A 50,197-nucleotide genomic window follows, 5' to 3' on the forward strand; every position below is an offset into this window, starting at 1 on the left:
CGCAAACCAATCTATTAGCCAAAACTCGTTGGCAAGCCCGCGCCGTCAGACCCGCGGCGTATGCCTTTGCCTCGCGCGACTCTGCGAAGCCGTGAGCGAGAGGGAAAGGGATGCGCCGCGGGTCTGACGCCCGGAGCGGTGAAACCAGCAGTTGCCCTGCGAAGCCGTGAGCGAGGAGGGAAGGTAGTCCGGCCCTCCCGGCCCAGCTCATGCTAGCGCCAAGCGCTAGTAGTTCACCACCTGCTCCTCAAAGTACGCCTTGGGGTGGTTGCACACCGGGCACACCTCAGGCGCCTCGGCACCCACATGCAGGTGCCCGCAGTTCAGGCACTTCCACACCTTTACGCCCTCACGCTCAAACACCTCGCCCGACTCGATGCGCTCGACGAGCTTGTTGTAGCGCTCCTCGTGAGCCTTCTCGACGGCAGCGACGCCGCGGAACTTCGCGGCGATCTCGGCAAAGCCCTCCTTATCGGCGGTCTTGGCAAACTCGTCGTACATCTCGGTCCACTCGTAGTTCTCGCCCGCGGCGGCATCGCGCAGGTTATCCAGAGTGCCGGGAACGGCGCCATCGTGCAGATACTTAAACCACAGTTTGGCGTGCTCGGACTCGTTGCCAGCCGTCTCGGCAAAGATGTTCGAGATCTGAACGTAGCCGTCCTTCTTGGCCTTGGAGGCATAGTAGCGATACTTGGTGTGTGCCTGGGACTCACCGGCAAAAGCGGTCTCGAGGTTCTTCTTGGTTTGAGAATTCTCAAAATCCATAGGTGTACTTCCCTTCAACGCATGCCGCCCGTAGGCTTCGAGCGGCCTCGTCTTTAGGATGCCCTCATGCCGAAAATCTAAACCTTACAATCCTGTTCTTCAGATTTGCACGGGCTAGATGCTCAGCCAGCGATCGCCCTCGGCTCGGCAAAAGCCCTCACGCTCCAGGTCGGCCAGAATGTCCGCGACAAGCTCGCGCTCGACCGGTCCACGCCCAGCCGCCGCTTCCATCTCGTTAACGCCCACCACGGCATCAGCAAGCGTAATCCCCGCCGGCTGGCCATCGCGCGCTGCCAGCAACATGCGCACGATATGCGCGCGCTTTTGGCGACGTGAGCCCTCAAACTTTGATTGACGGCTATAGCCCGCCGAGCGCCTGGACGGATTGGGCAACGTCTTTTTTAGATATGCGCCGTAATCTAGCAACGCGTAATACCACGCGCGCGGCGTATCGGCATCATCGAGCGGCACGGCAAAGGGAGCGATCTCGTCGGTCGCCGCACCGGGGGCCGCCGGACAGGCCGCCTGAATCAGCGGCACCAGCTCGCGATCGGGAACAGCCGGTACATCGGGAAAGAAGTGATGCAGAAAGACCGTGCGCACGTTGGTCTCCAGATACACGCCCGGAAGATCAAACGCAAACGACCGGATACCTTGCGCCGTTGCCGGGCCAATACCAGGCAGAGCGACCAAGTCACGCGTCTCGTGCGGAAACTCCCCGCCCCAATCCTCTACGACCCGTTGAGCGGCCCCGTGAAGCGCCAGAGCGCGTCGGTTGTAGCCCATGCCCTGCCAAGCGTCCAAAACATCGGAAGGCGCGGCCTGGGCAAGCGCCTGCACGGTCGGAAAGCGATCGAGCCACGCCGGCATACGCGTCTCCACGCGTGGTACCTGTGTTTGCTGCAGCATGACCTCAGAAAGCCAAATGATGTACGGATCGCGCGTGCGGCGCCACGGAAGGTCGCGATAACGCAGGACCCCTTCCGAACGAATCATCGAACGAAAGGGGTCCTGAATCATATCTATGCTCCTTATGCGGCGCTATTCCTCCCGGCAAGCGCACGCGCAGGTGGCGTACTCGGGAAACGCTTCGCGGTCGGCGAATTTGGGATCGACGGCCGGGAACTGGCGGTGAGCGACGATGTCGCCGAGCGAAACGGAATCGAGGTAATCGCGCATCAACGCTTGAGCTCCGGCCCACAGGGGATGATAGCAGCACGTGCCCATGCGTGCACAGTCGCCATCGGGTGCGGTGCAATCATTCATAACCATAGGGCCCTGAACGGCCTCGACGACCTGGCGGATGGTGACGTCGTCCGGACTGACCTTGAGACGCATGCCACCGTGGACGCCACGCAGGCTCTCCACAATACCGGCCTGGACCAAACCGTGCTGAATCGAGCGGGCAAACGAATACGGAACATTGACCTCTTCGGCAGCGGTGCGAACAGAAAGCAAACGCTCCGGATCCTCGGCAAGCATCGCCAGCATACGAAGGGCGTAATCAGTCTTCCTCGATATGTCCATTTTTCCCCTTTCAAGGAATACGAACAGCTCGAACGAGCTCCGGGGCCGAGCTTGTGTCGAGACGCTAAATGACCGCAGGACATCCAAATGGTAAATCGGATATCCACTGAGTGCCGCGCTTGGAGCGAAATGCATCAGATGCGGCCTACAGTGCAATTTAGTATAACCTAACCCCCTGTCTCGTTGAACAGGTGTTGCGCAACAAAGCTGTTGTTCAGACAGATAGACTTATTAGATTTTACTTGCGTTCCCGAAGGCGCGGGGATTCTGGGCGAAGATGCGCCAGGGCGATCGTTCTATCGAAACAAAGTGCATCAAACGCAAAAAGCCACGTCCGAAGACGTGGCTTTAATTGCGTTGGCGGGAAGTACGGGGCTCGAACCCGCGACCTCCGACGTGACAGGCCGGCGCTCTAACCAAACTGAGCTAACTCCCCAGGCAGGCGTTCGCGTTTGTTTCCGCTCGCGTGCGCTGCGGGGATTAGTATACACAGAAGTCTGTCCGGCGCGCAACAACTTTTTTGAAAAATTTTTTGGGGCCATCCGGGAGGGCTTCCGGGGCTGAGGGCGGGGGTTAAGTTTGCTGCTCTACAGTCCTGCGCAAGACGGAAAGCACATTAAGTGCTTTCCTTTGCGTGCGGAACTCGCGACAAACTTAACCCCCGCCCTCAGCCCCGGAAGCCCTCCCTGCCGTCACATTGTTCGAGCCGTTGTTGTTGCTCGCCGCTTCGCGGCTCGGCGGCCCCGTTCTCCGCGGCGGGGTTGTCTAAGGTTTTTGTTGAAGCTCGGCCATTGGCTCAAATGGAAACGGGGGACGCATCTGCATCCCCCGTTTTTATTGTGGTTACTCTAGATCAATAAATTTAGTGCTTATGATCTTGCCGTCTTTGACGAGCATTCTGGCCATGGTGGGGCCTCGGGTGCCTCTGGGGTAGCTGGCGCTGCCCGGGTTGAGGACTAGGCAGCGGCCCACTTGGGCTTCTTTGGCTACGTGGGTGTGGCCGTTGATGGCTACGTCTACGGATCCCACCGGAAGGTCTTCGCGGTAGTGGGCTACGGCGAATTTGAGGCCTTCGTAGGTAAAGAGCGCAAGACGGTCTACATCGGGGCCGTAGTCGCGGTAGTAATCGTTGTTGCCCAATACGGCCCGCACAGGGGCGATGGTGCACAGGTGCTCGTAGTCCATCTCTGACGTGAGGTCGCCGGCGTGGATGATCAGGTCTGCGCCCTCAAGCTCATCCAAGAGCGCAGGCGATAAATAGCCGTGGGTGTCCGAGATGATGTCGATACGCTTGGCGCTTGCGCTGTTCATGGGATCCCTTCCGCAAAAAACGATTCGGCAGATACATACAAAAAAGGCCCCACGGCTCCGCAGACGATGGGTCTACAGGGCTGCGGGGCCAGTGTGCTAGAGACTCAAGGCCTTCTTGAGCGGCACGACGCGGCGGCGCGAAACCGGCACGCGTTCGTCGACGCCCGTAATGCCCAGCTGGATGGCGCCCGAGGGCACCGTCTCGACGTCCGTAACGCACGCCAAGTTGACGATATAGCGGCGGTGAACACGGAAGAAGCCAAAGTCGCAGAGCTTGGCCTCAAACTGCGCCAGCGAGGTCGTCGACAAAAAGCGATCATCGACGGTATAGATGCAGGAGTAATCGTCCTTGGCCATGATAAAGCGAATGTCGTCCACGGGAATGAGCACCTTGCGGCCGCCCTTTTCCACCGGGATACGCTCGATGGTCACCTTGCTGTCCGTAACCGGCTTGGCGCGTTGCATGACCTTCTCGATCGCGCGATCCAAGCGAGCTTCCTCGACCGGCTTCATCAGATAATCGACGGCATCCACGTCGAATGCCTCGACCGCATGGTCGCTATACGCAGTCACAAACACGATCGCCGGCGGATTTTTGAGCTTATGCAGCGCCTCGGCAAGTTGCAGGCCCGAGGCACCGGGCATCGAGATATCGAGAAACACGACATCCACGCGACTTTCCATAAGCATCTCGATGGCGGAGCGGACGCTCGACGCCTCCGTGATCGTGCCGATCTTGCCCGTTTGCTCGAGCAAGAAGCGAAGCTCCGAGCGAGCCGGCGCTTCATCATCCACAATCATCGCACGCAGCATAGGGATAAAACCTTTCGTCAACTAACTACGCCGGGCATCCGTCGCATGACGTTGAGCCCGTAGCCTTTTATTTTACTCTTGAATGTCAAAGATGCTCTCTGACAAATCAAGATGAAGAAGCACTTTGGTGCCCTTGCCCGGCGCCGATTCGACACGCGTATAGGAGTGCGGCCCAAAAAAGCGATGGATGCGCTCCGAAATATTGTGCATGGCCACACCGGCGCCGCCACCCTGGGGAGAGCTGGCGTCGGGACGGGCAGAGCGCTCGTCAAACAGTCTGGCGGCGGTACCCTCATCCATGCCCACGCCATTATCGGCCACGGCAATCAAGATTGCATCCTCGCCGTCTTGGTGAACGGTCACGTCGATCCTCAGGGCGTCGTCGTCGCCCATACCATGACGCACGGCGTTCTCGACAATCGGCTGGATCACGAACGCCGGCACCAGCGTATCTTCCACGTCCTCGGACACATCGAACGTCGCAAGCACGCGGTCCTCGCCAAAGCGGGCCTTCTCAAAGGTAAGGTAGCGCTTGGTCTGTGCGACCTCGCGCGAGACCGGAATAAGCGATCCCGAGTTGTCGAGCGTGGCACGATAGAACGATGAGAACTCACGAAGCAGTTCGCGGGCCCGCAGCGGGTCGGTGCGCGTAAACGATGCAATGGTGTTCAGCGTGTTGAACAGGAAGTGCGGGTTAATCTGCGCTTGCAGCGCACGCACCTCGGCGCGCGCCGTGAGTTCCTTTTGTACCTCGAGCTCGTGGATGGCGAGCTGTGTGGACAAGATCTCGGCAAAGCCCGAGGCAAGCGCGTACTGGGTACGGTCGACGGCGCGCGGGGTCTTGTAGTAGAACTTGAGCGTACCGACGGTACGATCGCCCACCTTGATGGGGGCGATAATGCCGGCGGGGACTTGGTTGTGCGAGCCGTCCGAGCCCACGACATCCACCATACGGTTGAACGACTGCACGATGCCATGTTCGATAACGTAGCGTGTGGCAAGCGTGTGGATGGGAGTATCGGGCAGCAGTTTTTCCTCAAACTCGCCCGCGCAGGCAAGCACGTTGTCCTCGTCGGTGATGGCCACCGTCATGGCGCGCGTCTCGGGCAAAATGCGCCGGCACACCAAACGCGCCGACTCCTGCGTCAGACCGCCCTTAATGTCCTCGAGCATGGCCGAGGCCACCGAGAGCGTCTCCTCGGTGTACTGGGAGCGCACCGAATCGGGATTGAGCGTCAAAAAGATAAAAATGCACAGAAAGATGCACAGCAGCGCGCAGGCAATCACCGTGGCGATCGGCTCGATACCGGTCACCAAGGCAAAAATAAAGTACACCAGCACGCAAATGGCGCAGGCAACGGCAATGATGCGAAAGATTGATATTGAACTATCGCGCTGGGCGCGGCGGTCGATCATTCGACCCCCTCCAGGATACTGATCAGTTGTGCGTCACGCCAAAGCCCGTCCATGATCTTGGGCCAAAAGCTCTGGAAACGCAGATAGCTTGCAGCGTTTTGGCGCGCATAGGCCTTTGCCTCGTCGATACCATGGCGCCAGATGCGCAGGTAGCCCTCATGCTCGCGGGTAAACACGCTGCGGACCATAGCGGTCTTGCGCACGCGGTCGTCGAGCTCGCGCGAAATCCACGGGCCCGGGTAGGGCATGAGCGATGCCGCCGTAACGGGAATGAGCTCCTTTTGATGCGCGGCGAATGTCAACTTGGCCCGTTCGTAGTACCAACGGTATACATCCTGCATAAAGCGCGGTGAGCGCTTTTCGGACTCCGGAGGCAGATGGCGCACGGTCCACTCGTTATCGAACCACACGTCGTAGCCAAACATGCGCATGTTAAAGAGGTAATCCAAGTCCTCGCCGCGGGTGATAAACGGGTCAAAGGCCACACGCGTAAAGGCGCGGGCGTGCAGGGCCATCAGGCCGCCGCACACGTAGTTGGAGCGCGAGATGCGGGTGCCCGAGAGCGCCTTTTTCATCCAACGGTTGAACTCGATGCGCTTGGTCCACCAACGATGGCAGATGCCCGCCTTGTCCGTGGGAGCCAACGGCGAGCCGTCGCGATCGTAGAAATAGCCGCTCTTGACCAAGATCGGCAAGCCCTGACGCGTCTGCTGCCCCAACGCATAGGTCGCGCGCTTCATAAAGTCGGCGTCGATGACAGTCTCATCGTCATCCAAAAAGATAACCGCGTCATGCCCCAGCACCGCAGCGCAGGCCAGCCCCATGTTGCGGATGGCACCGTAGCCTCGCAGGCTCACGCACTCGCCCGAACCCTTGGGCGCGATCTGAGCAACCCGGTCTGCGATGCGCGAGGCCTGGGTGTTGGTAACAACGGTGACCTTGAGCGTGGGATGCGCGTCGACAATCTCGTGCACGCGCAGCGACACATCGGCTGTGGCAGAAACGGGACAGACCACCAAAAGGATGATGCGCGGGATGTCGCGCACCTGCTCAAGCGAGGCCAGGCAGCGGTCGAGTTCGGGATTGTCGGCGTTGAGTCGTGTCGAATGGTCATAGGTGCCAGGGGCGTTTGCGCGAGCGTCATCGCCCGCCCAATACGTTGGAATCACGACCGTGGCGTTCATGCCTTACCCTCCCTGCAACACAAAAACGGGACGCCGCCAAACACAGGCGACGCCCCGCGACCTAGCTGATTCCATCATACCCACTTGGGCAAATCATTGCTCGCAAGTCGCAATGTTTATTGCGGATAACCCCAAAAGAGTACCGTGGACAGGCACAATAGCCGCTCACTCCTATGCGGCATGCTCTGCCGCCCGAGTCATGCGGGACAGGCGGACCAGCAGCATAAAGCCAACGACCAGCAGCACACCAATGGAAAGGACGCCCAGCGACGGGTTGCCGGTCAGCGAGGTGACGACCGACACCAGGAAGGTGCCCATAACACTTGCATAGCGGCCAAAGATATCAAAGAAGCCGTAGTACTCGTTGGACTTTTCCTTGGGAATAATGCGGCCAAAGTAGCTGCGGCTGAGCGCCTGCACGCCGCCCTGGAACAGGCCGACCATAATGGCAAGCACCCAAAACTCAAAGGCGGTCTTTAGGAAGAACGCGGCGAACAGCACAATGCCCATATAGGCGGCGACGGCCACCAAGATCATATTGAGTGTGCCCACGCGACCGGCGAGCTTGCCGTAGATGATGGCGGACGGGAAGGCCACGAACTGCGTGACGAGCAGCGCCAGGACCAACTGGGTCGAATCGATGCCCAAGGCCGATCCGTAGCTGGTTGCCATGGAAATGACCGTGTGCACACCGTCGATATAGAAGAAGAACGCGATCATGTAGACCAGCACGGTCTTGTTGTGGGCGATCTCGCGCATGGTGTGTCCGACCTCGGAGAACACGCCGCCCACGATGTGGCCGATAGTGTCCTCGGGACCGCGCTCGCGACCGTACTTCTGCTTATAGGTGCGAATGAGCGGCAGGGTAAAGATGAGCCACCAGGCACCAGTGATGATAAACGACAGACGCGTTGCCAGCATGGTGGGGACACCAAGAGCGGGACCACCCATGATAAGCGCCAGGCAGATGATGAACGGCACAGTGGAACCGATGTAGCCCCAGGCATAGCCCGAGCTGGACACGACGTCCATGCGCTCGTCGGTGGTAATGTCGGGCAGCATAGCGTCGTAGAACGTCATAGAAGAGTTGAGGCCGATGGTGCACAGCACGTACACAGTCAAAAATGCCATGGCGGACATTGGGATAGCCTGCGCCAGGCAAAGAACCAGGCCCGTGAGGAAGAAGCCCAAGAAGAACTTGATCTTGTTGCCGGCGTAATCGGCAAGCGCGCCCAGAATGGGCATGAGCATGGCAATGACCAGCGAGGCAATCGTCTGAGCGTTGCCCCAAGCGACCACCAGGTCTGCCGAGGAAGCACCGGTATTGATGGCGTTAAAGTAGATGGGCACCACCGAGGTATTGAGCAGCACGAGGGCCGAGTTGCCCACATCGTACATAACCCAGTTACGCTCGAGCTTGGTGTATTTCATGGACAGGGCCCCTTCGTATTCGCCCGATATGCAGTTAGTTCATCGTACCCCAATTGTCCAGAGGCGCCGGTAAGGATTCGGCAAAGGGGCACGCACGAGCCCTACTCCTCGCGGTCGAACTCCTCGTCGGCGCCGAGCACGCGACCGCTGTAATTGACATGGTTGGTCACGGCTTCCATATCGCCGGTCTCGATAAAGCGGGCGACCGTGCACTCGTAATCGACCAGCGCGCGGTCAAAGACCTCGGGGAAACTCTCGTTCGAGACCTCGTCGGTAAAGGGGTTCTTCCATGCCAAGTGGCCCAGGTTGCCGGTACGCTCGGGCAGCTCGGTCGTCACACGGTGCGCAAGGCCGTCGAGCAGCGAATAATCGTGCACCAAGCCCTCGATCAGGGCAATCGCGCGCGTCTTGGCCGAACCGGCCGGCTCGATAGTGCGGTAGAGCAGCTGCATGTCGGCTACGGCGCCGGCGTACTCCCCCGCCGGGATATCGATACCGTACACGCGCCCGGCGACGTAGCTCATCAGCACGCCGGCAACACGATTGATGCGGTCGGTCGTAACGATCTCGCCCGCCGGCGGATAATCCTCGACCGTTGCCCCATCGCGCTTGAGCTGCAGCATCAGCACGTCCAGGTCGCTTTCGAGCACGGCGTGAACTTGGCTGCCCGAAGCCTCGAGCTCGGGATCGGAGTCCACAATGCCAAACTGCTGCTCGTAGACAAAGGGGTGGGCATTGCGGTCGAGCACATAGTGCGACAGCAGGCCCAGCGCAAAGGCGCGACCCAGGTTGGCATCGCGCGGTTGCAGGTGCGACACGCCGTCGCGCAGACACGATAACTGGCGCGACATACGCGAGCGGTGCATGACCTGAGCAAGCAACGTGCAATCGGAAACGCGCGGCGTGAGCATGTGGAAGAAAAACGGGTCGGGGCCCTGGTTGCCCAGGATAAAGGCAATACGCTCCTCGTCGGACGTGATAACGCCCTGCGGAAGACGGTCGATGCTTTCCTCGCCAAACAGATGATGCGTAATGAGCGCAGGCATAATGATCCTTTCGATTTCATTCGATGCCACCCATTATGCCCACCGCACGGTCATGCCAAACCCACGGCGGTAAACGACGGCACGCAAGCCTCTTACGCAAGTCCCAGGTGCGACTTGACCTCAGCGGCACGACGACGGGACACCGGCACCGTCGAGCTCACGCGGTCGAGCCTGAGCTCCATCAACCCCGTGGAGCCAATCTCAACATTGTGCACGTCTTCCAAATTGACCAGATAGCTGCGATGGACGCGGATAAAGCCCTCGGAGGCCAAGCGACGCTCGAGCGAGGAAATCGACTCATTGATCAGGTATGTCCCCTCGGCACAGACCGCATTGCAAAAGTCGGCGCGCGCCTCAAAGTAGCAGACATCCGCCACGGGGATGAACACCTTTTTACCCCCGCGGTCCACCGTCAGGCGAAGGGGCTGGCGCGGGGTATGGACAGCGCGACGAACACCCAGGGCGGTTTCGATCTTGTCGAGCGCCTTCGACAGGCGCGCGTCCTCGACCGGCTTGACGACATAGTCGACAGCATCGAGGTTATACGCGTCGGCCGCGAACTCTGCAAACGCCGTCACAAACACCACCACCGGCGGCGTCTTTAGGTTTTGCAGGGTCTCGGCTAGCTCAATTCCCGAGCGGCCGGGCATCGTGATATCCAAAAACAGCACGTCGGGCTTGTTCGACAGAATCGACTCCACGGCCTCGGTGACATTGCCCGCCTCGGCAATCTGGCCCACACGTGCATCCTTTTCCAGCAGATAACGTAGCTCAGCCCTAATAGGAGGCTCGTCATCAACCACCAAGATGTTCCATCCCTCGGACATATGCGCTTCCCCTCTTTTTCTCTCAATCCAACCGCGTGCTACACCGTCATCGGCGCCGGCTCATGCGGCTCGCCGTTCAGCTCGACGATGACCTGCGTTCCCGCGCCCTCCTGGGACTTCACGCGCATGCCAGAATCTTCCCCGTAAAAGAAATGGATGCGCTGAAGCACGTTGAAGAGCGCCAGGCCGCAGCCTCGCTTGATGGAGCCGTCGGCGGTAATGCTCTCGGGCTCCTCTCGGCGATGCTGCTCAAACAGGTGCGCGCAGACTTCTTCGCTCATACCGATGCCGTCATCTTCGACGATGATCTCCAAGCCGTCATCGGTCTCAAAAGCCCCAACACGAATAGAAAGCGGCTCGGTCTCGCGCTGCGCATGCTTGATGCAGTTTTCGAGCAGCGGCTGCAAGATAAACGGCGGCACCATGCTGTCGCGCACCTCAAAGTCGATGTCGACCGAAACGCGCAGACGGCCGTCGCCATACCGGGCCTGCATAAGATTGATATAACGAGTGCCCTGTTCCACCTCATGCTCGAGCGTGGTGAGCGTATCGGAGTCAGAAAGCGTCTGACGATAGTAATTGGAAAAGTCGATCAGCAGCGATCGCGCCTTGTCGGGCTCGGTTCGCACGAGCGACACGATAGTGCTGATGGTATTGAACAGAAAATGCGGGTCGACCTGCGACTGCAGGGCGCGCAGCTCCACGCGGGCCGTAAGCTCGTCCTGGCGCTCGAGCTCAAAGCTGGCGAGCTGCGTGGAAATGAGATCGGCAAAGCCCGAGGCCAACGCCGTCTGGCGCATATCGATGCTGCTCAGGCGGGGATAGTACAGCTCGAGCGTACCCACGCAATGCCCGCGCACGGTAAGCGGTGCGACAATACCGGCGCGCAGGCGGGGAAAATAGCCACCCGTCTCATTGGAGGTGTCACGCGAAAACACGCTCTGCTCGCCCGTCTCAATCACACTGAGCGTGGTCTTGAGCACGACCGGGGTGCCGGCGGGACACTTTGTCGAATCCTCGCCCCAACTTGCCAACACCTGCTTGCCGTCGGTGAAGCAGATGGCCGAGGCGATAGTTTCGGACAGAATGATTTTGGAGGCGCCCAGGGCAGCTTCGGGCGTAAGGCCACGCGACGTGTAGCCGAATATTTTTGATGCGATGGCGAGTGTACGGTCGGTTGCGCTCGATGTGAGGTCGTCGGGGACCACAAAGACATACGAGAAAAAGAAGCACAGCATGACCAGGCCGGCAATAACGACAACGCCCGGAACGGGATTGGGATTATCGGTTAAATCCCAGATAAGCAACAGGATAAGCGCCGGAACGACAACACCGAGCAGGATGGCCTGGACCACATGCTGGGCCGTACGAAAGACCTTGGTCGAGTTGTAGCTCTTGCCCAGAATCAGCCTGTTTAAATCCACCGTCATCCCCTTTTGTCTACCGCACCCATAGCAATAAAGAGGGCCGCAAGCGACCCTCTCCATTGCATTATGCAATCAAAAACTGTGTTTTACATCCAGCCATCGACAAACGGTATCTTAGGCACTGTATTTGTTGGCCTCGCCAAAGGTGCCAGCCTCGACGATCCAGCCGTCCTTCATGATGACGTCCATGTTGTCGGTGTTGAGCACGTGGATGTCGGCGGCGACGTCACCGTTGACGACCAGCAGGTCGGCGCACTTGCCGGCCTCGATGGAACCGGTCTCGTCCTCGATGTGGCACATCTTGGCACCGTTGAGGGTGGCGCAGGTGATGGTCTCGACCGGGGTGAAGCCGATCTTGTCGACGAACTCGTACATCTCCTCGATGGAGCAGGTGCCGTACGGGGTGACGAAGGAGAAGGAGTCGGAGCCGATCGTCATGACGACGCCGCGCTTCTTGGCCTCGCGCAGGCAGTCGTAGTTGCGCTGCAGCTCCTTCTCGACCAGGGTGCCCTCGTACTTGTCGTGCAGCTCGGGGACGTAGACGGGCGGATAGGTGGCGTACCAGGTGGGCAGGAAGGCGATCGTCGGCGTGAAGAAGGTGCCCTGCTCAGCCATGAGGTCCATGGTGCGCTCATCGATATCGAAACCGTGGATCAGCTGCTCGCAGCCAAAGCGGACGGAATCGTAGGCAGCGGCGTGGTTGTTGTAGCAGTGGCTCCACACGGGGATGCCGACCAACTTGGCCTCTTCGATCACGGCCTGGATCTCCTCGGAGCAGTAGTGCTGGTCGCGACCGGAGTCCCAGCGCCAGATGCCGCCACCGGTAGCCCAGATCTTGATGGCATCGGGGTTCTCGCGCAGGCGACGACGGACGGCCTTGCGCAAATCCCAAGGACCGTCGACCTGGTCGCCCCAGGGATGCGATTCCTTGTTGAGCTCCTGGCTGCAGTGGTGGGAGTCACCGTGACCGGCAACACGGCAGAAGCCCAGGCCGGTGGCCAGAACGCGCGGGCCCTTAAAGACGCCCTTGTCGATGCAGTCACGGATCTGGATACCAAAGCGGCCGATCTCGCAGACGGTGGTGAGGCCGTGGGTGAGGCAGTCGTAGGCCTGCTTGACGGCGACGGCCTGCTTCTCGAGGAGCGGCTGCATAACCCAATCGGTGTCATCGTCGGTCAGGTTGCCCGAGAAGTGCAGGTGGGTGTCGATCAGGCCGGGAAGGACGGTCTTGCCGGCGGCGTCGATAACCTCAACGCCCTCGGGAAGGTCCTGCATAGCACCGGCATACCCGATCTTGCCGTTGTCGTCGACGAGAACGAGGGAGTTCTCGACCGGCTCGGCACCGGTACCGTCGATGAGCTTGCCGCCAACGATTGCGTACTTAGTGGACATGGTTCCTCCTTATGGATCCATATAGTGGGCGAGGCCATGTTGGGTTATGGCCTCACAAAGCTACCCAAGTGGTGCCGGGTTCGGTGCGCGGAAGAGAGGGGTCCGCGCACCCGATCCGCCCCGGCTAGGCGTTATTTTTTGCGGGAATTGGTGAAGGCCATGAGGGCCAGGCCAACGGCCAGCCAGCCGATCACGATGCTCCACTCCACCATGTTGAGGGAGGCGGGAGAGAACGGGACCACGAGCAGGCCAATGATGACGGCGCAGGCAGCGACAGCGAGGCTGATGCCAAACTTGCCGCCGGGCACCTCGTAGGGACGAGGCAGGTCGGGCTCGGTGAAGCGCATGCGCAGGCAAGCGAGGGCGACCATGCCGCAGGAGAAGATGAAGGCGAGAGCCGACACGTTGGTCAGAGGGATGAGCATGTTCTTGCCCAGGAACGGACCGATGACGGTGATGACGCCCAGAACGGCGCAGGCGAGCTTGGGAGCGCCGGACTTGGGATCGACCTCGGCGAACTTCTCGGGCAGCTGGCCCTTGCGGCCCATGGCGAGCATGATGCGGCTCGTGGCGCCGTAGAAGGAGTTCATCGGGCCCATGGGTCCAAGCGTGGCGATGACGAGCATGGCCAGGTACAGGAGCATGTTGATGCCCTTGAGGCAGGCAAGCGCGGGAACCGGGCTCTTAACAAACTCATGCCAGTCGAGGATGGTGCCGAACGAGTAGATGCAGACCATGTAGAAGCCGCCGGCGGCCAGCAGGGCCAGGGAGATGATCTTGCCGAACTTGTTCCAGTTGAGGCCCTCGGCTGCTTCCTCAGCCTGCTGAGGAATGGTATCGAAGCCGGCGTAGAAGAACGGGGTCAAAACCAGGACCGACACGATGCCGGCGAACAGGCTGGTGCCCTCGGTAGCGGGCTTGCCGCCGCCAGCACCGGTGACCTGGGAGAACACGGGCATGGCGTGTTCCGGCGAACCGGTGAACAGCGAGACACCCATGGCGAGCAGCATGCCGCAGAGCAGAGCCTTGGTCAGGAAGGCCTGGAGCTTGGCGGCCGAGCTGGCACCGCGGAAGTTGAGGAAGATGACGTAGACTGCAAAGCCGAGCGCGATTAGCGTCGGGAACAAGTAAACGTCGGCGCCCAAGATGGTGTAGAGCTTGACGGCGCGCAGCCACTCAAGACCGGGCAGGCTGCCGAACATCTCGGACACGAGGGTCGAAATGGCGATGGCCTCCCACGGGCACAGGATGCCGTTGCCCAGGGCCAGGAGCCAACCGGTGATGTAGCTCAGCGTACGGCCAAAGCTACGGTCGACATACTCGACGATGCCGCCCGAGATGGGGATAGCAGCCGTGAGCTCACCGAAAACAGCTCCGACGGGCACGAGGAAGATTGCACCCAAGAGGAATGCGATCATAGCGGGAACGGGACCGCCGCCCACGACCATCCAGTCGCCGACCTGCAGGACCCAACCAGTACCGATGATGGCACCGAAACCGATGGTGAAGAAGTTCCAGAGCGAAAGCGTTTTCTTCATGCCGCCGTTACCTTCGACTGCAACTTCTGCGTTCTTGTCCGCCATTGTTCCCCTCCTTTCCTTATTGACGCCTCTTTGGCGTCACCCCTTGCGCGGTCTGTTTTGCCGCGCGCTTTTATTTCGTGGCTTTAAGATACGGCCTTGGCACAGCAGCGCCGCTTGTGGCTCGACCGAAGGCAGAACTGCAAAACGAGCGGCGCCGTTTTTGGGACGAACGGCGGAAGACGTCATTCGTCTTGGACGCTTTCATCTTGTCTGCTTTTGAATACCTGTTGCCGCGACGCTTGGCGCGCGGCGCGGCAACGTTCATACCATTTGTCAGGCTTTTGGCGCACATACCCATGTGTCGCGCCTCTTTTTATGTAGGATAGACAAGTTACACATGAGGCAAGGTGATTCGAATGGCATACGGATACAATGACGACGACCAACGGCCACAAAGCGTGCGCCTTGCCGGCCGCACCACGCCAACGCCCAGAAGCACCTCCGACAACGACAACCCGCAGCGCCCCCAAGAGCAGCTCGGGACTTCTTCGCGGAAACAAAGCCGTACCGTGCAGCGGTCAGGCCGCGTGAGTACGAGCACACGCCAACGCCAGACCGACACATCGCAGCCACGCCGCTACGATAGCCGTAAGACCGACTACTACGTTAAGCGTTCCTTTTCGCGACCTCAACGCGATCGCGGCAATTCCGCCCCTCACCCCGCGTCGCATACCACAAGCCACGTGCTTCCGGCCCGCCGCCTACGCCTTGCGCTTTGCTCCATCGCCGCCTGCCTCGTCTTTGTGTTTTTGGGATCCTGTATCTCTCACGGATCAGCCGGTCTCGAGCCCACTGCCGAGGACAAGCTGCTTAAAGCTCCCGTCGCACCCGGTTACTCCTTTGCGTTCTCGACCCCACGCTCGCAGTGGCAGGCCGGCACCATGCCCCACATCTACCAAATTGACCCCGCATGGTCGGAGCTGCCCTATGCCGGTGGCACTATTCGCGAAAACGCTTGCGGTCCCACTTGCCTCACCATGGTCTATATCTTTAAGACCGGCCATACCGATAAGACGCCGGTCGATATATGCGCACTGGCCGAAGCCGGCAACTACGCCCCCACTGGTGCCACCGAGTGGTCGTTTATGACAGGCGGTGCGTGGCAGCTGGGGCTCAACGGAACACAGCTCTATAACAATCGCGAATCGATTACCCAAGCACTTCGCTCGGGTGCGCCCGTCATCGCCGCAGTGCGCCCCGGCACGTTTACCAACGTAGGCCACTATATCGTGCTCTACGGCATCGACGATGCCAACCAGATTGGCGTCTACGACCCCAACTCGGCCAGCCGCAGCGCCCGCCGCTGGGGCGTGGTGGAGGTCCTCAACGAAATCGAAGCCATGTGGGCCTACTACTAGTCATTGGGGACATAGTCATTGGGGACAGACTTAAATGAGTGGCCCCAGACTGCCCGGAACTGCCGGCACGGAAGGCGCATCCCACTTTGGAACTCAATGGTGAGATGCGCTTTCCGCTAGCGGTCCGTTTGGGAAACAACATCCCGCTTTTCGGCCAAATTCCGGGACGCATTTTCCCGTTGAGGACCTCAAGGGAAACTAGATCCCGTTTTGGACGTTCATCCTGGGATGCACTTTCCGCAGTTGATCGACAGTGGCCTTTAAGGACTGTCCCAAGCTGCCGGCAGGAAAGGAACGTCCCCAAGTGCCGGGTTTCCGCAGTCATTGGGGACAAACTTAAATGAATAGTCGTTGAGGACGTTCTTGTTTGACTAGTCGTTTAAGAACGTCCCCAATGACTAGGTGAATAGCAAAAGCCCCGCAGTCGGAGCGGACTGCGGGGCTCATGAAGAGAGGCTAGTTTGTGGGCGCTTTGCCTGGCGCCCACGAGAGATGCAACAGAGTAGAGACTACTCGTGGATGCGGGTACCGGAGAGACCGGCCATGGTCTCGGCGGCCTTGTCCAGGGCGCCGATGATGCAGGTGCGGCCCTTGCGGGAACGGGCAAACTTGATGGCAGCGCGGACCTTGGGCTCCATGGAACCCTTGCCGAACTGGCCCTCGTCGGCCAGGCGCTCGGCCTCGTCGGCGGTGAGGTCCTCGAGCTCCTCCTGGTTGGGCTTGCCAAAGTTGATGGCGACATGCTCAACGGCAGTCAGCAGGAACAGGACGTCGGCGTCGCAGTCCTCGGCCAGCAGCTCGCCGCCCAGGTCCTTGTCGATGACGGCGGGAACGCCCTTGTAGCAGCCCTTGTTCTCGTAGTCGCGGACGACGGGGATGCCGCCGCCACCGCAGGCGATGACGATGAACTCGTTGTCGAGCAGGTTGAGGATGGAGTCAGCCTCGACGATCTTCTTGGGATCGGGAGAAGCGACGACGCGACGCCAGCCGCGGCCGGAATCCTCGACGAAGACCTTGGAGGGATCCTCGGCCATGAACTCCTTGGCCTGCTCCTCGGTGTAGAAGGGACCGATCGGCTTAGTCGGGTTCTTGAACGCGGGATCGTCGGGATCGCACTCGATCTGGGTGACGACGGTGGCGGCGTGCCAACGCTTATAGCGCTTGTGCATCTCGCGGCCGATGCCCTGCTGCAGGTGATAACCAATGTAGCCCTGGGACATGGCGCCGCACTCGGGCAGCGGCATCTCGGGGGTACCGATGGCATCGTGGGCAGCGGCGAAGGCGTTCTGGATCATGCCGACCTGCGGGCCGTTGCCGTGGGTGATGATGATCTCGTTGCCCTGCTCGATAAGACCAAGGAGAGCGTGGGCGGTGTTGCTCACGGCCTCGATCTGCTCGACGGGGTTGTTGCCGAGGGCGTTGCCGCCGAGGGCGACGACAATACGATCGGGCTTGCCAAGAGGCTTAGACATTGCTGGAATCCTTTCTGTAAAAGGCCTACAACCCATTAATAACCCGCGTCCGTGCGATACGCGAGTTTATTAAGGTTTATATTCTCTTTATCGCTCATTTTATTCATTTTGAAAATACCTAAGCGGCGAACGGTCGATTTTACCCGCTCAGCGTAAAGAAGCCCAGTTCAGGCATATCTACGCCATTTACGTGCAACTTTATTTAAATAGAGCAGGGATTAGACCAGATTATGCAAACTATATCTTTGCTAAACACAAAACGGACAGCGCAATATCTTACTCGCACTATACGCGATTCTATACATTAATTTGACGAGTATGCACCCCTGCAAAAACATGGGGCTTTTCATCCAACATAAGGGATAGCCGATCGCGCTTCACCCCGCGGCAAGCGACTGCGAGTTCGCAGTATGGAACTTTACCGTCGGCTTCTGCATGAACGCTACCGACGCCCTTTCGCTCCTGCGCGCCCAAGCAGCCGAGAACGCTAACGGCGCCACTGTCAACCTGGCCACCCTCAACAACGGCGCCGCCAGCCTTTTCGCAAAGTACCGTGCTGGCTCGCTGGCTTTGAGGCCTAAGTGAGCTTTGCTATTTGCCAATTTTTGTATGATTTGGGTCAAATCTATTTGTCAATTTTTGTATGATTAGGGGCAAATCTATTTGCCAATTTTTGTCAATGAGGTGTTTTAATGCTACGCCGCAAAGTCACTGATAGGCTTTTGAGCTGGAAGAATAACTCCCATAAGGCCCTGCTTGTTACCGGTGCGCGTCAGATTGGCAAGAGCTATGCAATTCGCGCGTTTGGAAAGAGCAACTACGCTTCGTATTATGAGGTCAATCTGCTACTCGATGCCGAGGCAAGAGACGTACTTGTTGGCGCTAAGAACTCCATTGACTTCATCAACCGTGTGGCCCTTCTTGCGGATGCACCGCTTGTTGAAGGAGACACGCTTATCTTCGTCGATGAGATTCAGGAGTATCCGCAGATCGTTACACTTATGAAGGCGCTGGTCGAGGACGGACGCTTTAGCTATGTCTTCTCGGGGTCTATGCTTGGGACTGAGTTTAAGGGGATCTCTTCTTTTCCGGTGGGGTATGTCGAGCACATTGTTATGCGACCGATGGATTTTGAAGAGTTCTGTTGGGCAAACAGCATCAGCGAGAATGTGCTTGCAGACATTCGCAGCCGCCTTGTCGAGAGACGTCCCGTCGAAAACTATATTCATGAGGCGATGCTCAAAAACTTTAGAGCCTATATCGTTTGCGGCGGCATGCCGGAGGTCGTTCAGAACTATATCGATTCGGGCTATTCGCTCGTGAGAACGCGTGAGCTTCAAATTCAGCTAGTCGATCAGTACAAAAGCGATATCTCTAAATATGCATCGACTCGAGCGTTTAACGTTCGCTCCATTTTCGAGCAAATTCCCGTTCAGCTTGAGGCGGAGTCCCATCGCTTTATCGTCTCGTCTCTAGGCGAGGGAGCTCGTCTTCAAAAATACGAGCAGGATTTCCTATGGCTGGTGAACGCAGGCGTTGGATTGATGGTCCCCCAGGTGACGGAGGCACGAAGTCCTCTCAAGAGGACGGAGAAAACGACGGCCTTTAAACTATACGAGTCCGATACAGGTATGCTCGCATCGCGGTATCCCGGCAGCACGGCACGCGCCGTCTACCTTGACATGAAAACCCCCAACCTCGGCGGCCTCTATGAGAACGTGGTCGCACAGGAACTCGTTGCCCTCGGAGCAGATACGTGGTACTACCAAACGCGTGAGGTCGGTGAAGTCGACTTTGTAATCGAAGGTGCCCGCGGGCATGTTGTCCCAATCGAAGTCAAATCGGGCAAGAAAGTTCGAGCACATGCAGCCCTCGACCGTTTGATGAGTGTGGGCGAGTACAAAATTCCCGAGGCCGTTGTGCTGAGCCACGAAAACCTTTGCAAAGAGGGCAAGATCCTTTACGTTCCAATCTATATGACATTCTGTCTCGATGAGTTTATGGAAAAGGACGACCCCAACAACGATTTCTCGTTTGCACCCATATCTCTCTAGGTCATCTGAGTCCGCAAGTCAGCCCCCACGCCCAAAGTACTGCGCCTTTCGCGCCAAAGGCGCGAAACAGCAAGGGGATAGAAGGCAGCGACAACCAACTCCCCCACTATGCCCAAAGTGCTGCGATGTTTCGCGCAAAGCGCGAAACAGCACTGGGGCAGCAGAAGGCCACAATCAGCTAGCCCTCCATGCCCAAAGTGGCGCGTGGTTTCGCGGCCACGCCGCGAAACAGCGACCGGGACAAGGCACCCCCACAGCCACGTCCTTCATTCAGCCCCACAATCCGAGGACGTAGTCGTAGCAGGATCTGAGGGCTAACCTTCGCGGACACTCCGCAGGACGAAAGAACCCCCGCCGCACGTAGTGCGCAGCGGGGGTTCTTTCATGTCCGAGGACGTCCGCGAAGGTCAGCCCTCAGATCCTGCGGTGAGAGACCTAGGCCTCGTTGTACACCGTCTTGAGCTTCAGCAGGTGCTGATAGCGGTCCATGGCGGCCTGCTCGTTCTCCTTGAAGAGCTCCTCGGCGCGCTCGGGGAAGGAACGCGTCAGCGAAGCGTAACGGGCCTCGTTCATCAGGAACTCCTGATAACCGCCCGCGGGCTCCTTGGAATCGAGCGAGAACTTCTTGCCGGCAGCAGCCTCGGGGTTGAAGCGGAAGAGGTTCCAGTAACCGCACTCGACAGCCTTCTTCATCTCGGCCTGGCAGTTCTGCATGCCGCCCTTCTTGATGGAGTGCATCTCGCAGGGGCTGTAGCCGATGATGAGGGACGGGCCGTCGTAGGCCTCGGCCTCGTGGATGGCCTTGAGGGTCTGAGCCGGGTTGGCGCCCATGGCAACCTGTGCCACGTAGACGTAGCCGTAGCTCATGGCAATCTCGGCCAGAGACTTCTTCTTGGTCACCTTACCGGCGGCGGCGAACTGAGCGACCTGGCCCAAGTTCGAGGCCTTGGAGGCCTGACCACCGGTGTTGGAGTAAACCTCGGTGTCGAAGACGAAGACGTTGACGTTGTGGCCGGAAGCCAGGACGTGGTCCAGGCCACCGAAGCCGATGTCGTAGGCCCAGCCGTCGCCGCCGAAGATCCAGAAGGACTTCTTGGTGAGGTAAGCCTTGTCGGCGAGGATCGCCTTGGAAGCGTCGCAGCCGCACTTCTCGAGCTCGGCAACGTAGGCAGCGGCAGCGGTCTTGGAGGCCTCGGCGTCGTTGACGGAGTCGATCCAAGCCTGGCCGGCGGCCTTGAGCTCATCGGACGGACCATCGGCAGCGATGATGTCCTGGGTAGCGGCGATCAGCTTGTGCTGAACGGCCTCATAGCCAACGGCCATGCCCAGGCCGTGCTCGGCATTGTCCTCGAACAGGGAGTTGTTCCACGCCGGGCCGTGACCGTCCTTGTCCTTGCAGTAAGGAGCGGTGGCAGCGGGGTTGCCCCAAATGGAGGAGCAGCCGGTGGCGTTGGAAATGAACATGCGGTCGCCGGCGACCTGGGTCACCAGACGTGCATAGGCGGTCTCGGCGCAGCCGGCGCAGGAGCCGGAGAACTCCAGGTAGGGCTGCTTAAACTGGCTGCCCTTGACGTTGGCCGCGATGAGCTCCTTCTTCTCGGAGACGTTCTCGACCATGTAGTCCCAAACGGGCTGCTGGTCCATCTCCTGCTCGGTGGGAACCATCTCGAGGGCGCCCTTGGGGCAAACCTTGACGCAGTTGGTGCAACCCATGCAGTCGAGCGGGGACACAGCCATGGTGAACTTCATGCCCTTGGCCTTGGGGCCCATGGCGTCGAGCGTGCGGGTAGCCTCGGGCGCGGCGGCAGCCTCGTCCTCGGTCATCGCAAACGGACGGATGGTGGCATGCGGGCACACGTAGGCGCACTGGTTGCACTGGATGCACTTGGTCTCGTCCCAGTGGGGAACGACCACGGCGACGCCGCGCTTCTCGTATGCGGAGGCGCCCAGCTCAAACTGGCCGTCGGCGCAATCGACAAAGGCGGAAACAGGCAGGCTGTCGCCGTCCATGCGATCGATGGGCTCGAGCAGGTTCTTGACCTGCTGGGCGATAGCGGACTTGGTCTCCTCGGAGAGCTCGACGGGAGCGGCGTCCTCGGCGGTAGCCCAGTCGGCCGGAACCTCGAACTTACGGAAGGCGGTAGCGCCGGCATCGATGGCCTTGTGGTTGGCGTCGACGATAGCCTGGCCCTTCTTCATGTAGGACTTGGTAGCCGCGTCCTTCATGTACTGCAGGGCGTCCTCGGCGGGCAGGACCTTGGCCAGCGCGAAGAAGGCGGACTGGAGCACCGTGTTGGTGCGCTTGCCCATGCCGACCTTAGCGGCCAGGTCGATAGCGTCGATCAGGTAGACGTTGACGTTGTTGTTCGCGATGTAGCGCTTGGCCACGGCGGGCATGTGCTCGGCGAACTCCTCGTCGCTCCACTGGCAGTTGACCAGGAAGGTTCCGCCCGGCTTGACGTCGCGGACCATCTTGAAGCCCTTGACGATGTAGCTGGGGTTGTGGCAGGCGACAAAGTCGGCCTTGGTCACGTAGTACGGCGAACGGATCGGGGAATCACCAAAGCGCAGGTGCGAGACGGTGACGCCGCCGGTCTTCTTGGAGTCATACTGGAAGTAGGCCTGGACGTACTTGTCGGTGTGGTCGCCGATGATCTTGATCGAGTTCTTGTTGGCGCCGACGGTACCGTCGCCACCCAGACCCCAGAACTTGCACTCAATGGTGCCGGGGGCTGCGGTGTTGGGCGCATCCTCGGCCTCGGGCAGGCTCAGGTTGGTCACGTCATCGACAATGCCGATGGTGAACTCGCGCTTGGGCTCGTCCTTCTTGAGCTCCTCGAAGACAGCGAACGCGGACGCGGGAGGCGTGTCCTTGCTGCCCAGGCCGTAACGGCCGCCGACGACCTTGATGCCCGTCTTGCCGGCCTCGTAGAGAGCAGAAACGACGTCCTGGTAGAGCGGCTCGCCGATGGAACCCGGCTCCTTGGTGCGGTCCATGACGGCAATCTTCTGGACGGTCTCGGGGAGAACGTCGACAAAGTGCTTGATGGAGAACGGACGGAACAGGCGAACCTTGACCAGGCCGACCTTCTCGCCGTGAGCGTTGAGGTAGTCGATGACTTCCTCGAGCACGTCGCAGAAGGAGCCCATGCACACGACGACGCGATCAGCATCGGGAGCGCCGTAGTAGTTGAACAGGCCGTAATCGGTGCCGAGCTTCTCGTTGATCTTCTTCATGTAGCCCTCGACGACGGCGGGAAGCTCGTCGTAGACCTTGTTGCAGGCCTCACGGTTCTGGAAGAAGATATCGCCGTTCTCGTGGCTGCCGCGGGTGTGCGGGTGCTCAGGGTTGAGCGCGTGGTCGCGGAAAGCCTGGACGGCGTCCATGTCGCACATCTCGGCCAGATCCTTGTAGTCCCACATGGCGACCTTCTGGATCTCGTGGCTGGTGCGGAAGCCGTCGAAGAAGTTAAGGAACGGGGTCTTGCCCTCGATGGCGGCAAGGTGAGCCACCGGCGAGAGGTCCATGACCTCCTGGACGTTGCCCTCGGCGAGCATGGCGAAGCCGGTCTGACGACAGGCCATGACGTCGGAGTGATCGCCAAAAATGTTCAGGGCGTGGGAAGCGACGCAACGCGCGGAGACGTGGAAGACGCCCGGGAGCTGCTCGCCCGCGATCTTGTACATGTTCGGGATCATCAGGAGCAGACCCTGAGAAGCCGTGTAGGTGGTGGTCAGAGCACCGGCGCCCAGCGAACCGTGAACAGTACCGGCTGCACCTGCCTCGGACTCCATCTCGACGACCTTGACCGGGGTGCCGAAGATGTTCTTGCGACCCTGGGCCGCCCACTGGTCGACATGGTCGGCCATCGGGCTGGACGGCGTAATGGGATAGATTCCCGCTACCTCGGTGTACGCATACGAAACATATGCGGCCGCCTCGTTGCCGTCCATAGACTTAAACTTACGCGCCATATACCCCTCTCCTCTCATATAGGTATACAGGCCCCGGCGATCGCCGGGATGTTGGCGTGATGGGATTTTCGCTGTTGCTTCCAATCATCTGGCAGGCAGACTGAGCAGCAGGTACATGGCGTGGAGAGAAGACATGCCGAGGCGAGGGGCAACTGATGCGCCCCACAGACCCGACCGCCCGTCTTGCACATGACCGAGCGCCGCAAAGGCCGCATGCCGGATGCTCCCGGGCACGCCCCGGCGATGGGAAGCGCCCGCAACGGAAATCCGCATGCGGGTTTATTGTACCCCGCCGTTAAGTGTAATTTCGACAAATATAGGCGGGCGGTAAAGGTTTACCTCGGGTGACCGCCAAAGGCCAGAATGGTCCCTCCATCCCCGGACGACTGGCTCTGACGCGCCAAGGAGTGTCCCCAAGTACCGACAGGAAAGGAACGTCCCTAACTGCCGGCTAGAGGGCGCCGAGCAGGATGGCGTAGGTGGTGGATTCGCCGAGTTTGAGCTCGTCGCCGGGGTTGAGCTGGGCGGAGCGGCCGGGCTCTACTTGAATACACACACTCGTGGCCCCGTTTACCACCACGGTGCCGTTAGTGGACGACAGGTCCTCGACAAACCATGCGCCAGACTCGTCGCACCAGATATGGGCATGGCGGGCCGAGACGTCGTCGGTGATGCCGCCCTCCCCCGTTGCCAGCGCGCCGATCTCAACGCCTTCCTCACTCGGCTGAATCCAGCGCGGGACGCTCACCACGTAGCCGTTTTGCACGCACAGCAGTCCCAGCGGATGCGCCGGCGCGACCTCGTGCTCGCCCGCGACCGAAGATGTGCTCAGCGAGCGCGGCGTCGACGTGTCGCCGCCACGGGTCGCATGAGCGCGGCGGCTCGCCCGACTTGGAACTAAGGCGGGCGTGAGAGCAAACGGCATAGGGAACGAATCTTGCGGATGTACTCCTCGACGTCAGGCAGGTAAGCCCCACGAAGTCACCGGGGAGGCCCAAGCGGCCCGGCACCACTTCCAGATTCTGACCAGGGCGAGTCGTTCGCCGGTGGCTGAAGGCTCGCTCCCACCCAAAAGGGGAGATTCGCGTTGTTCCCCAATCGCTCTCGCATCTTTCATTTTGCTCGAGGTGGGCTATAAAAACTTTCCTGGTGAAAGGCGGCGATTGGTTTCCTTTCTTTCTAGAGGAGCGCGCCTGTAATCTGTTTTCATCCTAAATCAAGTTAAGATCGGACCTTCCAGAGGCAAGTCGACTCAAACTGCGAGGCTCCATGTTGGAATAAAGAGCGCTGTCGAAGTGCCAACAACACAAAGCTTGCCAGTCTCAAATAGAACCTTTTGGGAGTCCGATTGGGCCGCACACCGAATCCCCGCTGGTGGTTTTTTATAGCTGCGCAACAATAAACAAGGTTAGTGCCAGTCCAGCATGAAATTGAGGAACGTATGCATTTTTTCTCAGTAAGTGATCGTCGTTACTGCTTCGATGAGGTCACTCGCAATTGCTTTCAGGTTGACCAAGCATCAGAAGATGCGCTTCGCATATTTGAAGCATCGGGAAGAACGGTCAACTCGAAGTTGCTAACATAGTCACTTGCTGCGAAAGGCTACGACCAAACGACCATAGCAGAACTTGAAGACGACATTGATGAGTATCAACGATTGTCTGAGCGGACTTTCTTAACAAAAGACACGCCTCGAAAACTTAGATCCATCGAACTCCACGTTTCACATGCATGCAACCTTGGTTGTAGTTACTGTTTTGCCGGTAAAGGAGATTATGGAACGTCTCCTCTGCTGATGACAGACGAGATAGCCTTCAAGGCGGTCGACTACCTCGTCGCAAGTTCATCGGAAAACGAAACGCTTGCGATCGTCTTTTTTGGTGGGGAACCCATGATTAACGAGCCGCTGATATGGAAAACGGTCGACTATTCAAAAAGAATATACCCCAATAGAAACTTTACCTATTCTATTACGACCAACGGAACGCTTTTGAATGACACTGCTGTGAATTCTTTCAAGGAGCACGGGTTTTCTGTTCTGATTAGTCTCGATGGTACAGGATGCAAGCACGATGCATCGCGCCCGTACAAGACGGGAGGCGGCTCTTTCTCCGATATCGACAAAAACGTTCGTCGTTTTTCCGAGTCGTTCCCCTTCGGCGCAAGAGCGACCTTAACAAATAATAACTGTAACCTTGTTGAAGACTATCTTCAGTTTAAAGAGATGGGCTTCAGAAGGATTTACTTCTCGCCCGTGAGCTCATTCGATGAGAATATCAAACTCGACGAACACTCATTAAACAAAATCAGGGCGGGCCTAATAGATTTGGCGGATCAATATCTCAAACAGATTGATCAAGGGGAAAAGCCCTTGTTTAGAACATTGAAAACTGCAGTTGATTTGATTATGAGCAACAGGATCGCCTTTGTCGGATGCGGGGCTGGCAGGCGTTTTATTTCCGTGACTCCCGAAGGGGACGTATACCCCTGTCACAGGTTTGTCGGGATGATGCGATTCAAAATGGGCAACATCGTCACCGGAATTGACGAAACTAGGTATATTGAAAACTGGAGTCAGGGTGTCGAAAAAAGAATTGACTGTACGGACTGTTGGGCTCGGTCTTTCTGTGGTGGGGGCTGTAGCTGGGAGGCTGCAGACGAGCACGGCTACTTGCCCAAGAGTCTACACCCTGCATCATGTGAATATAGAAAGATGTGCTACGAGATGGCTTTTGACCTTATTTCCCGCCACTCATCTTCGCAGGAGAAAAATCAACGAGAAGCTACTGTATCGGAATAAGCGGTTCAGCGCATTGCTGTCACCATTGTGGAGGTGTTCGTTCTTCTGATTACCGTCTGCGAAGCTTATTGCTACGTTCGCCGAAACCATTCTAGAAATATGGTGAACTAGACATCTTGGTTTGTTATACACAATATTGAGGTTTTTCTGCACTCAAAGGGAGGTAGTCGTGAAGCATATTCATCCGATTAATCCAGGAAGTGGCGACGAGGCAGGCGTGAAGCCGATGTCTTTTGACTGCCTCTTGGGCATTACTGACATCTGTACTGTTTATGATAAAGCAGATGGCTGTGGTGCATACGATTACTGCGACTATGACATGGATGGCGGCAGCATCTGCGTTGTAGATCACTGTGGCATTGATCAAACGTAGTCTCTAATTGGATTAAGGTGAGGAGCTGTTATGAAGCATATCCATCCTGTTGGTTCAAATGAACATCCTCCCGTTGAGCCTTGTTGTCTTGGAGTTGATATATGCAATTTTTACGACATCGCCGAGTGCCCTGTTGCGGATTGGTGCTATGTCGATAAAGAATCAAGCTGTGTTTTGCCAGCAGATTGGTGCGATCCAGTTGACGAGTAGTTTTGTGGCTAGGAACTATTTGGTCCAATTCAGAATAAGATGGGAACAAATACCAAAATCTCGTGTCTGGGAGGAGTTATGCCATTATTGCAAGGTCTCGTTGGATTAGCCTTTATACTTGCGTTATATCTGGCACCTTTTTTAATTCTATTCTTCATTATCCGACTCTTTCTTCGGAGAAAATAGGAGTGTCACGCAAACATTAGCGTAGCTTTCTTCCAATATGAGCCGAGCATTGGCAAGTGGAATAAGAAGCCCGACCGTTCGCCACATGAAAGTGATCGGACGGGCTTCTCTATTTAACCCGGGCCGCCACCCATAGCGGCTTTCCAAGCGTATTCTCAGTGCAAAGCAATCGTCAGTTTAATCCTATGCGCTGATACCGCATTTCATTTGTTCGGCTCGAATTCTACGGCCTGGCAACCCTCGCACTCTCCGGCAAATGGATTGAACGCGAAGGCAGAGATGATGTGTGCGTGGACATCGAGGCTGCTGTAGGCAACATACTGGGACATGGACCCCCGCTGCGCGTGGTATGCGGCCCGGCATATTCATTGCCGTCCAACCCCGTGTAGTTGCAGCAAAGGGTGGAACCTCAATGCTCAGCTCATGTTGTCCGTGGGACACGAGAATCGTAAGTACACTTTGGTGCGATTCTCACGCTGATACTGAGCCACCTGGAATAAGATACGTCGCGACAACACTTCGCTTCACCTCTGTCTCGACAAGATGACGTAGACTAAAGTTTCCTTTAGTAAGAGAACGAGAACTATATCTGAAAGCGTTGCGATGGCGTGAAGGCACCGAGTCCGAACCGCCTGAATGCTACGTGCATCTGCATCGCCTTTTTGTTATCTCTGCCAGTTGGGTAGCACTACACTTGTCATCATTTACCCTGGTACATGCTGCCTAAATCCACTACCCCTTCTACCGCGCCGACCATCTCGTCATCGTGAGAGACAACGATGATCACCTGGCTTTGCTTGTTGCGCTTAACATAGGCCGCAAGCTCGGCGCGGCTTACAGCGTCTAACCCAGTCGTGGGCTCGTCGAGTACCAAAACTGACGACTTGCGTGAAATCGCCGACCATAAGTACACTCGGCGCAGCTCACCGCCCGAAAGCGCGGAGCAACGTTTCCCGAGCAACTCCTTCACGCTGTTTTCCAGCGAAAGTAGGCCATCTACACCCCGGTGATAGGAAGAAAAGGGCGTGTCGAAATACTCTAACAGCTCTTTCACCGTTTCGTCCGGCGCGAAGCACGACTGTGGGCAGCACGATATCTCTCTCGCACGTATGTAATCCAAGTCGCATTCTTCGATTGGCACGCCGTTGTATTTTACTTTGCCTTTCGATGAGTATAGCCCGAGCATCAAGTAAAGAAGTGACGTCTTGCCTCTTCCGTTTTCCCCAACTATGCAATATGTACCAGGACCGGAAAACTTGAAAGAAAACCCGCCGAGGACCTCTCGGACAGATCCGTCTGGAAGGGCAACCGAGAATTCCAAATCAGATACCGAAATGTCATTTATTTCATCGAGTTTAGCTAAATCGGTCCGATTCCACCCCGATCTCTCCTTTTCTCTCGTCGCGATAGCCGTCCTATCCCATGATGCTTTGGCATCTTGATAGGATTTGAACAATGACATCATACTTTTCAAAGTCTTAAAGAGAACCGCGAAGTATGTACCGATGATAGTGTACTCGCCTATTGACATAGTTCCGTTAATGATTCGTACTCCGGAAACAACAAGTATCACCGCTTGAAACAACGCTGCGAAAAGACCATCGAGCGATGTCAGAGAATATGATAGCTTTCCGGAGCGCAAAACTTTGGGAAAATAGCTCTTAAACCCAGCGTCGAGCGCTTGTTCGCTCTTGCCGTACGAAGATGTCAGTTGAATGTTGAGAATCTGATTAAGCTGCGATGCAATTGCGGCGTAAAAGGCGCTGTCCGCCTCTTTCTTCTCATACGTGACCCTATACAAAAGTTTCCTCAACCCAGTAATTACACAGAAATACACGATGAGGAGAATGATGGAAAACACCGCGAGAGTTGAATCAATTGACCATATGATAAGCAATACGATGGGAATGGCTACAATGGACAGCGGCGCACTGATAAAATTCGCCAAAACGAAGGATGAGACCACGCTGGAGTCGGAAATAATCCGTTGCGTTGTATAGGCTGGATCGATGGTCCGACTCACCAAGTAATCGTCTCTTTCAAAACGCAAGACGGCCTCCCTGAGAAGATCAAAGGAAAGTCTCGTGGTTATGCGAATGGAAAGTGTTCCTGCAAAATAAGTAAAGAGGGTGGAGAAAACTCCTATTGACGCAACCAGGAGCGCGAAGAGTACGGCGTCTCTTTCGCTGCGGTTACCGAGAAGAAAATCTAAGAATTTCCCGTTCACGTATGGCATGGCATAGGAGAGAGCGGTTCCAATCACCGTGATAGCAATGAAGACGAAAGCCCCTTTTGCTCTGATGAACCTCGAGAGAACGCATCGAATCAAGGAAGGCCCCAATCTACCCGCCACAAAACATCAATCACTGATACCTTACACCTCAACACAACAGGAGCGAAGATTTGCCAATGAGACTGCTTTAAGATTACCTTGGGCCAATACGATCTCAAGCTCTTCCTACAAGAGAGTCGGAATCGGACATCTCCTCCGACGAACCTGGCAATCGGGCGGTTGAAATATCTTTTTCAACCGCCCCCCCGATTGCCACAATAGATTTGAGCATCCGCCCACAAACGTCCGCGTTTTATACCCATCAAATCCTTTGCCTTTTGTCGTCTAGACTAGAAAAATCGCTCGAAATAACGCAACCGGCCTGCTCGCTTGAAGAAACCTAAGCCCGTAACGTAGATGTGCAAACTTCCGAAACGCCTTGCGCGGCATAGTGCGTATAAACTTCGTCAACCGCCTCAGAAATATCTGAGTATCGCGCCGGGTCAAAAGCATACGATGTCGCAGCTATACCCTGCACCCATTCGGAACGCGGATTAATTGAATAGCCACACAGCATCATCATACATGCATCTAGACCTGATTTCCCAAGTATCCGACGTATTGATGAGAGCATCGCGGGTCGCCCCCGCACCATCGTCGTCACCCCTATTAGCAGTATTTACCGTTTTTCTCTAAATGCGTATCGCCACCCTTAAGAATACGAAGTGTTTTATCCAGACCCGATTGTCCTCCATCTCAAACGAAGGGATAAGGAATCTCATCCGGAATCGGCAGTAACGGAGGATTCACAACGACAAGCGAAAAACATGAGTCATCTCTCAGAGGGGAGTAAAGGCTCCCCTCAAGCACCCTAGTTTCGTCATCCAAAGAGTTGATGGCAGTGTTTTTCTTACAAAGGTCGACAACAAAAGGGTTGATTTCTACAGATGTTACATCCATGCCACAGTTGGTAAGTATCAGGCCCTGTATTCTGGGGCCAGAACACAAATCGAGAGCCTTCCGTGCGCTCTGCGGTGTAAGGCGCCAATCTCAGCAAATCTGTCCCACAATACTGCGCTGAAGAACAACACGGAACCCCTGAGCCAAACTCCCCTATACCTTATTAAGGCTAAGACAGGCAAGTTCACGCACCCGGCATATTCCAGAATAACATCCTATTGTTTTAGATGCTCTACAAGCATGAACAGCCGCGAATCGGAAAGATCTTCTAGTTTCGCCCCGACTGACCGCCAAGGGCCAAAATGGCCTCTCCATCCCCAGGCGACCGGCTCTGGCGCGCCGAGGAGTGTCCCCAAGTGCCGGCAGAAAAGGAACGTCCTTAACTGCCGGCTAGAGGGCACCGAAGAGGATGGCATAGGTAGTGGATTCGCCGAGCTTGAGCTCGTCGCCGGGATTGAGCTGGGCGGAACGGCCGGGCTCGACCTGAATGCAAACGCGCGTGGCCCCGTTTACCACCACGGTTCCGTTGGTGGACGACAAGTCCTCGACGTGCCAGATATTTTGAGCATCGCACCAGATATGGGCATGGCGGGCCGAGACATCGTCGCCGACGTCGGTAATATCGCCCTCACCAGTGGCCAGCGCGCCAATCTCAACACCCTGCTCACTCGGCTGAATCCAGCGCGGGGCACTCACGACAAAACTGTTTTGTATGCGCAGCAAGCCCAAAGGGTGCGCCGGGGCGGGGTCGCGTTCGCCCGCGGTCATCGACATGCCAAGCGAACGCGGCGTGGAGGTGCCTCCGCCACAGGTCGCGTGCGCGTAGTCGATGGCATAGTTCACCGAGGACCGCACATCCGCCGAACAACCGACGGCGACAAACAGCACCAGCACGGCCTCGGCGCGCTCGGCGGGCATGAGTTCCGCCGCCTGGGACAGGCGATCGAGCGCGTTGCGATAGAGATTCGTGTCCTGGTGGCACTCTTCGAGCGCGCGTACCATCGGTTCACCTGCAGGACCGCACACCATATTGATTACAGCCGTGGAGTCCATGGGATTGCGCTGGCGCAGGGCCAGTTGCGACATAATACGCGCAGCCGAGGTACCGTATTCGGCAAAGTAGCGCTGCTGAAGCGTGCCGACCGGCGCGCGAACGATAAAGCGGGAAACCCAAGAGCGATCGGCGGCTCGGCTCTGCGGGCTGCGGCCGTCGGCGAGCGGACGGGACGAAAGCACCAAGCCGCACAGCTCGATATGGCTCAGATGCGCCGCGCGCTTAAAGATGTCAAACATGGCCCCGCATGGGGTGAGCTCAACTTGAGATGCCATGACCTAGGCCTCCTTGGTCGTAGAAATAGAATCGGACGATACTTCGACAGGTCCGCCAAAAGTACGGGCAGCTGCGGCTCCACCGGCAAGCGGAGTCGCCATCTGGGCTTTTGTGCGTCGCGGTGCCGAAACAGGAAGTTCAAAGGCAAAGCCCATCGCAAGCAAAAACCACGTAAGCGTATAGGTTGCAACCAAAGCGGCAACAAGGCCGCCCATCACGGCGCGTTGGGAAAATACGCTACATGCAGTCACAACCAGTACCGGAACCTCGCAGGCAGAAAGCGCAAGCACACCCTGCAGGAACCCCGAGCGTCGATCGCGCGCAAGTGCCCCCGCGGCAACGCCGGCCATGCCTGGCAGCGCCAGCGCCAGTGCGGCAATAACACCCGGTAGCGACCCAGACCACACGAGCGATCCCAAAGTCGCCGTCACGCGAGCGCCCGACGCCAGCAGCGCGGCCGAAACCACGACCGCAGCCCAAACCACGCCACAAACGACCGCCGCGCCGACCATCAGCGCGCGACGAACCGCGCGGCCAGACGCATCCATGGGGCACGGCGTGAGCGGCTCGCCGCGGAGCGAACGACCGACATTTTGCGCATAGTGGTCACAAAACGCCGAGAGCGCCGCCTCGACCGCCGCCGGCTCGGGACGATCTTTTTGATGGCTGGACAGACAGGCCATCACCACGTCGAACAGCTGGGCATCGACAAACGCCAGCGCATCGCGTAGCTCCTCGGAATCCGGCTCAAGCCCCAGCTGCTGGGCCTGCTCGGCCGCGGCGAGCGCCACATCGGGCTCGCGATGAAGCAGCTGCGTCAAATCACAACCGGGCGCATGGGCACCAATGGGATAGTCGGGCCGCGTGTCCATCTTGAGACGGTAGGGGCTCGCGATGTCGCGCGTCTTTTTGCGCGAACCCGAGGTGCCCGAAGTGCTCGGCGCGGCTTCGTATGGCGCGATGTCGGCAATGAGCTCGTAAACCGTACTTGCCGCGGCATAGACGTCAATCGCCGGCGACATACGCAAAGCGCGCAGGTCGGGAATATCGTCGGTGAGCATCTCGGGCGGGGCATAGGCAACCGTCGCGCGACGCAGCGTGGCATAACGCTCCGTAAACGACGCCTTGCCGCCGGTACCGGCCACGGCCGACGCAGGCTCAAGCGCCAGCGACGAGCCAAAGTCGATCAGACACAGGTCAAAGGTGCCCTCGGCAAGCTGCCGGTCAAGCGGTAGACGCGCCGTACGCACCATAATATTAGCGGGCGAGATATCGCGATGGACAAAGCCCTCGCCCACCAGGCTCATACGGCAGAGCAGATCGAACAGGTCGCGACCCAGACGCGCCGCCACAAGCGGCGACAGGCGTCCGGCATCGTCCACGGCAAGTCGCGAACGCAAGCGGGCAAGCGTCTCGCCCTCGACCCATTCCATGACAATTGCAGGCACACCGTCGACCTCGCCCCAGCCATAGAGGCGGGGAAAACCCTTAAGGCCCGAAAGGGCGCGATGGCATTCATATTCCTCGCGAAACGCCGCTTTGAACTTGGCGACCAGCGCCTCATGAGCGGCGGCATCGTCAAACTCATCGCGCGTCGGCAAGATGAGCTGTTTGAGTGCCACGGCCTCGCCTTGGGCGTTGATGGCACGCGTCACGCGGCCGATACCGCCACGGCGCATGGTGGCATCGTCGGCAAACAGTATCGTAAAACGACGCAGGTAGGCAGGCAGTTCGTCCTGACCGAGCGCAATGGCCGGCTCAAACCCGTCGACACGCGCCAGGCGCAGGCCGACCATGGGATCGCGACCGAGCGATTGTGGTGTGGTGGATGCAAGATCGGTCATCATAGGGCAAGCGCCGCCACGTTATTCTTGAAGTTACCGAGTGCGACGTCATCATCGCCGTAATGGCCGACCCATTGACATAGGTTGGTGTAACAGCCCCACAGATTGGCATACTGCTGATACCACTTTGACCGGGGCGAGAATGTCTGACGACCGAACTCGGCTCGAATGACAAACATCTCCCCGACCAGGCTGTCGCACGGCCTGGGATCTCCCGTAGAGTTATAGGTCGAAACCACGTCATTGGCGCGAGAAACATAGCCGTCGAGCATGTTGTACTTGGTCACAAGCCAACTGTGAATGCTCTCTTCCTCAGCAGCGGAAAGGCCACCGGAGTTTGCATCGCTGTCAGTGTTGCCGCCCGTCGAACCGCCATTTCCAGACCCTCCGGCAGAGGAGCCCGACCCAGAACCGCCGCCCGAACTCGACGAATCCGAGCCGGAGCCAGAAGTATCCGAGCTACCGGGCTTTCCGGGCTGCTGGGCGTCCTGTTCCTGCTGCTGCTCGACCTTATTCACCGTTGCCGCCACGCTATTGTTGGACAACCGATCGATGATCTTGGTGTTGGTGAGCACGATGGTTTTGCCATTGGCAAGCGTGACTTCGTTGTCCGGGGCCTCGGCGCCGTCCGCGTCGTCAGTGCCAAACACAATATGCGCGACCACACTTGCCCAAGCATATCCAGTCGTGGTGCCCAGGTCACTTTTGACCTCATGCCCTACGCGCGGTTCGCGTGCGGCATGTGCCTGTATCATGGACGGCACGGTCATGCCATAGGCAGAAACGCCAGCTATGACCAGCACCAGCGAGCACGACAGCAGCGCGTACGCCCGAGGCGCCAAGCCCAGTCGGCGTCGCATGCGCACCGCGGCGCCGCGCTTTGTCTGAGTGCCACCGGGCCGCATGCGTTCTCCTCCAACAAAAACACGCCGCTCGGGAGCGGCGCATTCATTCGAATCCACATTTGAGTGTATCAGCGAACCCAAAAGGTTGCGCAACGAATGGGCGAATTAAGGACGCGGGCGGAAGCATCCATGCGATAAGCGGATACGAAGCATCTTTGTTGCACAACAAACTCATAGTCGCACGGGGAAATTATGACTGCCCCGTGCGTCGCCAGGAAAACATACGGCAGGAGCAGGCTCGCCACCTAAATCGTGCGACGGGCCTCAATGGCGCGTCCAAGCGTAAGCTCGTCGGCATACTCCAGGTCGCCGCCCACGGGCAGACCACTCGCCAGACGCGACACCTCGACGCCCAGCGGCTTGATAGTGCGGGCCAGGTAGCTCGCCGTGGTCTCGCCCTCAATATTGGGGTTGGTGGCGATGATGACCTCGTGGATGTCCTCGTGACCCAAGCGTGCCAGCAGCTCGCGAATGTGCAGCTGCTCGGGGCCAATCTTGTCCATGGGGCTGATCACGCCGCCCAATACGTGGTAGAGACCGTGGTAGCTGCCCGTGCGCTCGATCGCCTGGACGTCGCGCGGCTCGCCCACCACGCAAATGCGAGTGGTGTCGCGCATCGAATCCTGGCAGATGGAGCACTCGTCGGCCGTGGCGTAGTTAAAGCAGCGGCTGCAAAAGTGAACCTCCTGCTTAACCTCCAGGATGGCCTCGGCCAGGCGGCGCGCCTCCTCGGCGTCAGCCTCCAACAGGTAATAGGCGATGCGTTGAGCTGACTTGGGACCAATGCCCGGCAGACGGCCCAGCTCATCGAGCAATTTTTGCAGACTATGGTTGGCACTCATATATATGCGTGTCTTAGAACGGCATGCCCGGGATGTTGAGGCCGCCGGTGATGGCGCCCATCTGCTTGTTGGCGAGCTCGTTGACACCGCGGACGGCCTCGTTGACGGCAGCCATGATCATGTCCTGCAGCATATCGACGTCCTCGGGATCGAGGGCATCGGGGTCGATGGTGAGGTTGACGAGCTCCATCTCGCCGTTAACGGTCACCTTGACCATGCCGCCGCCGGCAGAGGCGTCGACGGTCTGGGACTTAAGGTTTTCCTGCGCGGCGGCAAGCTGCTCCTGCATCTTGCGAGCCTGCTTCATCATTTGCTGCATGTTCATACCGGCCATGATGGCTCCTTTACGTGCGGCCGCGCGACAAGCTGCAAGGGCAGCCGGAGCGCGACGGGACTTTCAAACTCAAAAATCGTACCACGGCGCGGGGCAAGCAAGCGGGGCGGACACGCTACCTCAGTCGATATACATGTCCTTGAGCGTGACGCACGCCCAAGATTATGCAAGGTCGAATTATGCAAGGTTGCATAATTATCTCAAGCTACATCTAGCAGAGCTGGAACCAGGCAGTTTATGCGTAGGGCTACAAGGCTACATGGCAAAATGCCGAGCCGCTGCTCGAGGCGGCACGCATGGCGGCTGGGTATAATTTGATTGTCATAGATGACGATTTGGAGGTGCCCTCGTGAATGTCCCAGCCGTACTCCAAAACATCCGCTCAAAACACCCCGTTGCATATGTGGTTCTCTATCTCTTTGTCGTCTGGGTATTACTGGTTATCATCACCCATGCCATAGCTTTTGGAGCAGAACTGCTGATAGCCAGCTCGGACCAGCCCGTCGTCAAATGGGAGACGACCGATGAATGCACCGACGGAACCCGAACCATTTACTACAACAGCCCGTCCCTCTACCAAGAGTTCAAGGTCAAGATAAAGGACTCCAAGATTGTCGATGCCGAACTGGGCTCTTTATTTACAATCGGAGCAACCGTCAACGCCGAGCAAGTCGAGTACACGGACAGCCATGCGACGTATCGTATCGACCTCAGCATCCTAGGCCGACCGTCACGCGCCTGTCTGCTCGAATGCGATATACGCGGCACCACGTTGCACATGTCCGAAATACAGATGCGCCCGGGCAAGGGGTTCTCTTCTTGAGCAGTATACCCGCCTGCGCAGCTACTCCACCGGCTTGAAGATGGTGGACTGGCCGAAGACGCTGCGGATGAGGGCTTTGGCCTCGTCCTCGGTCTGCGGGATGCTCGGGGCTGCACCCTGATGGCCGAAGGGGCCGCCCGCACCGGAGTTGGACTCCCAGGGAGCTGCAGGAGCGTCCTCCTCTTTGGGGGCAGTTGCAGCGGACTTGGGCGCGGACGCCGCACCCGGCACGTCGAACGGAGGCAGATCGTCCCCACCAGCATCGGCAACAAAACCGCCAACCATGGCGTCGTCGTAGGGCACCTGCTCGGATTCCCACGGCGCGGACTGCGCGACAGGCTGGGCCTTGGGGGCAGCCGAGCGCTCGGGCGCACGGGGTGCGGGCTCGGTCGGGAGCTTACCCGTGGCAGGAGCACCGGCGGGGTTGTCGGAGCGTAGCCAGGGGGCCTTAGCTAGGTCGGATGACTTGGGCGCAGGCGCGGCAGCGGGCTTGGGCGCGGGAGCCGGAGCAGCCGGTTTGGGCACCGGTAGCGGCGCCGACAGGGTCGGTGCCGCTACCGGTGCCGCTTTTGGCTGCGTCGCGCTGGCGCTCGAGGATACAGGGGCCGCCGAGGACACGGGTTGCGGGTCCGCAGATACCGCAGCCCGTGCAGATGGAGAATGCTCCTCATGTTGAGGAGCCGGCGTGCCACCCCCATCCAGGACATAGTCGACGGTACGACGACCGAAGACCGCACTGACTGTCGGCAGGACCACCGACTGCGTGTCGGCGCGTCCGAGCATCTTGATGGCAAAGGTCGAGCCCGCGGGGAACGAGACCGTGAGCTTGGAGCCGTCGTCTGCTGTGGCGCGGGCATTGAGCAAAAGCCCTGCGTAGGAGGCCTGACGAGCCTTGACGCGTTCGACGACCTCGGCCCATTTGCGCTGGAGCTCACCGGCATCCTCGACCGCGGGGGTCTCGGCGGCACCGGCGGCAGCAACCTGGGCGGCGGTGTTGGGCTGGGGCTTAGGTGCCGGAGCGGTGGCAGGCGCGGGGGCCGCAACGGGCTGAGGCGTCGGAGTCGGCGCAGGCTGAGGTGCAGGCGCTGCAGGCTTGGAAGCTGACACGGACGCAGAACGGGACGCAGGCTGGGCAGCCGGAACAGCAGCACCACGGTCCCAAGGCATACCGCCCTGGCGCGCGGACGTAGCAGCGGGGGCAGCGGATGCCGCCGGAGCGGCAGCACGAGCGCCCGAAATGAGCGTCGGCTGTTGGGCAGCAGCGGGTACGGATGCTGCAGGCGCGGCGGCCTGAGCAGCAGCCACGCTCGCTGGCACGGCGCCGTTGGCAACCATGGCCTCCAAGCGAGCCACGCGCTCGGCCAATGCCTCAATCGTTAAATCGGCCTCGGGACGTGCCAGGCACGTGCAGGCGATCTCGAGCACCAGGCGCACGTCGCTCGCGCCCCTCATCTCCAGTGCGGCATCGTCGAGCACCGTCAGCACGCGAGCCAAACGATCGGCAGGATGCTCGCCAAAGGCAGCGGCCTCGGCAGCAAGCGCCTCGGCCTGCTCGGAGCCGCCCTCAAACAGCTCGGCACGGGCACCGGCAACGCAGGCAACGTACACGTCACGCACATGCGCCACCAGGTCGCGCGTCAGTTCCAGCAGATCGTTGCCTTCCTCGACCTGCGCGCGAATAAGCCCATACAGATCGGCGACATCACGATCGGCAATGGCGCGCGCAAACTCGCCCAGAATCTGGTCCGAAACCTCACCTAAAAGCGAGCGGGCATCGTCCGCATGCACGGCGCCGTTGCCAAAAACGCTCAGCTGCTCCAGCGTGGAAAGCGCGTCGCGCATACCGCCCTTGGCATGGCGCGCCACAATGGCGAGTGCCTCGTCGTCGTAATCGAAGCCCTCCTGCTCGCACACGTAGGACAGGCGATGCTCGATATCCTCGTTGCCGATGCGGTGGAAATCGAAGCGCTGGCAGCGCGAGAGGATGGTCTCCAGAATCTTTTGCGGGTCGGTGGTGCACAGCACAAAGATCGCGTGCGCCGGCGGCTCCTCAAGCGTCTTGAGCAGCGCGTTGAACGCCGCCGTCGTGAGCATGTGGACCTCGTCGATGATATAGATCTTGTACTTGCCGCGCACCGGGGCAAAGTTGACGGAGTTGATGATCTCCTCGCGCACGTTGTCCACGCCGGTACGGCTTGCGGCATCGAGCTCGTAGACATCGGGGTGGTTGCCCTCGGCAATGAGCTCGCACTCCTCGCAAGTACCGTCGGGCATGCAGCCGCTTGCACCCTCGGCGCGCGCCGCCTCGGCATTGCGGCACAGCAGCGCCTTGGCCAGAATGCGCGCCATGGTGGTCTTGCCCGTGCCGCGCGGTCCGCAGAACAGGTAGGCGTGGGACAGGCGCCCCTCGGTGATGGCGTGCTCGAGCGTCGAGACGATATGCTGCTGGCCCACCACGGAGTCGAAGGTGAGCGGGCGATACTTTCGGTACAACGATTCCATGGGTGCTCCCCCGGGTATACTGAGTCTTGTTGCCGCGGCGGCCATGCGGTCGCACGGCATACTGCATTCCATAATAACCCGTACGGCGAGTCCGCCGCGATAGGAGTCCAAAGAGCATGGCAGACGCAGAGAGCAACCTCATTCCCTCCGAAGCAGCCGACCAGGTCGAGGTCGCGCTCGAGGCGCAGGCCGCGGCCGATGACGGCATTCTGTACCTCAACGAGTATCAGTACGAAAACGACCTCGTCACCGACTTCGCCCGCCTGGTCGCCTCGCCCAGGCGCCGTGGCTCCCTGTACGTCGCCGCCGCGATTGCCGTGCTCATCGGCATCGGCATGCTGGTAGCCGGTGGCAACTGGATCAAGTTCGGCGTCGTCCTGATCGTGTTCGGTGCTTTTTTGGCCTGGTGGAGCAAAAACCTGCACCACACGCTCGCCCGCGATTTTATCGATGCCGTCGAGGCAGACGAGTCCATGGGCGGCCGCTACCGCCGCGTCGCCGCCAACGAGGACGGCCTGATGGTCTGGGGCAAGAGCGGCAAGTCGCAGTTCTTCCCGTTTGAGAAGCTCGACCACGTGCTCGACGGCGAGCGCATCTTTGTGGCCATGTTCGCCGACCAGGGCGTGACGATCCCCAAGGACACCTTTGTTCGCGGCGATGCCGAGCAGTTTGGCCCCTTCCTCAAGGCGCGCATCAACAAAAAACTCCGCATCGAGACCAAGCGCAAGAAGATGAAGGCAGAAAAGGCCGCTGCCGAAGCAAAACAGGGCGACAAGCCCCAGGAGACCAAGGGCAAGCAGCGCAAGCAGAAGAAGAACAAGAAGAAGCGCTAAGGCCAAGCCAGACAGGCGGCCTCGCATCCCGCTATCCTCCCCATGCACCCAAGCGTGCTACACTGGCAGCAACTATGCCACCGCGAATGGCTCGGCTCCGCGCCCGCCGCTCGCAAACGAACTTTAAACGCACGAGGGTTGGCCATGCCGCTTTTCTCGCAACATACCGCCCGGTTCTCGCCGGACGTTCCTTTGGAGGGCACCAGCTCTCGCGAGCTGCTCAAGCGGTACCAGCCGCTCGAGACGCTTGCGACCGGCGGTTTTGGCTCCATCGAGATCTGCCGCGACACGCACCTGCGCCGCCGCGTCGCCATTAAGCGCATCCCCCTTATCAACGGTGCCGGCATGCCCGCCAGCGACATCATGGATGTCCTGCGCGAGGCGCACACTGCCGCTATGCTTCAACATCCCAATATCGTACAGGTCATCGACTTTACGCATGACACCGCCTACGCCTACCTGGTCATGGAGTATGTCGACGGTATGTCGCTGGCCGAGTTTTTGCATCGCGTGGACGGCCACTCGCTCACCTTTGACGAGGCCGCGGCCATTGCCGATGCCCTGGGCCAGGCGCTCACCTTCGCCCATAGCAATGGCGTACTCCACCTGGACATTAAGCCCGCCAACGTGCTCATCGACCACTCGGGCAATGTAAAGCTCACCGACTTTGGCATGGCGCGACTGTCGTCCGCCGGTGGCTTTGGCGGCTCGCGCGGCGGCACCATCGGCTACATGCCGCCCGAGCAGCTCGATATCGAGACCGGCACGGTCGACGAACGCGCCGATGTCTTTGCCCTTGCCTGCGTTATCTATGAGGGCTTGTGCGGCAGCGCTCCCTTTATGGCGGCCACGCCCGCCGACTCGCTCGACCGCATCATCGGCGGCGCCACCTATCCCAGCGAGCTGATACCACACTTTCCCCCGGGAGCCGAGGCCGCGCTCATGAGCGCGCTCTCCCCCATGCCGCAGGACCGCCCCAACAGCATCGAGGCATTTTGCGACCAACTCCTTGCCGGTCTGGGCAGCGTGCGCGAGGGCCGTCGCAGTCTGGAGCAAATGGTTGGCGAGCTTTCGGATGACGAGCAAGAGCTCGACGATATCGAGCCGTCGTACTACGAGGACGACGCCATCGAGGTCGACCCCGCGCTCGGCTGGGCGGGCACGCGCTGGAGCCATGCGCGCGACTACACCATGCACGCTATCTCGGCGCTAACGTGCGGCACCTTTAGCTTTTTGCTGATGCAAACGGCCGGGGTCGCGGCGCTTCCCGGCCTGGTCATTGCGGCCATCGCGATCGGAGCGGCGGCTGGCCTGGCCCCCCAGATTGGCTCGGCCATCTCGGCTGTGGGCTTTTTGGTGCTCATGGCCAACGCCACCATGCAGGCGCAGGGCATCCTGTCGATGTTGCCCGTCGCGGTGATCTTTGCCGCTGCCATGTCCGGTTGGTGGATCGCCTGGGGTCGCACCGAGGCTGCCGCGAGCGCCGCACTCACCTGCGCGCTTGCGCTTGGCTGTCTGACCGGCAATACCTTCCTGGCAGCTGGGGTCGCCGCCGGCGTCGCGTCATTTTGGCTCGGCCCGGCAAGCGCCGCCGCGGCAACGGGCATGGGCGCGCTTTTTGCCCGTCTGGCCACGGTCGCGCTTTCAGCCGGAGGCGTGCTGGGGCTCGGCAACGTTGCCGCAGCGCTGGAAGACCCGCTCCTTTGGGCTGCCTTTGCGCTGGTCGCGACAACTGCCGCGGCGTCATCTGCGCTGCTCAATGCCCATGCCAAGCGTGCCGATCAGGGCTCAAACCTTGCCGCCATCGCCGCCATCGCTGTCACCGGCATCGGCTGCGCAGCGGCATCCTGTCTTGCACACCATATGGAAATTGCCAGCCTTGCAGCCGCGGTCGCCGCCAAGGCGGCAGTTGCGGGAACCCTATCCTCTATAATCGTTGGGATATGCCTATATTTGCTCGGATACCAAAGAACCTATACGGAGAGTGATCTTTCGTGACCTTCCTGAACATCTTCGAGGACCACGTGGCCGGCATCTTCGGTGCCACCCGTGCCCCGTTCTCCTTTAAGAAGCTTGCCAAGCAGGCCGCTCGCGACATGGAGGATCAGACTCTGGTGATCAATGGCGTCAACACGGCGCCGGCACTCTATACCATCCTGATCGCCGCCGACGACGATCCCATGCTCGCCCCGTTCTACCCCGAGCTTTCGCGCGAGGTCCGCGAGTTTGTGAAGGCGCAGGCCGAAAAGCGCCGTTATGTCTTTGTCGGCGAGCCCCTCGTGCGCTTTATGATCGATCCGCAGCTGCGCGCCGGCAAGTTCTCGGTCTTTGCCGAGAACGTCGATGCCCCCACGCTCGGCCGCCTGTACGAAGAAGAGCGCGCCTATCAAAACGGTCTGGGCCAAAACAACTCCGCGGCAAGCCGTGCCGCCAGCGCCCCGCGCGCCGGCCAGCAGCAGTTTGCTGCCCCGCAGCCGCAGCGCCCCGCCGCCATGCCCCAGCAGCAGCCGACGCCTCGCGCCGCCGCTCCTGACCCGCTTGCCGTAGCAGATCCCTTCGCGTCTAGCGTCCCCGACCCCGCCGCTCCTATCCCGGTGCCGCAGACCGTCTCGCGCGACGCGCTTGCCGGCATGGGCGGAGCCGCCGCGACCGGTGCCGCCGTGGGCCTAGGCGCCGCAGCCGGCATCGCCTCCAACATGGCGAGCACTCGCGCCCCACAGCGCCCGCTCGCCCAGCTCGTCGACGTCGTGAGCGGCGAGAGCCATAGCATCACCTCCGCACAGGTGACTATCGGTCGCGAGCGCTCAGTTTCCGATATTGCCCTGCGCGACCCCAACGTGTCGCGCCGCCACGCCCAGCTCACCTTTACGGGCTCGGATTGGTCGATCGAGGACCTCAATTCCACCAACGGCACGCTCGTCAACAACCGCCGCATTACGCGCTGCCCGCTGCGCAACGGCGATCTGCTGACGTTTGGCCTGAGCACCTTTGAATTTAGGGGATAGTCTCTTATGAACATCGATATCGTCCTTTTTGCAGGCCGCATCGTCCTGGTCGCCCTGCTCTATATCTTCCTGTTCGCCGTCATGAAGACCGGCGTGGGACTTGTGCGCGGGCAGCGTCGCGACTCGGCTATCTGGACGATCGATGTGGACAAGGGTCCGCGCGGTATCCGCGGCATCCACGTAGACATGCTCGGCCCCGTCATCGTCGGTCGCTCGCCATCTTCGGACATCTGCATCAACGAACCGTTCGTCTCGGCCTCGCATGCGCGCTTTTCGCTGCAGGGCCCGGCGCTCATCATCGAGGACCTCAACTCGCTTAACGGCACGCTCGTCAACGGCCGCCAGCTTGTGGAGCCCGCAACGCTGCGCGAGGGCGACGAAGTCCAGATTGGCGACGTGGTCATGAAGGTGAACCGTCGATGATCGACGAGGAGAACAAGTCCGCAACCATGACCGAGGCACCGGCTGCCGCCGTAGCTGCACCGGCCCACGCCGCTCCGGCGGACTCCACACCCGTGGAGCCCGAGGACACCGTGTTCTCCCTGCCTCTTTCGCATGTAACGCATGATATTTCGGATCTCGCCAATAACGAGGGCGAAGAGGATGCCGTAGCGGCGCCCATCGGCGCACATGCTGCGGAACAGCCCACAGCGCCCGAAGCAACCCCGGCGCCGGCTCACTTTGCAGAGCCCGTCGCCGCGGCAATCAACGAGAGCGCTGCGGTGTTTGCGGCACCCGAACCCGCCGCGCCGGCGTTTCCCATAGCCCCGGCATCCGAGGTTGCGCCCGCGTCTACGCCGGCGCCCGAGGCGGGGCCATCCCCCGAGGACGGCCCTGCACCCAAGGCCCCGCAGCCTGCGCCCGCAAGCGAGTCCGATGCCGTGGCCGAGCCCGCCGCCCAGTCGCAAAGCACACCCGCGCCGTCGCACTTTGCGACGCCCGAGCCTATAGACGTCAGCCCGCAAGACGACGAGTCGATCGCCTGCGCGTCCGCAGAGCCCGGCTCCCCGGACACCGACGATTCCGAATCAAACGCCGAGACCGACACCGTCTCTCCCGGTGACACAGCCGAGATCGACGTTGCCGCCGTTGAGGCCAAGCTCAAAGACCCCGGCTCGACCATGAGCTTTGAGCCCCTGACCGAGGAGCGCATCGAGACCGACTCGACCTATGATGCCGGCACCACCACGCAACTCATGTGGGGCGCCCGCTCTGACGTTGGCTGCGTACGCCCGCACAATGAGGATTCCTACCTGGTGCAGTCGCCGCTCTTTTGCGTATGCGACGGCATGGGCGGTCACGCCGCCGGCGAGGTAGCCTCTTCCATCGCCGTCGAGACTATTGCCAAGACGGCCCCGCAGTCCGCCGACGCAGCACGCCTGGCCGCAGCCGTCGAGGCAGCCAACGCCGCCGTAATCGAGGCGGCCCTGAACGGCCTGGGCAAGCCCGGCATGGGCTGCACAGCCACTTGCGCCTATATCGAAAACGACACGCTCGCCATCGCCCACGTGGGTGACTCTCGCGCCTACCTGCTCCACGAGGGCACGCTCATCCGCGTGACCCGCGACCACTCCTACGTGGAGGAGCTCGTGGACGCCGGCGAGATTACGGCAGACGAGGCTCGCGTCCACCCCAACCGCTCGGTCATCACCCGTGCGCTGGGCTCGGACCCCGCCATGTATGCCGACCACTTCACTCTGCATATCGAGGAAGGCGACCGCCTGATCCTTTGCTCTGACGGCCTTTCGAGCATGATTCCTGATAGCGATATCGAGAACATCGCCACGCAGTCCTCAACCGCGCAAATCTGCGTCGACAACCTAGTGGACGCGGCGCTTGCCGCCGGCGGCCACGACAACGTGACCGTAGTAGTCGTTGACCTGGTTGACGATGGCGTTATGCGCGAGGCGCAACGCGTGCGTCGCCGCAACATTACTATCGCCGCCATCCTGGCCCTCGTCTTTGTGCTGGCAGCTGGCATCTGGGCCTACACGGGTGTCACCGGCTCGTACTACCTGGGTACCCACCAGGGCAATGTCGCCGTCTGGCGCGGCCTGCCCGGCAAGCCGCTCGGACTCAAGCTTCACTGGCTCGAAAGCGAAACCAGTATTAAGCTGTCCGACCTGCCCGAAGACACGCAAAACCGCCTCAAGGCGGGCATTCCGCAAACAAGTGTCGACGATGCGCAGGACACGATATCCAAGTACCGCCACCAGATCGACGAGGAGCAGACCCGCCAGGTGATCGACGCGCAAACGATTCGCGACAACACCGATCAGGGATCGACCTCCGAATCAGATTCCGAGAAAACCGCCGAACAGTCCGCCGAGGCCGAAGCCTCCGAAAAGAACTAGAAAGGGAGTGCCGCTTATGAGTCGCCGCAACACCGAGCTGCTCTTGCTCATCGCCTCGGCGTTCCCCGTCATCCTACTGTATGCGATGTACGTCCTCACCGCGGGCGCTGCCATCTCCTTTGAGACGCTCGCCGTACCGATCGGCCTCTTTGCCGCCTTTGCCGCGGCCCACATTGCCGTGCGCATCTTGGCGCCCGGTGCCGACCCCGCTATCCTGCCCATTGTCTTTGTGCTTTCGGGCATCGGCATCACGTTCGTGACGCGTCTCGCCCCCGCTCTCGCCATCTCACAGCTCATCATCCTGTTTGTCTCGGTGGCGCTCATGGTGGGAACGCTCGCGTTGGTTAAGAACCTCGACGTAGTCATGCGCTACAAGTACACCTTTGGCATTATCGGCATCATTCTGCTGATGCTGCCTATCTTTATCGGCACCACGATCTCGGGCTCCAAGCTGTGGATTCGCATCGCGGGCTTTACCATCCAGCCCGGCGAGTTCGCCAAAGTCTTTATCGTGCTGTTCCTGGCAGGGTACCTGGCCGAGAACCGCGAGCTGCTCTCCATCTCCAACCGCAAGATCCTGGGCTTTAAGATCCCTCGCCTGCGACTGCTGCTGCCGCTGTTTGCCGTGTGGGGTGTGTGCCTGCTCGTCGTCGTCTTCGAACGCGACCTGGGTTCTGCCGTGCTGTTCTACACCATCTTCTTGCTGATGCTCTACGTTGCCACGGGGCGCTTTTCGTATGTCGTTATCGGCCTTGCGCTCTTAGCCGTCGGAGCCGTGGGCGCCTACAAGTTCCTGTCTCACGTTCAGGTGCGTTTCCAGGTTTGGGTCGATCCGTTTAAGGACGCCCAGGGCCAGGGCTACCAGATCGTCCAGTCGCTCTTCTCGCTTGCCGATGGCGGTCTGGTCGGTGTTGGCATCGGCAACGGCATGGCCAACAACATCCCTGTCGTCGAGTCCGACTTTATCTTCTCTGCCATCGGCGAGGAGATGGGCCTTTTGGGCGGCGGCGCCGTGCTCATCCTGTTTATGCTCTTTGCCGTGCGTGGCCTCACCACGGCTGCCCGCGCTAAATCCGACCTCGCCGCCTTTAGCGCCACGGGCCTTACGGCCGCCATCAGCTTCCAGGCCTTCTTGATCGTGGGTGGCGTTACCCGCCTGATCCCGCTGACCGGCGTCACCCTGCCCTTTATGAGCCAGGGCGGTTCCTCGCTGCTGGCAAGCTTTATCATCGTCGCGCTCCTGCTGCGCGCCGGTGACGAGGCGACCGGACGCGAGGCAGAGCTTACCGGCACCGGCACTATGGCCGCCATCACCGATGATCAGGTCGCATCTGCCGCCGCCCCGACGGGCACGCGCTTTGCCACCTCGTCTTCCTACGGCAGCGGCAGCCATTCCGTCGGCTCGCGCATGCGCCGTCGCCTGCTCGACACGCCTGAATCCGGTGTGCTCGGCCGCGTTGCGCTCGCCAACCGTCTAACCCGTGCGGTGCTCGCCTTTACGGCGCTGTTCGCCATCCTTATCGGCAACCTCACCTATGTCCAGGTCATCAAGGCCAAGGACTATCAGGACATGCCGACCAACAACCACACCATCGCCCGCTCCAAGTACATCCAGCGCGGCTCCATCATCACGTCCGATGGCGTGACGCTGGCCGAGTCGCTGCAGCAGGAGGACGGCACCTACGTACGCTCCTACCCCAACGGCAACCTGGCAGCGCACGTGGTTGGCTACGTGAGCCAGCAGTATGGCACCACCGCCATCGAGAGCGTCATGAACGACACGCTCACCGGCTCCAAGGATTACTCCAGCTGGAACAACGCCATCGCGTCGCTCGCGGGCCAGACCCAGCCGGGCAACACCGCCAAGCTCACCATCGACTCGCGTATCCAGACGGCGGCCGAGCAGGCGCTCAAGGGCTTTAAGGGCGCTGTAGTGGTCATCGACCCGCGTACCGGCGCGGTGCTCGCATGTGCCAGCTCGCCCACCTACGACAACACCAACATCGACGCCCTGCTGCAGGCTGGCGGCGGCGAGGACGGCTCTATGTACAATCGCGCCATGGACGCGCTGTACACGCCGGGCTCCACGTTTAAGGTCGTTACGCTTTCCGCGGCACTCGAGACCGGCACCGCCAGCCTTACCAGCACCTACCAGGCGCCCGGCTCCATGGACATCGGCAACGCGCCGGTCACCAACTATGCCAACGAGAGCTACGGCACCATCAGCCTGCAGCAGGCCTTTGCCGTGTCTTCCAACGTCGTCTTTGGCCAGGTGGCAAACGAAGTTGGCGCAAACACGCTCGTGCAGTTTGCCAACGCCTTTGGCTACGGCCAAAAGCTCGGCCAAGACCTGACCTCCGCGGCCTCCATCATGGCCGACCCGTCGCTCATGACCGAGTGGGAGACCGCCTGGGCCGGCGCCGGCCAGCCTGTCGGCATGGACCACACGCCCGGGCCGCAGACCACCGTCATGCAAAACGCCGTGATTGCCGCCGCCATCGCTAACAGTGGCGTGGTCATGGACCCGTACTTTGTAGCCCAGGTACTCGCCCCGGACGGAACTGTGGTCAAGACCACGCAGTCCCGCTCGCTGGGTCAGGCCGTCAGCTCCGCCACGGCCGACCAGGTCAAGCAGGCCATGCTCGCCGTCGTCCAGTCCGGTACCGGCACCGATGCCCAGGTCCCCGGCGTCAAGGTCGCCGGCAAGACCGGCTCGGCCGAGACCGGCGGCACCAACGTCAACTCGATGTTCGTTGGCTTTGCACCTTACGATTCACCCACGGTCGCCATCTCGGTGGCCTTGGAGGATTACGACAAACACGACGTCAAGGCGGCCAAGATTGCCGGCATCGTCCTGACCGCGGCGCTCGCCGCACAGGGAGCGTGATGCCCATGATCGAATCGGACACCCGAGGCGCGCCGCGGCCGAAGAGTTAGCGGCAACGCGCCACACGGCCCCAGCGGCCACATCGTAGGTACTACACACATCGTTGAGCGAATAGTTATGTTAGGAGCAGGAATGGAACAGAGGGTCCTCGGGGGAAGATACCTCCTCAAGGATAAGGTGGGGACAGGCGGTATGGCGACCGTCTACCGTGCGCAGGACCAGGTCCTCGACCGCACGGTAGCCGTCAAGATCATGCTGCCGCAGTATGCTGGCGACGCAACCTTCGCCGCACGCTTTAAGCAGGAGGCCCAGGCAGCAGCCGGTCTCTCCTCCCCCTATATCGTGGGCGTCTACGATTGGGGCAAGGACGGCGACACCTATTACATCGTCATGGAGTACCTGCGCGGCACCGACCTTAAGAGCGGCATCAAGAGCCACGGCGCCCTCGACCCCAAGAAGGTCGCCCAGATCGGCTCGCAGATCAGCTCCGCGCTTTCGGTCGCCCACAAGCACGAGATCATCCACCGCGACATTAAGCCGCAGAACATCATGGTGCTGCCCGACGGCAACATCAAGGTGATGGACTTTGGCATCGCGCGCGCCAAGAACAGCCACCTCACGCAAGACAACAACGTGCTGGGAACCGCCCACTACGTCAGCCCCGAGCAGACCCGTGGTCAGGACCTCGGCCCCACCTCGGATATCTACTCGCTGGGCGTCGTGATGTATGAGTGCGCCACCGGCCGCGTTCCCTTTGACGGTGACGACGCTATCTCGGTCGCACTCAAGCAGGTCAACGAGCTGCCTATTCCACCGAGCCAGATCAACTCCGGTGTCGACGCCGACCTTGAGCGCATCATCCTCAAGTGCATGGAGAAGGACCCGGCAAACCGCTTCCAGACCGCCGACGAGCTTCGTCAGGTGCTCAACAGCTACCTGTCGGGCCGTGCCGTAAACATCTCGAAGCCCACACGCATCATCGGTGCCCCCGGTGAGTTGGGCGCCACCAAGACTCGCGAGCTTTCCGATCAGACGCGCGCTATGGTGCGTCCCGTCTCGGGCATGAGCGGCCAGAATACCGCCCGTAGCTCGGTTTCGGGCTCCACCGGCTCCTACGAGGTCGAAAAGCCCAAATCCAACAAGAACAAGATCATCGCCGCCGTGGTGGCAGCCGTTGCCGTCATCGGCATCGTGGTGGCCTTTGCCACAGGACTCTTTGGCGGCGAGCAGGTCACCGTGCCCGATGTGCTGGGCAAGGACCAGCAGACTGCCGTCGAGCAGATCAAGGAAGCCGGCCTCGAGGTCGGCACCATCGACCAAAGCTACAACGACGATATCGACGAGGGCAAGGTCGCCGAGCAGACGCCCAACGGCAAAACCAAGAAGGCCAAGGGCACCAAGGTGAACCTGGTAATCTCCAAGGGCCCCAAGCCCTCCGAGAAGGTTGAGGTTCCCCAGCTTGTCGGCCTGACCAAGGACCAGGCAGAAGCCGCGCTGGCAAGCGTTGGCCTGAAGGGCAACGCCTCCGAGGAGGCCAACGAGGCCGATGAGGGCCAGGTCTTTGAGCAGGGCACCAAACCCGGTAAGGAAGTCGAGAAGGGCACGACCATCTCGTACAAGGTCTCCAGCGGTCCTGACACCACCTCCGTCCCCGATCTGACCGACATGACCGAGGCCCAGGCGCGCAACGCCCTCGATATGGCAGGCTTTGGCGTCGACGTGAGCTACCAGGAGAACGATTCGGTTACCGAGGGCACCGTGATTAGCTGGAACCCCAGCGGCAAGCAGAAGCCTGGCGCCACGATTACCGTCGTCATTGCCAAGAAGTCCGGCAAAGCCAGCGTTCCGGGCAACCTGTACGGCAAGAGCATCTCCGCCGCCGTTACCGCGCTCAACAACGCCGGGTTCTACAACATCGCATTCTGCGATCAGAACGGTAACCCCGTGAGCGGCAACGAAAACGCCACCGTTACGGGCGTCTCCCCCACCGGCAAGCAGTCTACCGACAGCACGATTACGCTGACGGTCGCACTTTCTGGCTCGGGTTCGGGTTCGGGCTCGGGCACGGGCGACGATTCCGGTACGGTCAACTAGTCGCCACCCCACCGCCCATTACGGCTCTCGCCGCAAACATATTCACTCACAGGCGCCCGCCT

At 59.8% G+C, this 50,197-nt stretch carries 37 protein-coding genes, 1 tRNA gene and 1 pseudogene; 14 read left to right on the forward strand and 25 right to left on the reverse strand.

What is annotated here, in order from left to right; all coding sequences use genetic code 11:
- Positions 1-225 precede the first annotated feature (225 nt).
- From rbr to DXA43_RS01465, 14 genes are all read right to left on the reverse strand, one after another.
- Positions 226-765 (reverse strand): rubrerythrin, encoded by a 540-nt coding sequence (gene rbr / locus DXA43_RS01400; RefSeq protein ID WP_117806049.1) that lies wholly within the window; start codon positions 763-765, stop codon positions 226-228.
- Between the two features lie 114 nt (positions 766-879).
- Positions 880-1,785: an adenine glycosylase gene (locus tag DXA43_RS01405; RefSeq protein ID WP_117806050.1), complete on the reverse strand. Its 906-nt coding sequence runs from the start codon at positions 1,783-1,785 to the stop codon at positions 880-882.
- A gap of 21 nt (positions 1,786-1,806) precedes the next feature.
- Positions 1,807-2,292 (reverse strand): Rrf2 family transcriptional regulator, encoded by a 486-nt coding sequence (locus DXA43_RS01410; protein ID WP_117629049.1) that lies wholly within the window; start codon positions 2,290-2,292, stop codon positions 1,807-1,809.
- Between the two features lie 358 nt (positions 2,293-2,650).
- A tRNA-Asp gene (locus tag DXA43_RS01415) sits at positions 2,651-2,728 on the reverse strand.
- A 407-nt stretch (positions 2,729-3,135) separates the two neighbouring features.
- The gene (locus DXA43_RS01420) at positions 3,136-3,603 is read right to left on the reverse strand and encodes a YfcE family phosphodiesterase (protein ID WP_117806051.1); all 468 of its coding nucleotides are present in this window, start codon (positions 3,601-3,603) and stop codon (positions 3,136-3,138) included.
- 96 nt (positions 3,604-3,699) lie between these two features.
- Positions 3,700-4,416 carry a LytTR family DNA-binding domain-containing protein gene (locus tag DXA43_RS01425; protein ID WP_006235156.1) on the reverse strand — a complete coding sequence of 239 codons (717 nt, stop codon included), beginning with the start codon at positions 4,414-4,416 and terminating at the stop codon, positions 3,700-3,702.
- A 72-nt stretch (positions 4,417-4,488) separates the two neighbouring features.
- Positions 4,489-5,832, reverse strand: a complete 1,344-nt coding sequence (locus tag DXA43_RS01430) for a histidine kinase (RefSeq protein ID WP_117757814.1) — start codon at positions 5,830-5,832, stop codon at positions 4,489-4,491.
- Positions 5,829-7,016, reverse strand: a complete 1,188-nt coding sequence (locus DXA43_RS01435; protein WP_117806052.1) for a glycosyltransferase — start codon at positions 7,014-7,016, stop codon at positions 5,829-5,831. Before DXA43_RS01435 ends, DXA43_RS01430 begins: the two co-directional genes overlap by 4 nt.
- Before the next feature lie 171 nt (positions 7,017-7,187).
- Positions 7,188-8,447, reverse strand: a complete 1,260-nt coding sequence (locus DXA43_RS01440; RefSeq protein WP_117736883.1) for an MFS transporter — start codon at positions 8,445-8,447, stop codon at positions 7,188-7,190.
- Positions 8,448-8,548: 101 nt separating this feature from the next.
- Positions 8,549-9,493, reverse strand: coding sequence for a zinc dependent phospholipase C family protein (locus DXA43_RS01445; protein ID WP_117806053.1), 945 nt, complete (start codon positions 9,491-9,493; stop codon positions 8,549-8,551).
- Positions 9,494-9,585: 92 nt separating this feature from the next.
- Entirely contained in the window at positions 9,586-10,320 is a 735-nt protein-coding gene (locus tag DXA43_RS01450; RefSeq protein WP_117806054.1) for a LytTR family DNA-binding domain-containing protein, read from the reverse strand.
- Positions 10,321-10,358: 38 nt separating this feature from the next.
- Positions 10,359-11,744, reverse strand: coding sequence for a histidine kinase (locus DXA43_RS01455; RefSeq protein WP_233539987.1), 1,386 nt, complete (start codon positions 11,742-11,744; stop codon positions 10,359-10,361).
- Between the two features lie 117 nt (positions 11,745-11,861).
- Entirely contained in the window at positions 11,862-13,139 is a 1,278-nt protein-coding gene (locus DXA43_RS01460) for an amidohydrolase family protein (RefSeq protein WP_117806056.1), read from the reverse strand.
- A gap of 131 nt (positions 13,140-13,270) precedes the next feature.
- Complete coding sequence (locus DXA43_RS01465) at positions 13,271-14,722, reverse strand: APC family permease (RefSeq protein ID WP_117646630.1); 1,452 nt, start codon at positions 14,720-14,722, stop codon at positions 13,271-13,273.
- Between the two features lie 356 nt (positions 14,723-15,078).
- On the opposite strand from DXA43_RS01465, the gene DXA43_RS10415 reads away from it, so the two are divergent.
- Positions 15,079-16,080: a C39 family peptidase gene (locus tag DXA43_RS10415; RefSeq protein WP_233539988.1), complete on the forward strand. Its 1,002-nt coding sequence runs from the start codon at positions 15,079-15,081 to the stop codon at positions 16,078-16,080.
- 509 nt (positions 16,081-16,589) lie between these two features.
- On the opposite strand, the gene arcC is transcribed toward DXA43_RS10415, so the two are convergent.
- Positions 16,590-17,552 carry a carbamate kinase gene (gene arcC / locus DXA43_RS01475; protein ID WP_006235166.1) on the reverse strand — a complete coding sequence of 321 codons (963 nt, stop codon included), beginning with the start codon at positions 17,550-17,552 and terminating at the stop codon, positions 16,590-16,592.
- A gap of 435 nt (positions 17,553-17,987) precedes the next feature.
- Here arcC and DXA43_RS10250 point away from each other — a divergent pair, with 435 nt between their 5' ends.
- On the forward strand, positions 17,988-18,137 hold the full coding sequence (locus DXA43_RS10250; protein WP_158549138.1) for a hypothetical protein: 150 nt from the start codon (positions 17,988-17,990) through the stop codon (positions 18,135-18,137).
- A 107-nt stretch (positions 18,138-18,244) separates the two neighbouring features.
- Positions 18,245-19,606: an ATP-binding protein gene (locus DXA43_RS01480; protein WP_117806057.1), complete on the forward strand. Its 1,362-nt coding sequence runs from the start codon at positions 18,245-18,247 to the stop codon at positions 19,604-19,606.
- Between the two features lie 435 nt (positions 19,607-20,041).
- Here the strand turns inward: DXA43_RS01480 and nifJ are convergent, their stop codons facing one another.
- Together nifJ and DXA43_RS01490 are read right to left on the reverse strand one after the other, a co-directional pair.
- Positions 20,042-23,581 carry a pyruvate:ferredoxin (flavodoxin) oxidoreductase gene (nifJ, locus tag DXA43_RS01485; RefSeq protein WP_117655974.1) on the reverse strand — a complete coding sequence of 1,180 codons (3,540 nt, stop codon included), beginning with the start codon at positions 23,579-23,581 and terminating at the stop codon, positions 20,042-20,044.
- 451 nt (positions 23,582-24,032) lie between these two features.
- The gene (locus DXA43_RS01490) at positions 24,033-24,506 is read right to left on the reverse strand and encodes an FHA domain-containing protein (RefSeq protein ID WP_055285289.1); all 474 of its coding nucleotides are present in this window, start codon (positions 24,504-24,506) and stop codon (positions 24,033-24,035) included.
- Positions 24,507-25,238: 732 nt separating this feature from the next.
- Between DXA43_RS01490 and DXA43_RS01495 the strand changes: the two genes are divergently transcribed.
- The 3 genes from DXA43_RS01495 to DXA43_RS10165 all read left to right on the forward strand — a co-directional run bounded on the left by DXA43_RS01495 (position 25,239) and on the right by DXA43_RS10165 (position 26,964).
- The gene (locus DXA43_RS01495; RefSeq protein WP_117806058.1) at positions 25,239-26,381 is read left to right on the forward strand and encodes a radical SAM/SPASM domain-containing protein; all 1,143 of its coding nucleotides are present in this window, start codon (positions 25,239-25,241) and stop codon (positions 26,379-26,381) included.
- A gap of 169 nt (positions 26,382-26,550) precedes the next feature.
- Positions 26,551-26,754 (forward strand): hypothetical protein, encoded by a 204-nt coding sequence (locus DXA43_RS10160; RefSeq protein WP_124785779.1) that lies wholly within the window; start codon positions 26,551-26,553, stop codon positions 26,752-26,754.
- A gap of 30 nt (positions 26,755-26,784) precedes the next feature.
- A complete protein-coding gene (locus tag DXA43_RS10165) occupies positions 26,785-26,964 on the forward strand; it encodes a hypothetical protein (RefSeq protein WP_147324165.1) in 180 nt (59 codons plus the stop codon).
- A gap of 886 nt (positions 26,965-27,850) precedes the next feature.
- Here the strand turns inward: DXA43_RS10165 and DXA43_RS01505 are convergent.
- The 7 genes and pseudogenes from DXA43_RS01505 to DXA43_RS01535 all read right to left on the reverse strand — a co-directional run bounded on the left by DXA43_RS01505 (position 27,851) and on the right by DXA43_RS01535 (position 35,637).
- Positions 27,851-29,479, reverse strand: coding sequence for an ABC transporter ATP-binding protein (locus DXA43_RS01505; protein WP_117806059.1), 1,629 nt, complete (start codon positions 29,477-29,479; stop codon positions 27,851-27,853).
- A 699-nt stretch (positions 29,480-30,178) separates the two neighbouring features.
- Positions 30,179-30,445, reverse strand: a pseudogene (locus DXA43_RS10580) (methyltransferase); the annotation flags it as partial.
- Between the two features lie 327 nt (positions 30,446-30,772).
- Positions 30,773-31,711 (reverse strand): FHA domain-containing protein, encoded by a 939-nt coding sequence (locus DXA43_RS01515; protein WP_117806060.1) that lies wholly within the window; start codon positions 31,709-31,711, stop codon positions 30,773-30,775.
- A gap of 3 nt (positions 31,712-31,714) precedes the next feature.
- Complete coding sequence (locus tag DXA43_RS01520; protein ID WP_117806061.1) at positions 31,715-33,559, reverse strand: hypothetical protein; 1,845 nt, start codon at positions 33,557-33,559, stop codon at positions 31,715-31,717.
- Positions 33,556-34,461, reverse strand: a complete 906-nt coding sequence (locus DXA43_RS01525; protein ID WP_089573256.1) for a hypothetical protein — start codon at positions 34,459-34,461, stop codon at positions 33,556-33,558. Before DXA43_RS01525 ends, DXA43_RS01520 begins: the two co-directional genes overlap by 4 nt.
- Before the next feature lie 245 nt (positions 34,462-34,706).
- Positions 34,707-35,303: a recombination mediator RecR gene (gene recR / locus DXA43_RS01530; protein WP_089573257.1), complete on the reverse strand. Its 597-nt coding sequence runs from the start codon at positions 35,301-35,303 to the stop codon at positions 34,707-34,709.
- A 13-nt stretch (positions 35,304-35,316) separates the two neighbouring features.
- Positions 35,317-35,637, reverse strand: a complete 321-nt coding sequence (locus tag DXA43_RS01535; RefSeq protein WP_006235174.1) for a YbaB/EbfC family nucleoid-associated protein — start codon at positions 35,635-35,637, stop codon at positions 35,317-35,319.
- A 349-nt stretch (positions 35,638-35,986) separates the two neighbouring features.
- Between DXA43_RS01535 and DXA43_RS01540 the strand changes: the two genes are divergently transcribed.
- Positions 35,987-36,460: a hypothetical protein gene (locus DXA43_RS01540; protein WP_117648547.1), complete on the forward strand. Its 474-nt coding sequence runs from the start codon at positions 35,987-35,989 to the stop codon at positions 36,458-36,460.
- 21 nt (positions 36,461-36,481) lie between these two features.
- On the opposite strand, the gene dnaX is transcribed toward DXA43_RS01540, so the two are convergent.
- Positions 36,482-38,962 carry a DNA polymerase III subunit gamma/tau gene (gene dnaX / locus DXA43_RS01545; RefSeq protein WP_158564922.1) on the reverse strand — a complete coding sequence of 827 codons (2,481 nt, stop codon included), beginning with the start codon at positions 38,960-38,962 and terminating at the stop codon, positions 36,482-36,484.
- Positions 38,963-39,078: 116 nt separating this feature from the next.
- Between dnaX and DXA43_RS01550 the strand changes: the two genes are divergently transcribed.
- The 7 genes from DXA43_RS01550 (at position 39,079) to pknB (ending at position 50,135) form a co-directional block, all read left to right on the forward strand.
- The gene (locus DXA43_RS01550) at positions 39,079-39,795 is read left to right on the forward strand and encodes a hypothetical protein (RefSeq protein ID WP_117806063.1); all 717 of its coding nucleotides are present in this window, start codon (positions 39,079-39,081) and stop codon (positions 39,793-39,795) included.
- A 144-nt stretch (positions 39,796-39,939) separates the two neighbouring features.
- Positions 39,940-41,793: a serine/threonine-protein kinase gene (locus DXA43_RS01555; protein WP_158564923.1), complete on the forward strand. Its 1,854-nt coding sequence runs from the start codon at positions 39,940-39,942 to the stop codon at positions 41,791-41,793.
- Positions 41,790-42,800 (forward strand): FhaA domain-containing protein, encoded by a 1,011-nt coding sequence (locus DXA43_RS01560; protein ID WP_117806065.1) that lies wholly within the window; start codon positions 41,790-41,792, stop codon positions 42,798-42,800. The genes DXA43_RS01555 and DXA43_RS01560 overlap by 4 nt, the downstream gene beginning before the upstream one ends.
- A gap of 6 nt (positions 42,801-42,806) precedes the next feature.
- On the forward strand, positions 42,807-43,223 hold the full coding sequence (locus tag DXA43_RS01565) for an FHA domain-containing protein (protein ID WP_006235180.1): 417 nt from the start codon (positions 42,807-42,809) through the stop codon (positions 43,221-43,223).
- Complete coding sequence (locus DXA43_RS01570) at positions 43,220-45,154, forward strand: Stp1/IreP family PP2C-type Ser/Thr phosphatase (protein WP_117806066.1); 1,935 nt, start codon at positions 43,220-43,222, stop codon at positions 45,152-45,154. Before DXA43_RS01565 ends, DXA43_RS01570 begins: the two co-directional genes overlap by 4 nt.
- 16 nt (positions 45,155-45,170) lie before the next feature.
- Complete coding sequence (locus DXA43_RS01575) at positions 45,171-48,041, forward strand: FtsW/RodA/SpoVE family cell cycle protein (RefSeq protein WP_117773735.1); 2,871 nt, start codon at positions 45,171-45,173, stop codon at positions 48,039-48,041.
- Between the two features lie 132 nt (positions 48,042-48,173).
- Positions 48,174-50,135, forward strand: coding sequence for a Stk1 family PASTA domain-containing Ser/Thr kinase (gene pknB / locus DXA43_RS01580; protein ID WP_117806067.1), 1,962 nt, complete (start codon positions 48,174-48,176; stop codon positions 50,133-50,135).
- Positions 50,136-50,197 lie beyond the last annotated feature (62 nt).

Origin of the sequence: Collinsella sp. OF02-10 (assembly GCF_003463445.1) — a bacterium.
Classification (GTDB): Bacteria; Actinomycetota; Coriobacteriia; order Coriobacteriales; family Coriobacteriaceae; genus Collinsella.

What these genes read in the sequence shown, in the direction of transcription:
- DXA43_RS01465 (WP_117646630.1), bottom strand. Translation starts at nt 14,722, where the DNA reads ATGGCGGACAAGAACGCAGAAGTTGCAGTCGAAGGTAACGGCGGCATG.
- DXA43_RS01550 (WP_117806063.1), top strand. Translation starts at nt 39,079, where the DNA reads ATGGCAGACGCAGAGAGCAACCTCATTCCCTCCGAAGCAGCCGACCAG.
- pknB (WP_117806067.1), top strand. Translation starts at nt 48,174, where the DNA reads ATGGAACAGAGGGTCCTCGGGGGAAGATACCTCCTCAAGGATAAGGTG.
- DXA43_RS01480 (WP_117806057.1), top strand. Translation starts at nt 18,245, where the DNA reads ATGCTACGCCGCAAAGTCACTGATAGGCTTTTGAGCTGGAAGAATAAC.
- arcC (WP_006235166.1), bottom strand. Translation starts at nt 17,552, where the DNA reads ATGTCTAAGCCTCTTGGCAAGCCCGATCGTATTGTCGTCGCCCTCGGC.
- rbr (WP_117806049.1), bottom strand. Translation starts at nt 765, where the DNA reads ATGGATTTTGAGAATTCTCAAACCAAGAAGAACCTCGAGACCGCTTTT.
- nifJ (WP_117655974.1), bottom strand. Translation starts at nt 23,581, where the DNA reads ATGGCGCGTAAGTTTAAGTCTATGGACGGCAACGAGGCGGCCGCATAT.
- DXA43_RS01445 (WP_117806053.1), bottom strand. Translation starts at nt 9,493, where the DNA reads ATGCCTGCGCTCATTACGCATCATCTGTTTGGCGAGGAAAGCATCGAC.
- DXA43_RS01410 (WP_117629049.1), bottom strand. Translation starts at nt 2,292, where the DNA reads ATGGACATATCGAGGAAGACTGATTACGCCCTTCGTATGCTGGCGATG.
- DXA43_RS01565 (WP_006235180.1), top strand. Translation starts at nt 42,807, where the DNA reads ATGAACATCGATATCGTCCTTTTTGCAGGCCGCATCGTCCTGGTCGCC.
- DXA43_RS01420 (WP_117806051.1), bottom strand. Translation starts at nt 3,603, where the DNA reads ATGAACAGCGCAAGCGCCAAGCGTATCGACATCATCTCGGACACCCAC.
- DXA43_RS01525 (WP_089573256.1), bottom strand. Translation starts at nt 34,461, where the DNA reads ATGCGGCCCGGTGGCACTCAGACAAAGCGCGGCGCCGCGGTGCGCATG.
- DXA43_RS01425 (WP_006235156.1), bottom strand. Translation starts at nt 4,416, where the DNA reads ATGCTGCGTGCGATGATTGTGGATGATGAAGCGCCGGCTCGCTCGGAG.
- DXA43_RS01535 (WP_006235174.1), bottom strand. Translation starts at nt 35,637, where the DNA reads ATGGCCGGTATGAACATGCAGCAAATGATGAAGCAGGCTCGCAAGATG.
- DXA43_RS10415 (WP_233539988.1), top strand. Translation starts at nt 15,079, where the DNA reads ATGGCATACGGATACAATGACGACGACCAACGGCCACAAAGCGTGCGC.
- DXA43_RS01405 (WP_117806050.1), bottom strand. Translation starts at nt 1,785, where the DNA reads ATGATTCAGGACCCCTTTCGTTCGATGATTCGTTCGGAAGGGGTCCTG.
- DXA43_RS01515 (WP_117806060.1), bottom strand. Translation starts at nt 31,711, where the DNA reads ATGGCATCTCAAGTTGAGCTCACCCCATGCGGGGCCATGTTTGACATC.
- DXA43_RS01435 (WP_117806052.1), bottom strand. Translation starts at nt 7,016, where the DNA reads ATGAACGCCACGGTCGTGATTCCAACGTATTGGGCGGGCGATGACGCT.
- DXA43_RS10250 (WP_158549138.1), top strand. Translation starts at nt 17,988, where the DNA reads ATGAACGCTACCGACGCCCTTTCGCTCCTGCGCGCCCAAGCAGCCGAG.
- DXA43_RS01450 (WP_117806054.1), bottom strand. Translation starts at nt 10,320, where the DNA reads ATGTCCGAGGGATGGAACATCTTGGTGGTTGATGACGAGCCTCCTATT.
- DXA43_RS01490 (WP_055285289.1), bottom strand. Translation starts at nt 24,506, where the DNA reads ATGCCGTTTGCTCTCACGCCCGCCTTAGTTCCAAGTCGGGCGAGCCGC.
- recR (WP_089573257.1), bottom strand. Translation starts at nt 35,303, where the DNA reads ATGAGTGCCAACCATAGTCTGCAAAAATTGCTCGATGAGCTGGGCCGT.
- DXA43_RS01460 (WP_117806056.1), bottom strand. Translation starts at nt 13,139, where the DNA reads ATGTCCACTAAGTACGCAATCGTTGGCGGCAAGCTCATCGACGGTACC.
- DXA43_RS01575 (WP_117773735.1), top strand. Translation starts at nt 45,171, where the DNA reads ATGAGTCGCCGCAACACCGAGCTGCTCTTGCTCATCGCCTCGGCGTTC.
- DXA43_RS01430 (WP_117757814.1), bottom strand. Translation starts at nt 5,832, where the DNA reads ATGATCGACCGCCGCGCCCAGCGCGATAGTTCAATATCAATCTTTCGC.
- DXA43_RS01570 (WP_117806066.1), top strand. Translation starts at nt 43,220, where the DNA reads ATGATCGACGAGGAGAACAAGTCCGCAACCATGACCGAGGCACCGGCT.
- DXA43_RS01555 (WP_158564923.1), top strand. Translation starts at nt 39,940, where the DNA reads ATGCCGCTTTTCTCGCAACATACCGCCCGGTTCTCGCCGGACGTTCCT.
- DXA43_RS10165 (WP_147324165.1), top strand. Translation starts at nt 26,785, where the DNA reads ATGAAGCATATCCATCCTGTTGGTTCAAATGAACATCCTCCCGTTGAG.
- DXA43_RS01520 (WP_117806061.1), bottom strand. Translation starts at nt 33,559, where the DNA reads ATGATGACCGATCTTGCATCCACCACACCACAATCGCTCGGTCGCGAT.
- dnaX (WP_158564922.1), bottom strand. Translation starts at nt 38,962, where the DNA reads ATGGAATCGTTGTACCGAAAGTATCGCCCGCTCACCTTCGACTCCGTG.
- DXA43_RS01440 (WP_117736883.1), bottom strand. Translation starts at nt 8,447, where the DNA reads ATGAAATACACCAAGCTCGAGCGTAACTGGGTTATGTACGATGTGGGC.